Genomic DNA, 57671 nt, shown 5'->3' with positions numbered 1-57671 from the left:
AAGCTGGCTTGGCCTGGGTCGTCCCGCGGCGAGAGCGAGATCTCGCCGCGCGGGCCGATGACCCGGCGCTCGATCCGACCCGAGGGCAGGGAGTGACATGAGGGTGGTCCTCGCCGGCGGAGGCACGGCCGGCCATATCGAGCCGGCGCTCGCGCTGGCCGACGCGCTTCGCCGACTGGACCCGGCGATCGGAATCATCTGCCTCGGCACCGAGAAGGGCCTGGAGACCCGCCTGGTGCCCGCCCGGGGGTACGAGCTCGCGCTGATCCCCGCCGTCCCGCTGCCCCGCGCGCTCACGCCGCAACTGCTCACCGTCCCCGGCCGGCTCGCCGGGGCGATCAACGCGGCGGCCGGCGTCCTGGACCGCGTCCAGGCGGACATCCTGGTGGGCTTCGGCGGTTACGTGGCCACGCCGGGCTACCTCGCGGCGCGCCGGCGCGGTGTCCCGATCGTCATCCACGAGGCCAACCCGCGGCCGGGGCTCGCCAACCGCCTCGGCGCCCGGATGACCGACCACGTCTTCACCGGCCACCCCGAGACCGCGCTGCCGGGCGCCCAGTGCGTCGGCATCCCGCTGCGGCGCGAGGTCGTGACGGTGGACCGCTTCTCCCTCGGGGACAAGGCCAGGTCCTACTTCGGCCTGGAGTCCGACCGCACCACCCTGTTGGTCTTCGGGGGCTCCCAGGGGGCCCGCTCGATCAACCAGGCGGCGCTGGAGGCCGCCCCCGTGCTGCGGGCGGCGGGCATCCAGGTGCTCCACGTGATCGGTCCCAAGAACACGGTCGAGATGGAGCCGCCGCCCGGCGACCCGCAGTACGTGATCCTCCCGTACGTGGACCGGATGGACCTCGCCTACGCCGCGGCCGACCTCGTGCTGTGCCGCAGCGGCGCGATGACCTGCGCCGAGCTGACCGCGGTCGGGCTGCCCGCTGCGTACGTCCCGCTGCCGCACGGCAACGGCGAGCAGCGGCTCAACGCGCAGCCCATCGTCCAGGCGGGCGGCGGCATCATGGTCGACGACGCCGACCTGTCGGCGGAGTGGATCGTCCGGATGCTGCTGCCGATCCTCCAGGACCCGGAGCGCGTCGCGATGATGTCCGAGGCCGCGTCCCGGATGGGCCGCAAGGACGCCGACGACATCCTGGCCCGCAGGGTCCTGGAGATCGCCCACCGATGAGAAGGAAGACGGTGCGAGGAGTGGGGAACCACCAGTGAGTCTTGTCAAGCTCGTACGGACCGTCCCGGCGGAGGAGCTGGGACGGGTGCACTTCATCGGCATCGGCGGCGCCGGCATGTCGGGCATCGCGCGCATCCTGCTCAAGCGCGGCGTGCCGGTGTCCGGAAGCGACGCCCGCACCTCCGAGATGCTGCGCGAGCTGCGCGAGCTCGGCGCCGTCGTGCACGTGGGCCACGCCGCCTCGCACATCAAGAACGTGGACACCGTCGTCGTCTCCACCGCGATCCGCGACTCCAACCCGGAGCTGGGCGAGGCGCTGCGGCAGAACCTCCGCGTCATCCCGAGGGCCGCGGCGCTGGCCGCGGTGATGAGCGGCCGGAACGGCATCGCGGTCGCGGGCACCCACGGCAAGACGACGACGACCTCCATGCTGACCGTGGCCCTGCAGAAGTGCGGCGCCGACCCCTCGTACTGCGTGGGCGGGCAGCTCGTCACCACCGGCCTCGGCGCCGACGAGGGCAACGGCGAGGTCTTCGTGGCCGAGGCCGACGAGAGCGACGGGTCGTTCCTCATGCTCGCGCCGCGCATCGCCGTGGTGACCAACGTCGAGCCCGACCACCTGGACAACTACGGCGAGCCGCAGGCCGTCTACGACACCTTCGCGCGCTTCGCCGAGCGGGTGGAGTCGGTGCTCGTGCTCTGCGCCGACGACCCCGGCGCCGCCGCCCTCGCGCCGGCCGCCAGGGAGCGCGGCCTCAAGGTCGTCACGTACGGCGAGGCCCCCGACGCCGACCTGCGCGTCTCCGGGATCGTCCCGAAGGGGCTCGGCCTGGAGTTCACGGTGGAGGGCCACGGGAGCGTCCGGCTCACCGTCCCCGGCCGGCACAACGCGCTTAACGCGACGGCCGTCCTCGCGGTGGCCCTGGAGCTCGGCCTGCCGTTCGACGAGATCAGGGACGGCCTGGCGGTGTTCACCGGGGCCAAGCGACGGTTCGAGGCCAAGGGCGAGGCGCACGGCGTCTCCGTGTTCGACAGCTACGCCCACCACCCGACGGAGCTGGCCGCCGACCTGCGCGCGGCGCGCGATGTCGTGGCGGAGAGCGGCCGGGTGATCGCGGTCTTCCAGCCCCACCTCTACTCCCGCACCCGCTTCTTCGCCGACGACTTCGGCGCGGCCCTGGGCCTGGCGGACGAGGCGATCGTCCTGGACGTGTACGGCGCCCGCGAGGATCCCGAGCCGGGCGTCTCCGGCGCGCTGGTGGCCGGGAAGGTGCCGCTGCCCGCCGATCGCGTCGCGTACGCGCCGGACCGGGCCGCGGTGCCCGCGCTGGTGGCCGGACGGGCCCGGCCGGGGGACATCGTCCTCACCATGGGCGCGGGCGACGTGACCGAACTCGGCCCTCTGATCGTCGAGGAGCTGTCCGCGGGATGAGCGGTGCCGGGAATCGCGGGCCCGACGGCCGGCGAGTCCCGGCGAGTCGCCGGGTGCGACGGCCTCCGGGCTGCCAAGGTGGGGAGCCGAACACCCGAGCGCGCCGTCTCGGCGCGGCCTCCCGCCGATCGGAGTGAGACGTGAGGACGACCATCTGGCGAGTGGGTCTGGCGACCCTGCTGACGGGTGGCGTGGTCGGCGCGGCGACGTGGCTGGTCCTCTTCTCCTCGGTGCTCGGGGTGCGCGACGTGCGGATCACCGGCAACGTGAGCGTGCCCGCCGACGAGGTGCGGCGCGCCGCCGGGGTCGCGCCGGGCACCCCGCTGGCGCGGGTGAACCTCGATGAGGTGCGCGGGCGGGTCGCCGCGCTGACCCAGGTGGAGTCGGTGCGGGTGGATCGGGCCTGGCCGGGGACCCTCCAGGTCTCCGTCGTCGAGCGCACCCCCCTGGCCCTGGCGAGGGTGGACGGGAGGGCCGTGATGATGGACCGCTACGGCGTGGTCCTGGGTGACGCGGGCCCGGCCGTCCGGCTCCCCCTGCTGCGCGTCCAGCGGCCCGTCGCCGATGACCCCGCCACCAGGTCGGCGCTGGCCGTCCTCGCGGCGCTCCCCGACGGGCTGAGGGGGCGGGTGGACGAGGTCGGCGCGCCCTCGCCGGCGTCGGTCACGCTGCGCCTGACGGACGGCCGTACGGCCGCGTGGGGCGACGCGGAGCGCTCCCCGGAGAAGGCACGGATCCTGGAGTCCCTGCTCCGGAGGCCGGCTCGCTCCTACGACATCAGCTCCCCCGACGTGGTGACGGTGAAGTGAGATTTCTCACCACCCACGCGATCACGCTGGACAGTCGTGATCAAAATCGCATGCGAATCGGACACGCCGCGACACGCCGGACGGCGCTTGCGGCGAGGTTAGTTGACCCTGGGGGATGGGCAACCCTACTGTCCGTATCAATCTTCAGGTTGACATAACTCTAAATCTCAACTTGAGGGTGAGAGTTTTGAGACAGCGCGGGTACCCCCCGCATCCAACGCAAACGAGCGGAAAGGCCCCTCGTCGTGGCAGCACCGCAGAACTACCTCGCGGTCATCAAGGTCGTCGGCATCGGCGGCGGCGGAGTCAACGCCGTCAACCGGATGATCGAGGAGGGACTCAAGGGCGTCGAGTTCATCGCCATCAACACCGACGCCCAGGCGCTGCTGATGAGTGACGCCGATGTGAAGCTTGACGTCGGCCGCGAACTCACGCGCGGCCTGGGCGCCGGAGCCAACCCCGAGGTCGGCCGCAAGGCCGCGGAAGACCACCGCGAGGAGATCGAGGAGGTCATCAAGGGCGCGGACATGGTCTTCGTCACCGCGGGCGAGGGTGGCGGCACCGGCACCGGCGGCGCCCCGGTCGTGGCGAACATCGCGCGCTCGCTCGGCGCCCTGACCATCGGCGTGGTCACCCGGCCCTTCAGCTTCGAGGGCAAGCGCCGGGCGATGCAGGCCGAGGCCGGCATAGAGACCCTCCGCGAGGAGGTGGACACGCTGATCGTCATCCCGAACGACCGACTGCTGTCCATCTCCGACCGGCAGGTCAGCGTGCTGGACGCGTTCAAGGCCGCCGACCAGGTGCTCCTGTCCGGTGTGCAGGGCATCACCGACCTGATCACCACGCCCGGTCTGATCAACCTGGACTTCGCCGACGTCAAGTCCGTCATGTCGGGCGCGGGCTCCGCCCTGATGGGCATCGGGCACGCCCGCGGCGACGACCGTTCGGTCGCCGCCGCCGAGATGGCGGTGTCCAGCCCGCTGCTGGAGGCCAGCATCGACGGCGCGCACGGCGTGCTGCTGTCGATCGCGGGCGGCTCCGACCTGGGCCTGTTCGAGATCAACGAGGCGGCCCAGCTCGTGTCCAACGCGGCGGCCGTGGACGCCAACATCATCTTCGGCACGGTGATCGACGACGCCCTCGGCGACGAGGTGCGGGTGACGGTCATCGCGGCGGGCTTCGACGAGCCGACCCCGGCCAAGCCCGCCGCGCCGCCCCAGGCCGCGAACCGGTCGCAGCCCGCCCGGCCCGAGCCCGCCCGTCCGGCGGCCTCGGCGCCCGCCCGTCCCGCCCCCGCGGCGGCCCCGGCCAAGCCCGAGCCGCGCGCGGAGCAGCCCGCTCCGGTCCGGCCGGTCTCCGCGCCGTCCATGCCGGTCACCCCGGTCGCGGCTCCGGCTCCGGCCCCGGAGCCCGAGGCGGTGCAGCCGCCCAAGCCCGCGGTGACGCCGGTGTCCGTGCCGGAGGACCCCGAGCGCCCGGTGGCGTTCCCCAGGGAGAGCGCGTCCGAGAGCCCGCGCGCCGAGCAGAGCGTGTCGGGCACCGCTCCGTTCTCCATCCCGCGCCCCACGCCCGAGCCGCCGACTCCGATCACCTCGCGCGTCAGCCAGCCGGCCAGCCGCCGGCCGGTGGTGTTCGAGGAGCAGGAGGAGGAGCTCGACGTGCCCGACTTCCTGAAGTGATCTCCCCCACACGCGAGTACAAGTGAACGACGCACGACGCGAGGAGCTCGCGGCGGGCCTGGCCGCGACGGAGGCGCGCATCCGCGACGCCTGCCGTGCCGCCGGCCGGGACCCTTCCGAGATCACGCTCATCGCGGTGACCAAGACCTACCCCGCCTCCGACGTACGCCTGCTCGCCGGGCTCGGTGTGCGGGACGTCGGCGAGAACCGCGACCAGGAGGCCGCCCCCAAGGCGTCCGAATGCGCAGATCTGGGCCTCACCTGGCATTTCATCGGCCAGTTGCAGACCAACAAGGTCCGCTCGGTGGTCGCCTACGCCGACCTGGTCCACTCGGTGGACCGGGTGCGGCTGGTGGACGCGCTGAGTCGCGAGGCGGTCCGGGCGGGCCGGGAGATCGGTTGTCTCATGCAGGTGTCGCTCGACCCCGCCGCGCCCGCCTCGGGGGGCGTGGCGGAGCGCGGAGGGGTGGCCCCCGCCGACGTCCCCGAGCTCGCCGAGGCCGTCGCCCGGGCCGAGAACCTGCGGCTGCGGGGCGTCATGGCGGTCGCGCCGCTCAGGCGGGACCCCGGTCCCGCCTTCGCCCGTCTCGCGGAAATCGCCCGCACGCTCCGGAACGATCACCCGGGGGCGGACGTTGTATCGGCGGGGATGAGTGGTGACCTTGACGAGGCGATCGCGAACGGCGCGACACACGTGCGTGTCGGTACGGCGTTGCTCGGCCGCAGAAAGCCCTTCGTCAGGTAATGTCCCCCAAGTGGACCTTGGTGTCCGCATCCAGGTAGAGGTCGATCAGCGGTCAGCTCCACGGGGGTACGGCTACCGCCCTGGCCTTCCAAAAGGGACCTAGAAGGCATGAGGGGGAGGGAGCCGGGCCGAACCGGCCGGGACTGCCAGGCAGGACCGACCGGCGTGGTACGGCGACCGACCCGGTGACACGGAGGACGACGAGAGATGGCCGGCGCGATGCGCAAGATGGCGGTCTACCTCGGTCTCGTGGAGGACGACCGCTACGACGACAGGTACGTGACCGAGTACGCGAACGACGAGGACTACGCCGACGACGACTACGAGTCGGCGCGCCGCGGATTCTCCGCCGGGGGGCAGGGCGGGCAAGCGGCGTCTCAGGAGCACGACGAGGACGGTGACGCGTCGATCCCGGCGCCTCGACCCTCGACCACCGTGCTCGAGCGGCGTACGACCGATCTGGCACGGATCACGACCCTCCATCCCCGCACGTACAACGAGGCGCGCACGATCGGGGAGCACTACCGGGAGGGCACTCCGGTCATCATGAACCTTACGGAGATGGTCGACAGCGACGCCAAGCGTCTTGTCGATTTCGCGGCAGGTCTCGTCTTTGGCCTACACGGCAGCATCGAACGTGTTACGAACAAGGTGTTCCTGTTGTCCCCAGCCAACGTCGAGGTGACCGCCGAGGACAAGGCCCGAATCGCGGAACGCGGCTTCTTCAACCAGAGCTAGAGTTCCATGTATGAACAGTGACCGGCTCAGCGGTGCCCAAGGGGACCGGAGACTGCGGAACAGGATGGGGGTGAGGCTCGACCGTGGGGATCGTAGGTGAGATCTTGGTCGCTGTACTCTCTCTCTACCTCGTTCTGCTGATCGGCAGAATGATCTTTGATACGGTGCAGCTCTTTGCCCGCTCCTGGAGACCTTCCGGGGTCGTCCTGGTAGTGGCGGAGGTCACTTACACACTGACCGACCCGCCTCTCAAATTTCTCCGCCGTTTCATTCCGCCCCTCAGGTTGGGTACGGTGGCCTTTGACCTGAGCTTCACAGTGCTGTTCATTGTGGTCTTGGTCTTGATCCAAGTCGCGTCCGCGCTTCGTTGATCGGGAACCGTCCCTCCGGACAGACTCCAAGCGCGCCAAGGAGACTCACATGCCGCTGACGCCCGCCGATGTGCGGAACAAGCAATTCAGTACCACCAGGCTGAGGCCTGGGTACGACGAGGAGGAGGTCGACGCTTTCCTGGACGAGGTAGAGGCGGAACTCGACCGCCTCATCCAGGAGAACGAGGAGCTTCGCGCGAAGCTGGCCGAGTGCATGCGCGGCAAAGTGCCGGGCGGCATGAACATGGCCGGGGGCATGCAGATGGCCCCCGCTCCGGTCGCCGAGCCGAAGCCCGAGATGATGGTGCCGCAGCCCGAGCCCATCAAGCCTCCGGAGCCCGTCCGCCCCGAGCCCGTCCCCGTCGGCATGGGCATGCCGCCCGCCGAGGACAACATGGACACCGCGGCCCGGGTGCTCGCCCTCGCCCAGCAGACCGCCGACCAGGCGATCGCCGACGCCCGCCGTGAGGCGGACGAGACCGTGACCCGCGCCCGGCGCGAGGCCGACGACATCCTCGGCAAGGCCCGCCGCCAGGCCGAGCAGATCATCGGCGACGCCCGCGCCCGCGCCGAGACGCTCGAGCGTGACGCGCAGGAGCGCCACCGTCAGGCCATGGGCACCCTGGTCCAGAACCGCGACGAGCTCGAGCGCAAGGTGGAGGAGCTGCGCAGCTTCGAGCGGGAGTACCGCAGCCGCCTCAAGCTCTACCTGGAGCAGCAGCTCGCGGACCTGAACGTCTCGGCCGAGAACAGCGGCGGCTTCCCGATCGTGGGTGCGCCCCCGGCCATGGCGCACGTGACCCCGGGCGCCCAGCCGATGCCGGTCAGCCCGAACCCCTTCGGCCAGGAGCCCTCGCCTCACTCGGGCGCTTTCCCGACCCCCGACGGCCCCCACAACGACCGCCGGTAAGGCGAGGGGTCGCGTCACCCGCGCGACCCGCTTCTCGGAGTTCCCCCCGTGATCCTTATCAGTGCCGCGCTGGTGCTCGTCGCGATCGGCCTGCTCATCGCAGGCGTGGTCCTGGCGAAGCCGTTTCTCGTGATGTGGTCGATCGTGGTCAGCGTGCTGTCCGCGGTCTGTTTGCTGATCGGGGCGATGCTGAGGCGCCATGAACTGTTCCCGGCCGGCGGGCGTGCCGCCGCGGAACCGGTTCCGGCTCCTCAGGGCCCGGCCGCGGCCGTACCCCAGATGGCGCATGCCGGCGTCCCCGGGCATCCGGGTATGCCGGGGCAGGTCGGCCTTCCCGGACACGTCGGGCATCCCGCTTTCGGCGGGCCCCCGGCTCATCCGGTGACCCATCCCATGATGGGGGTCCCGGCCGTTCCCCCTCCGGGGGCGCCGGTGCCGCACGCCTTCCCCCAGCAGCGGCCGCCCGCGCGGCCCGCGACGGCGGGACGAGAGCTCGGTCCGGACGTGATCGTGCTGGTCATCCCGGGGAGGAAGCGGTTCCACCTGGCGGACTGCCGCCAGCTCCAGGGTCGCGAGGCCGAGGAGCTCACGCACGAGGAGGCACGCGAGGAGGGCTTCACGCCCTGCACCGCCTGCGTCCCGGAGGCGGTGGCGCGGGTCGCCGCCGACACCGAGGAGAACGCGGGGGCAGGCGACGCCTCCGGACCGGCGGCGGCGGACGACACGATGCCCGGCCTCACGCGGCCCCGTGACGTCGCCGGACAGAGCGCGACCGAAGGTGGAACGGCGGGCGACCCCGTGGCCACGGCGGCCGCGGACGACGCCGAGGACACCACCTCGGCGGCTGCCGAGAGCACGACCATTGACGACGAGCCGGTGGACCCGGCCGAGACGACGGATCCCGGGCGCGCCGGGTCCGCCGAACCGGCCGGCTCCGCCACTGTGACGATGCCACGCTCCTTCTTCGACCCGGCCGTGCGGCCGGGCGAGGCGGCCGGTACGGCTTCGCCCGATGTCGTGATGGTCATGACCGGCACCCGCAGGTATCACCGCGCCGGCTGTCCGCTGATCAAGGCCGCCCCCCAGGGGGGACTGGAGACGATGACCACGGAGGAGGCGGAGGACGCGGGGCTCACCCCCTGCTCCATCTGCGCCGCGTAGGCGTCCTGATCCGAAAACCCGGCGGCGGGGACCCGAACAGGGGTCCCCGCCGCCGGGTTTTTCACGTTGGTCAGGGTGAGTGAGATGCCGAGGCCGGACTGTGGGTCCCCGCCGGAGCGGGGACCCACAGGGGCGCCGTCAGGCGCGGCGGAGCTGGAAGACCAGCCCGAGGTCGTCGTCCTCGTGCCGGGGCAGGCCGTCCTGGGAGCCCTCGGTGAACGCGGTGGCGAGGACCTCGTCGGCGATGGTCCGGCCTCCCTCGCGGAGGGCCGCGGCCAGGTCGTCGCCGCGCGCGGACCACCACAGCTCGATCCGGTCGGTGATCGCGAGCCCGGTGGACTTCCTGGCGTCCTGGACGAGGCGGATGACCTCGCGGACCAGGCCTGCCCGGCGCAGCTCGTCGGTGATCTCCAGGTCGAGCGCGACGGTCTCGCCGGTGCCGGTGTCCACCGCCCCGGTCTCCACGGCCCAGCCCGAGCGCGGCTGCTCGGTGACGATCACGTCGTCCGGCCCGAGCTCGACCGTGCCCAGCTCGCCGGCCTCGACCGTGGCGGCCGTACCGGACCTGAGGGCCTGGGCGAGCGCGGCGGGGTCGGCGGCGCCGACCGCGGCGGCGACCAGCTTGGTCTGCGAGCCGAACCGCTTGCCGAGGGAGCGGAAGTTCGGCTTGACGGTGAACGTCACCAGATCAGCCGAGAATCCGGACATGTCCTGAAGCGTCTGCACGTTCAGCTCGTCGGCGATCAGCTCGCGCAGCTCACCGGGCAGGGCGGCCCAGCCGGGCGCGCCGATGAGCGCGCGGCCCAGCGGCTGGCGGGTCTTGACCGAGGAGGAGGCGCGGGCCGAACGGCCGAGCTCCACCAGGCGGCGGACCAGCGCCATCTGCTCCGAGAGGGCCGGGTCGAGCACCGCCTCGTCCACCTCCGGCCACGTGGACAGGTGGACCGATTGCGGCGCGTCCACCCCGCGCAGCACGTCCCACACGTAGTCGGTGAGGAACGGCACGAGCGGGGCCATCAGCCGCGTCACGGTCTCCAGGCACTCGTACAGCGTGGCGAACGCGGCGGCCTCGCCGGACCAGAACCGGCGGCGGGAGCGCCGGACGTACCAGTTGGACAGGTCGTCCAGGAACTCCGTCAGCCGGCGGCCGGCTCGAGCGGTGTCGAACTCGTCGAGGGACGCCGTCACCTCGGCGACGGTCCGGTGCAGCTCGGCCAGCGCCCACCGGTCGATCAGCGGGCGCTCGGCGCGCGGCGGGGCCTCGCCCACCCTGGACGGCGACCACGACTCGGCGTTGGCGTACAGGGTGAAGAACGACGTCGTGTTCCAGTAGGTCAGCAGGACCTTCCGGATGATCTCCTCGAGCGCGGCGTGGCCGATCCGGCGGGGCGCCCACGGCGAGCCGGAGGTCGCCATGTACCAGCGCAGGGAGTCGGCGCCGTGCTGCTCCATGAGCGGCATGGGCTGCAGCACGTTGCCGAGGTGCTTGCTCATCTTGCGGCCGTCCTCGGCGAGGATCAGGCCGAGGCAGAGCACGTTCTCGTAGGAGGAGCGGCCGAAGACCAGCGTGCCCACGGCCATCATCGAGTAGAACCAGCCACGGGTCTGATCGATGGCCTCGCAGATGAACTGACCCGGGTAGGAGCGCTCGAAGGTCTCCTTGTCGACGTGCGGCGCGCCCCACTGGGCGAACGGCATGGCGCCCGAGTCGTACCAGACGTCGATGACGTCGGGGACCCGCCTCGCCTCGGCACCGCACTGTCCGCAGGGGAAGGCGACGTCGTCCACGTAGGGGCGGTGCGGGTCGAGCGCGGACACGTCCCGCCCGGCCAGTTCGCCGAGCTCCTTCAGGGAACCGACGCAGGTGACGTGGGAGTCGTCCTCGGAGCAGACCCACAGCGGCAGCGGGGTGCCCCAGTAACGGGACCGCGACAGCGCCCAGTCCACGTTGTTGCGCAGCCACTCGCCGTACCGGCCGTTCTTGATCGTGCCGGGGAACCAGTTGGTCCGCTCGTTCTCGGCGAGCAGCTCGTCCTTGATCGCGGTGGTCCTGATGTACCAGGAGGGGAGCGCGTAGTACAGCAGCGGCGTGTGGCAGCGCCAGCAGTGCGGGTAGCTGTGCTCGAAGTGGCCGCCACGGAACAGCAGGCCGCGCTCGCGCAGGCTGTCGGTCAGCGGCTCGTCGGCGTCCTTGAAGAACATCCCGCGGACCAGCGGGACGTCCGCGAGGAAACGCCCGTCCGGGCCGATCGGGTTGACGACCGGCATGCCGTACCGCTTGCAGACGGCCATGTCGTCGGCGCCGAAGGCGGGCGCCTGGTGGACCAGGCCGGTGCCGTCCTCGACGGTGACATAGTCGCCGAGCACGACGTAGTGGGCGGCGGGGCTCTGCCCGTCGGCGCCCTCCTCGGGGAAGGCGACCAGGTCGAACGGGCGGCGGTAGGCGGTGCGCTCCAGGTCCCTGCCGCTGAAGGTCGCGACCACCTCGGCGTCCTCGCCGAGGACCCGCGTGAGCAGCGGCTCGGCGACCACGAGGATCTCACCGCCGGTGCGCGCCGCGACGTAGGTCACGTCGGGGTGCACGGCCACGGCCGTGTTGGACACGAGCGTCCACGGCGTCGTGGTCCAGATCAGCAGCGACGCGCCCATTTCGGCCAGCGGGCCGGAGGTGGCGGGCATCCGGACGTACACCGAGGGGCTGGAGACGGTCTCGTACCCGCCCGGCTGGCCGAGCTCGTGGTCCGACAGCCCGGTGCCGCAGCGCGGGCAGTACGGCGTGATCCGGAAGTCGCGGAACAGCAGGCCCTTGTCCCAGATGGTCTTGAGCGACCACCAGACGGCCTGGACGTACTGGGGGTCCATCGTGCGGTAGGCCTGGGACATGTCCACCCAGTAGCCCATCCGCTCGGTCATCTCCTCGAACGCGTCCACGTGCCGCAGGACGGACTCGCGGCACTTCGCGTTGAACTCGGCGATGCCGTACGCCTCGATCTGGGGCTTGCCGGAGAGGCCGAGCTCCTTCTCGACGGCGACCTCGACGGGCAGGCCGTGGCAGTCCCAGCCGGCCTTGCGCGGGACGTGGTAGCCGCGCATCGACTTGTAGCGGGGGAAGACGTCCTTGAAGACGCGCGCCTCGATGTGGTGGACGCCCGGCATGCCGTTCGCCGTGGGCGGGCCCTCGAAGAACACCCAGGACGGGCCGCCGGAGTTCTGCTCCAGGGAGCGTTCGAAGACCTTCCCGTCCCGCCAGCGTTCGAGGACCTCGCGTTCGAGGGCCGGCAGGTCGACCTGCGCGGGAAGAGAGCGGAAGTAATGGGAAGACATCGTCGGGCGGGACCTCCACGCGTGGTTGACATGGCGTGAAGGGACGAAGCCGGACCCGGCTCCGCGGTACCACCCTTCTTGACCCGCCCCTCGGGGCAGGCCCTCTCATTCGTGTCGCTGCCGGGTCTACTCGGCTTCGCGCCTTTCTTCCGGCGGCTCCGGGGTGATCTTCGCTCCGTGACTCGCCCCGGGCTCGCACCGTCCCCGGGTCGCTCCTGCGAGTGGGTACGGAGCTACTCGTCCCCATCAACGCCTTGCGAACTAAAACGATAACGCAGAGACCCCGGTGCCAGCTTCCCGAATTTCCCCCGGGGATCACCGTACGGCCGCGTCGCCCCGGGGACCGCACGGGCGGAACATACCGAGACACCGCGATGTTGTCAGGGTGTGCCCTCAGGACGGCAGGGGTTGCAGGACGACGGAGACGGCCCTCGCGGCCGTCGCCTTCGCTTCCCGGGGCCGTGAGCGGGGGGCATCCGGCGGCCACGCACGCGGGGGGAAACGTACGCGGGGAAAGGCCGGGGCAGGGCTGAGGAGATCGAGGGGAACGATGACGGGTTCGCGGAAAGCGGCGCTCGCCTGCGGGCCGGGCGCGCGGGCCGCGCGCGGTCGGGGTCCACTCGCCGGACGGGTACGTCGTTCACCGGAGGAACGGGTGCAACGTTCGCTTATGGGGCAGGTAAAACGCCCGGCGCGTCGATTGCCGAGCGGTTTTGCGCGTCCTAAGCTGCCCGGACTGCTCATGTGTTTGATCACTGCGCCTTACAACAGGAGGCCCTCATGACGACGCGTGCGGCGAGACCCGCCACCAGTGAAGAGACCTGGTCCGAAGAAGAGCTCGCCGAGGTCCGGGAGCGGCTCAGGCACGAGACCGAGGAACTCGTCGCGGACATCTCCCGCGCCGAGGAGCAGCTCGCGTCCGGGGACGCCAGCGAGGGCGCCGGGGACGATCCGGCGGACGCGGGCGCGAAGACGTATGAGCGGGAGCGCGAGATCGCCCTTACCCTGAATGCGCGCGACCTGCTCGCGCAGAACGAGCGGGCGATCGCCCGCATCGCCGCAGGGACTTACGGAGTGTGCGAATCGTGCCACAAGCCGATCGGCAAGGAACGCCTTCGAGCGTTCCCGAGGGCGACGCTGTGCGTAGCGTGCAAGCAGCGGGAGGAGCGCCGCTGAGCGACCAGACCGACGCGAGGACCGCCGACGGCACCGTCCGCGCGCGGAGGATCGCTCTCCTCGGCGTGGTCGCGGTCCTCGCGTACGCCCTCGACCTGGTGACCAAGACCCTGGTCGTGGCCTTCCTCGAGGGCAAGGAGCCGGTGGAGGTCATCCCCGACGTGCTGGTGCTGAACGTCATCCGCAACTCGGGCGCCGCGTTCAGCATCGGCACCGGGATGACGATCGTCTTCACCGTGATCGCGCTCGGAGTGGTCGGCGCCATCCTCCGTACGGCCCGGCAACTCCGCAGCCTGCCCTGGGCGATCACGCTGGGCCTGCTGCTCGGCGGCGCGCTCGGCAACCTGACCGACCGGATCTTCCGGGCGCCCGCCCCGCTGCAGGGGCACGTGGTCGACTTCCTCCAGGTCTTCCCCGTCACCCGCTTCCCCGTGTTCAACCTGGCCGACTCGGCGATCGTGTGCGGCGGCATCCTCGCCGTCTTCCTCGCCTGGCGCGGCTACCAGGTGGACGGCACGCGGCAGATGGGCGACGAGCAGACCGGGGAGGAGAAGTCCAATGGGTGAGCAGCGCAGTCTTCCGGTTCCCGAGGGTCTCGAGGGCGAGCGCCTGGACGCCGCCCTGGCCCGGCTGTTCGGCTTCTCCCGCACCCGCGCCGCCGAACTGATCGCCTCCGGCGACGTGCTCGTGGACGGCTCGATCGCCGCCAAGTCGGACCGGGTACAGGCCGGGGCTTGGCTCGACGTGACGATCCCCCCGCCGCCGTCGGCGCCGATGCCCGTCGCGGAGCCGGTGCCCGGCATGGGCATCCTGTACGAGGACGACGACATCGTGGTCGTGGACAAGCCCATCGGGGTGGCCGCGCACCCGACGGTCGGCTGGACCGGCCCCACCGTGATCGGCGGGCTGCTGGGAGCCGGCCACACCGTCGCGACCAGCGGCGCCGCGGAGCGGCAGGGCATCGTCCACCGCCTCGACGCGAACACCACGGGCGCCATGGTGGTCGCCAAGAGCGAGTTCGCCTACTCCCATCTCAAGCGGGCGTTCAAGGAGCGCACCGTCGAGAAGCGCTACCACGCCCTGGTGCAGGGCCACATGGACCCGCTGCGCGGCACCGTGGACGCGCCCATCGACCGCCACCCCTCCGGCGACGGCCGGTTCGCCGTCGTCGCGGGCGGCAAGGAGTCGGTCACCCACTACGACACCGTCGAGGCGTTCCGCGCGGCGTCGCTGCTCGACATCAAGCTGGAGACCGGCCGTACGCACCAGATCAGGGTCCACATGTCGGCGCTGCGGCACCCCTGTGTGGGCGATCTCATGTACGGCGCCGACCCCACGCTGGCCGCGCGGCTCGGCGTGACCCGGCAGTGGCTGCACGCGGTCTCGCTGGCCTTCGAGCACCCGTCCACGGGGGAGTGGGTCTCCTTCACCAGCCCGTACCCGGAGGACCTGGCCCGCGCCCTGGACATCGTCGGCTTCGAGAGCTGACCCGCCCGCGCCGTCCGGCCCGGTTCCCCTCGGGGCCGGGCCTTTCTCATGTTCCCGGCCGGCCGTACGCCGGGGCGCGGGTCAGGGGGTCGCGCGGAAGGTCTTGGTGAACCAGGCGAAGTAGGGCTGGCCGTCCTGGGCCCAGCGGCTGTCGGAGGTCTGCCAGTAGATCGCCACGTCGCGCCCGTCGGCGGTGACGAAGGAACGGTCGAGCACGTGCATCGCCCCCTGCTGCGACTGCCAGGTGAACTCCCAGTCGGCGGCGGGGAGCCGCTGGAAGACCACGGAACGCAGGTTGAGCCGCTCGTAGCCGGGAAAGGAGGCCGTGGTCTTCGGGTTGTCCGATAACTGCTGCATGTGGAGCATCGGATCCTCGTCGGTGTCGACCCACTTCGTGAAGTCGACCTTGAGGTAGCTGCCCTTGGACCCGGGCGGACGGAAGGTCACCGAGGTCGCCGTACGGTCCTCGGTCCAGCTCTGGGGGACGGCGATCGAGAAGCCCAGCGAGTCGTGGCGCGTCGCCCAGCCGCGCGGCAGCCTGGCCGCCGGTGACGTCGTCGGCGACGCCGTCAGGGTGGGCGAGCCGGTCGGCGTGGTCGGGGACGGCGACGGCACGATGGGGGAGTCCGCCACGAGGGCGCGGTAGCCGTACCAGCCGCCGGCGCCGACACCGGCCAGCAGCACGGGCAGGAGGGCGAGCAACGCCACCCGCCGGGTCGAGCGCCGCGGGGCGGGGGGTGAAGTCGGTGCCGGGGCCGGCTGGGCCGGCGGATGGCCGGTCGTCGCCTCACCCCACGGCGGAAGCGTCCTCGGCCCGGAGTCGGCTCCCTGGACGGCGGCGGGACCGCCCGCGGTGTGAGTGTCCGCGGTGCCCCCGGGGCCGACCGAGCCGTGCAGGGCGCCGGGGCCGGCGGCGTGGTCGCCCGTCACCGGGGGCCCGCCGGCCGGAGGGGCGCCCGGCACGCCGGTCGCGGCGCCGAAGGGCGCGGGCGTGTTGCCCGGAGCGTACGGGCGGGGTTCGCCCACCGGGGAGGGCGCGTGCGCCCCGGTCACGGCGACGGGTCCGGAGGTGGAGGACCCTCCGGCCGGAGGGTACGGTTCGGGCCGGTGCGTGCGGCCCGGTAAGGGCGTGCCGGACGCCGCCGCCCGCAGCAGCTCGGTGGTCTCGACGGCGCCCATGCGCCGCGCCGGGTCCTTGTTGAGAAGGCCCTCGATGACGGGTGCGAGCGGGCCGGCCCGCAGGGCCGGATCCGGCTCGTTGTGCAGGACGGCCGCCATGGTGGCGATGGACGAGGTCCGGTCGAACGGCGCCCGGCCCTCGACCGCGGCGTAGATCGTCGCGCCGAGCGACCACAGGTCGGACTCGGGGGTGGCGGGATCGCCGTTGAGCCGCTCCGGAGGAAGGTACGCGGGGGTGCCGGTGACGACGCCGGTCATGGTGAGCCCGGACTCCTCCGACATGGTCGCGATGCCGAAGTCGGTGAGGACCACCCGGCCGTCCTCGGTGAGGAGCACGTTCTCCGGCTTGACGTCGCGGTGCAGCACTCCGGCGGCGTGCGCGGTGCGCAGCGCGTCGAGCACCTGGAGGGCGATGTGGGCGACGCGCTCGGGGGCGAGCGGGCCGTGCTCGCGGATCACCTGGCCGAGGGAGCGGGAGCGGACGAGCTGCATGATGATCCAGGGGCGGCCGTCCTCCTCGATCACGTCGTGGACGACGATCACGTTGGGGTGGGAGATGCGGCCGGCGGCGCGGGCCTCGCGGATGGTCCGGCGGTTGAAGGCCGCCCGGTCCTCCTCGCTCATCGGCTGGTAGAGGACCTCCTTGACGGCGACCGCGCGAGCGAGCAGCTCGTCGTGAGCATGCCAGACGACGCCCATGCCTCCCCGGCCGATGGGTTCGAGCAGCTGGTACCTGCCCGCGACACGACGCCCCGCCTCCACCAGGCTCCCTCCTCGAAACCCCTGAATCGTCCCATAGCTCGGGAGCGTGTCAGCAGTCGAAGAGAGCGCCGAACGACGCTTGATCGGGACCGGACGGCGTCACGGATCGGGGCGGGGGACGCGGCCGGGCGGCTTGTACACCCATTCGGTCGTCCCGAATTGCAACTTTGTTATCTCTTGCCCGCTTTATTCCAGACTTATACGATCCGGTCAATCTTTCACTTTCGTCGCAACTATCGCCTTCTCCACGCCATCACCCGCAGAAGCAGCACCTCTTACCCCCCGGAGGAAAAGATCATGCGGTTACGCACAACGATGTGCGGACGATCCACGTTCACGAAGGTCGCCGGAGTGGCGGCCCTCGCGCTGGCCACCCTCGTCGCGCCGGTGAGCTCGCCCGCGTACGCGGACCCGGGCGGCGGCCAGTGCGTCTCCGACCCGGGCGCCCACGTGGCCTCGGTGCCCAGCCCCGAGAAGTTCTTCGGCTTCCCGCTCGGCAAGGGCCAGCCCCGTACGGTCACCGCCGACGAGATCAGGACGTACGTCGAGGCCGTGGGACGGGCCTCCGACCGGGTGGTCACCGGCACAGTCGCGCACAGCGTGACCGGCCAGGAACTGCCCTACGCCATCGTGTCCAGCCGCCACCACATGGTGCCGGGACAGCTCAAGAAGATCGCCGCGCAGATCCGCTCGATGCGCGACCCCAGGTCGCTGCATGCGGACAAGGCGGCCAGGATCGCCGAGGACGGCCCGGCCATCGTGTGGATCGCGGGCAACGTCCACGGCGGTGAGAAGAGCGGGGCCGACGCCGCGCTGCGCACGCTGTACGAGCTGGCCGGCGGTCTCTCGTGCGACGTGGCCAAGCGCAACGAGAACCTCGTCACCGTCATCGTGCCGACCCAGAACCCGGACGGCCGCGAGGCGAACCGGCGCCAGAACGAGTACGGCTTCGACCTCAACCGGGACTGGTTCGCCCGCACCCAGCCGGAGACCGGCGGCAAGATCGAGATGCTGCGGGAGTATCCGCCGCAGGTCTTCGTGGACGCCCACGAGATGGGCGGGCGGCAGTACTTCTTCCCGCCGAACGCCGACCCGATCCACCACGAGATCCCCGCGCAGCCGGTGGACTGGATCAACCGCATCGGCGCCGCCAACGCGGCCGGCTTCGGCTACAACGGCGCCTGTGGCGGCGCGGTCACGACCGAGTGCTACTTCAACTACGCCACGTACGACATGTTCTACATGGGGTACGGCGACACCGTGCCGGCCACCGGCTTCGGCGCGGCGGGCATGACGTTCGAGAAGGGCAGCGCCTCGGCCGTCGAGGACCGCGTGCAGCAGCAGTTCAACACGCAGTGGGCCACGACCGGCTGGGCGGCCGACAACCGGCGCGAGATCCTGGACGGCTACTACAAGATCTGGCAGACCGCGATCGAGCAGGGCAAGGCGGGCACGCTGGAGCCCAACGAGGTCGTGCAGCCGACCAACACCGTCCAGTTCCCGGTGGCGGACGTCAAGGTACGGTCGTACTTCCTGCTGCCGGACCGCCAGATCGGCGACGTGCGGCGGTTGGTCGAGCGGCTGCGCGCGATGGACGTCGAGGTCTACCGCCTCAAGCAGCCGGTCACCGTGCCGAACGCCGACGTCTTCGGCGGCCGTACGGTCAAGAACCTGTCGGTGCCGGCCGGGGCGTACTGGATCCCGATGGACCAGCCGCAGAAGCACTGGATCCAGGCGCTGATCGCGCAGGACCCCTACGTGCCGTTCCCCTACTTCTATGACGTGTCGTCCTGGAGCAACCCGCTGCTGATGGGCGTCGCGACCGTCTCCACCGGCGACGCGCTGTCGCCGAAGGTCGACGCGGTGAAGGGCATGGACGGTGGCGTCGTCTCGGCCGCCCCGACCAACGGCTCCTACTCCTACCCGATGGACTCGGCCGCCGCCTCCGAGCTCACGTTCCGCCTCCTCGGCCAGGGCGTGGCGCTCTCGCGCGACCTCGCGACCGGCGTGGTCAGCCTGCCCGCCGGCGCGGTGAACCGGGGCGACCTCGACAAGCTGGCCCGCTCGTACGGCGTGGCGGTCGAGGGCCGGGCGGGAGCCGCGTCCGGGACGCCGCTGCGCGTCCCCGACGTCGGCTTGTTCGCCGGCACGGGCATCTCCACCACCTCCGGCTCGTACGGCGAGGCGCGCTACGTCCTCGGTGAGCGCTGGGGCCTCGGCGTCAAGCCGGTCACGACCGCGGACGTCAACGGCAACACCGCGGCGTTCACCGAGCGCAGCGTCCTGCTGGTGCCGGACGGCAGCAGCGCGAACGGCGGCCTGACCGCCCAGGGCCTGGCGAACCTCAAGGCGTGGGTGGCCGCGGGCGGCACGTACGTCGGGCTGCGCAACGAGGGCACCCGGGTCGCCAGGACGGCGGGGCTGACCTCCACCACCGAGAAGACCAAGCCGACGGGATACCAGGTCATCGGCTCGCACTTCCGGGTGAACGTGGACACCGCGAGCCAGGTCGCCCTCGGCCGCCCGGCGGAGGACTTCCAGTTCAACAACGGCGACCCGATCCTGAACCCGAGCGTCACCGGCGCGAACATCCTCACCTACCCGTCCGACGGCGCGTTCTGGTCCAACGGCTACACGACCAAGGCCGACGCGCTGAAGGGCACGGTCGCGCTGGTGGACGAGCCGACCGGCGCCGGGCACGCCGTGCTGTTCGCCTACAACCCGCTGTTCCGCGCGTACAACGAGAACGGCATCCATCTCGTCGCCAACGCGCTGCTCCTTCCCTCCGCGAAGACCGGTGCCGCGCGGACGCTCGCGGCGACGCCGGCCGGCAAGGTGGAGGCGCTGCGCGCGGACGCGGCCACGGCCCCGGCGGACGACCTCGCCGGGGAGTGGCGGCCCATCGTGATCCAGGTCGCCGACGGCGACGCGAGCCGGGCCGAGGCCGTGGTCCGGACGTACACCGACACCGCGCGGACGGCCTCCGCGGACGGGTCGACGTACATCACGATCCCGAACCCGGAGGGGCTCGCGGCCGACGAGCACCCCTTCCTGCGCGACATGGTCCACGATCTGAACGGGGCGGGCATCCCGCTGCGCTCGGTCGTCGGCTGACCCTCGTCCCCGGGCCGGGATCCCGGCCCGGGGAACCGACCACCCTCTCCGGGCTCAGGACCGTCCTGAACCCGCATTCCCGAGCACGGCGGTTCCGGCCGGGTCCCCCCAACCGGCCGGAACCGTCTGGAAGGACCTTCATGCGAATCTCCCGTCTCCGCGGCGCGGCCCTCGCCGTCGCGGCCGGCGCTCTGATCGGCGCCCCGGCGGCCCAGCCCGCGCTCGCCGCCCCCGGGGCCCCGGGCGCGCCCCGGTACTCGGCCGGCGCGGCGGGCGTCGGCGACCCGTACTTCGCCGACCAGGGCAACGGCGGCTTCGATGTGCGGCACTACGACATCGCCTTCACGTACGACCCGGCGACGCGGCACATGGACGCCGTCACGACGATCACCGCGGTCGCGACCCAGGACCTGGACCAGTTCGACCTCGACTTCCGGGGCCCGGAGATCAGCGAGCTCAAGGTCGACAAGCACCCGGCCGCGTTCACCCGGGACGGCCAGGAGTTGATCGTCACGCCGCGTCCGAAGCTCAAGTCCGGCCAGGTCTTCACGGTCACCGTGAAGTACGCCGGGACGCCGCCGGTCATCACCGACCCGGACGGCTCCCTCGAGGGCTGGGTGCCCACGGACGACGGCGCGTTCGTGGCCGGCGAGCCGCAGGGCGCCCCCGCCTGGTTCCCCGGCAGCGACCACCCGACGGACAAGGCGACCTTCACCTTCCACGCGACCGTCCCCGAGGGGATCACCGCGGTCGGCAACGGCCGCCTGGTCTCGCAGACGACCCAGAACGGCAAGACCACCTTCGTCTGGGACTCGGCCGAGCCGATGGCGACGTACCTCGCCACGGTGACGATCGGCAACTTCACCGTCACCGAGTCGGTCACCCCGAGCGGCATCCCGATCTACACCGCGGTGGACCCGCGCCTGGTGACCCAGTCGGCGAACGCCGTCTCCAAGATCCCGGACATCATGGAGTACTTCTCCTCGGTCTTCGGGCCGTACCCGTTCTCGTCCACCGGCGCGATCATCGACCGGGCGCCGAACGTCGGGTACGCCCTGGAGACCCAGACGAAGCCGATCTTCTCCAGCGCCCCGAGCGTCGGCACGATGGCGCACGAGCTGGCGCACCAGTGGTACGGCGACAGCGTGACGCCGACCAAGTGGTCCGACATCTGGCTCAACGAGGGCTTCGCGACGTACGCCACCTGGCTCTGGACCGAGCACACCGGCGGCACCACGGCGCAGCAGACGTTCAACAGCTCCAGCAACTACGGCCGGGCGGCGACGTCGTCGTTCTGGCAGACGGTGCTGGCCGACCCCGGCCCGGTGGACATGTTCGGCAACGTGCCGTACAACCGGGGGGCGATGACGCTGCACGCGCTGCGCGGCAAGATCGGCGACACGGCGTTCTTCAAGCTGATCAAGGACTGGGCCGCCGAGCACCGGCACGGCAACACGGACACGGCCGCGTTCATCCGTAGCGCGGAGAAGGCGTCGGGCATGAACCTGACCGCCTTCTTCGACGTCTGGGTCTTCCAGAAGGGCAAGCCCGCCTCCTGGTGAGAAGCCTGGCCCGGCCGGTGGCGCCCTCTCCTCCCTCAGGGGCCGCCGGCCGGGCCAGCCGGCCCGTCACTTGGCGGGCGTGAACGTGCGCGTGAACGTCTCGAAGTAGTGGTAGTCCTTCTTCCAGCGCTTGACCTTCGTTTTCCAGAAAATGGCATAGCCGTGGTGGTTGTCGGTGACGAAACCGCGGTTGATCACGCGCGCATCGCCGCTCCAGGGCCGCCAGGTGAACTCCCAGTCGGCGGCGTCCAGGAAGTAGTCCACCTTCCTGATGCCGATGAGCTTGTAGCCGCCGAATCTGTATCGAGCGCTCTTCTCCTGGTTCTTCCAGTCCTTCAGCGCGTCGTTTCCGGGGGTGCTGGTGTAGCCGATCTGCAGGTACTGGCTCCGGTCGGAGCCCCGGAAGTAGACGTTGCCGCTGTCCCGGTTGTACTCCTTCCAGCCCTTGGGCAGCGCGATCGAGAAGCCCGCCTTGTCCGTGTACCGCTTCCAGCCCTTCGGGATCTCGGTGGATTGCACGGGCGAGGGGGTCTGCGACGGCGAGGGGGAGGTCGGCGGGCGTGAGGGGTCCGTGGAGCTCTTCCCGGGGGCGGCGGTGTTCAGCCCCGCGCCGCCCACCGGAGGGGCCTGCTGCTCCGCCTGGCGCAGGCCGATGTAGCCGGCCACGCTCGCGACGACCAGCAGGGCAGGGACGATCACCAGCGCCGCGCGCAGCAGCGGCACCGGCCGCCGGGCCGGGGCGGCCGGCCCGCCGCTCCATGAGCTGAGCTGGGTCGCCTCCTGGCCGCCCGCCGCCGCGGGCTCCCCGCGGTTCGCCGAGAACAGCGAGCCGGCCGCGGAGGAGTCCGTGGCGCCGGGGGCGGAGTACGCGGTCGGGACCTCGGAGACCGGCCGCGCCGTACGGGCCGGCGTGGCGGCCTCGAACGAGCCGCGATCGGCCGGCGCGGACGATCCCGTCCCGGCGGCGGCGGGACCGCTCACGGCTCCGGGCGTGCCGCTCCCGCTAGTTCCCGCCGGGGTCGCCGCCCGGGACGCGCCGGTCCCCGGCGTGCCGGTTCCGGACGTTCTCGCTCCCGGCGTTGCGGTCCCGGGCGTGGGCCCGGCGAACTTCCTGGTCTCCTGCGCGGGCTTCGCCGCGCCGGAGTCGGCGTCGTCCGACGCTCCCGTGGTTTCCGGCGCGCTCCCGGGGCCCTTCACACCGGGTCCCACACTGCGCGACGCATCGCCGCCCGGCGTCTCCGGCTCGGCCTCGGCGAGCAGGGGCAGCGGGAGCTCCGGCTCGGTGTCGCCATCCGACAACGCGTCGTCCGCCCCGGAACCCGCCCGCTCGTACGGCTGCCGGGCTTGAGCCGCCCCCGCGCCGCCGTCCCAGCCGCTCTGGCCCGTCTCCGGGATGACGCGGCCCCCGGGCCGGCCCGGATCCTTCCCGGCCGCCGCGGCGGACCCGCCCTTCGGCAGTGCCGTACCGGCGGCGCCGCGCCGCAGCAGCTCGGCCGTCTCGTCGTAGCCGGGCCGGTCGGCGGGCTCCTTCTCCAGCAGCCGCTCCAGCACGACCCGCAGCTCCCCGGCGTGTACGGCGGGGGCGGGGGACTCGTTGAGCACCGCGTGCATGGTCGCCATCGGCATGCCGCGATCGTGCGGGGGCTTGCCCTCCACGGCGGCGTACAGGGTGGCGCCGAGCGACCACAGGTCGGACTCGCGCTGGGCCGGGTCGCCGCGCAGCCGCTCCGGGGCGATGAACGCGGGCGTGCCGATGAGCCCGGTCCTGGTCATGGTGGAGTCGGCCTCCAGGCGCGCGATGCCGAAGTCGGTCAGCACCACCCGCCCGTCGTCCGTGATCAGCACGTTCTCCGGCTTCACGTCACGGTGGAGGACGCCCTGCGCGTGGGCGGCCTTGAGGGCGTCCAGGACCTGCAGCCCGATCTCGGTGGTCCGCTCGGGCGAGAGCCGCCCGTCCTCCCTGATGACCTGTCCGAGGGAGCGGGAGGGGACGAGCTGCATGATGATCCAGGGCCGGTCGTCCTCTTCGATGACGTCATGGACGACGACGACATTCGGATGGGTGAGCCGCCCGGCCGCGCGCGCCTCGCGCATCGTCCGGCGGTTGAGCTCGTCGAGCTGGTCGCCCATCGCGCTGTCGTAACGGACCTCCTTGACCGCAACGATCCGGTCGAGCAGCTCGTCGTGGGCCCGCCAGACGATTCCCATGCCACCTCGGCCAATGGGCTCGATCAGGTGGTACCGGCCGCCGACCAGCCGGCCTTCCGCATGCGCCATCAAATCCCCTCCTGGACGCATAGATCGTCCCATGGATGACAAAGGGATCAACCCGGCCGGATAAGGGTGTGTCCGATATCTGAGACGGATCGGTCCGGTTCGCGGAGCATGGCTGGTAAGGTCGATGCATGGCTCGCTATTTCACGTTTACGCAGCCGGCTCCGGGAGGGCCGGTCGCAGGCGCGTGATCTAGCGACCATCCGGAGCCGGCTGAGGCAGAGACGAGCGTCTCTGCCTTTTTCGTTGTCAACGAGCCGGTCCAGGGGCCGGCCTATCCGAGGAGCCGACATGTCCCAGACCGCCGCCGCGACGCCAGAGTCCGCCGCGTCCCAGCCCGCGCGGGCCGCCGAGACCCGCGCCGCCGTACGGATCGGCGCCCTGTCGGTGGGGGAGGGGCTGCCGGTCGCGGTGATCGGCGGCGACGACGCCCGCTGGATCAGCCTGCGCGGAGGCCACGGCCGCCGGTCCGCGGGCGAGGCGATCGCCGAGGCGCGCGCGAGCCGGCGCGGACCGCTGCTCGTCGAGCCGTTCTCGGCCGCCGACCTCGACGCGGTCGCCGCCGGCGCGGACGGCGTGCTGGTGGGGGCGGCCTGGATGCAGGACTTCCAACTGGTCCGCGCGGTGGCCGGGCTCGGCCTCCCCGTGGTCGTGCAGCGCGGCCCCGCCGCCACCCTGGACGAGTGGCTGGCGATCATCGACTACTGCGTGGCCGAGGGCAACGACCAGGTGGTCCTGTGCGAGAGCGGGAGCCGTACGCACGCCTCGGCCGCGGTGCTCGACCTCGCGCTCATGCGCGCGGCGGGGGAGCGGTCGGGCCGCCCGGTCCTCGCCGCCCTCGGGCACGACGCCGCGCTCGCGGGGGCGGCCGTCGCGGCCGGAGCCGACGGCCTGCTGCTCGCGCCGGACGCGCCGCGAGCCGCCGTCGCCGCCGCGACGGAGGCCGCGACCGTGCTGGCCGCGCTCGTACGGCAGGAGGCCCCGCGGACCCTCGCCGGGGCGCGGGCCGCCATCGACCGGGCGGACGCGACCCTCGCCACCATCCTGGAGCGGCGCGTCGCGCTGGCCGGCACGGTGCAGCGGCTCAAGCCGGTCGGCGGGTTCGCCGGGCGGGACATGGAGCGGGAGCGCCGCCTGGTCGCGGCCATGGCGCACCGCGCCCCCCGGCTGGGCGAGGCACGGCTCGCCCCGGTCATGAACGCGGTGATCGAGGCCGGTCTCCACCTCGCGGAAGAGGAGCGTGCACGGGCCTGACTGACCCCCGCGCTGATGCCGGAGAGATCTACGTGTCCGCTGTAACCGGTGGGGTGAATCGCGCGTAGGCTCTGACGCGCAGGAAGCGAGACGCCGGGAAGTTGGGGGTCACATGGGTGATTCGTTTGTGCATCTGCACGTCCACACCGAGTACTCGATGCTCGACGGTGCGGCGCGCCTGAAGCAGATGTTCAAACTCGTGGGCGAGCTGGGCATGCCCGCGATCGCGATCACCGACCACGGCAACATGCACGGCGCCTACGACTTCTACAAGCAGGCCACCGGCGCCGGGGTCAAGCCCATCATCGGCATCGAGGCGTACGTCGCGCCCGAGTCGCGCATGCGCAAGAAGCCGGTGCTGTGGGGCGAGCCGCACCAGAAGAGCGACGACGTCTCGGCCGGCGGCTACTACACCCACATGACCATCTGGGCCCGGAACAAGACCGGCCTGGGCAACCTGATGAAGCTCTCGTCCCGGGCCTACACGGAGGGGTTCGTCCGCAAGTGGGCGCGGATGGACGCCGAGCTGCTCGCCGAGCACGCCGACGGCCTGATGGCGACGACCGGCTGCCCCTCCGGGGAGGTCCAGACCCGGCTGCGCCTCGGCCAGTACGACGAGGCGCTCAAGGCCGCCGCGAGATACCAGGAGATCTTCGGCAAGGAGCACTACTTCCTGGAGGTCATGGACCACGGCCTCGACATCGAGCGCCGGGTCCGCGACGGCCTGATCCGGATCAGCCGCGAGCTCGGCATCCCGCCGCTGGTCACCAACGACTCCCACTACACGTACGAGTCCGACGCGGCCGGGCACGACGCCCTCCTGTGCATCCAGACCGGCAAGCAGCTCTCCGACCCCGACCGCTTCCGCTTCGACGGCTCCGGCTACTACATCAAGACCGCCGACGAGATGCGCGGCGTCGACTCCTCCGACTTCTGGCAGGAGGGCTGCCGCAACACGCTGCTGGTGGCCGAGAAGGTCGATCCGTCCGGGATGTTCGGCTTCAAGAACCTGATGCCGAGCTACCCGATCCCCGAGAGCGAGAGCGAGGAGGGCTACTTCCGCGCCCAGGTCTGGGCCGGCATGGACCGCCGCTGGCCCGAGGGATACGACGAGGAGCACCGCAGGCAGGCGGAGTACGAGATCGGGATCATCCTCCAGATGGGGTTCCCGTCCTACTTCCTCGTGGTCGCGGACTTCATCATGTGGGCCAAGGAGAACGGCATCCGGGTCGGTCCGGGCCGTGGCTCCGCGGCCGGCTCGCTCGTCGCGTACGCGCTGGGCATCACCGACCTCGACCCGCTGCCGCACGGCCTGATCTTCGAGCGGTTCCTCAACCCCGAGCGCGTCTCGATGCCCGACGTCGACATCGACTTCGACGAGCGTCGGCGCGGTGACGTCATCCGGTACGTCACCGAGAAGTGGGGCGCGGACAAGGTCGCCATGATCGCCACCTTCGGCACGATCAAGGCGAAGGCCGCCGTCAAGGACGCGGGCCGCGTCCTGGGCTACCCGTACGCGCTGGGCGACCGGATCTCCAAGGCGTTCCCGCCCGCCGTGATGGGCAAGGACATCCCGCTTTCCGGGATCTTCGACTCGGATCACCCTCGCTACAACGAGGCCGGCGAGCTGCGCAAGCTGTACGAGGAGGACGTGGACGTCAAGGCCACGATCGACCTCGGCAAGGGCCTGGAGGGCCTGATCCGGCAGACCGGCGTGCACGCCGCGGGCGTGATCATGTCGTCCGAGGTGCTCACCGACTACATCCCGATCATGCGCAGGGACTCCGACGGCGCGATCATCACGCAGTTCGACTACCCGACCTGCGAGACGCTCGGCCTGCTCAAGATGGACTTCCTGGGCCTGCGCAACCTCACGATCATCGACGACTGCCTGAAGATGATCGAGGCGAACAGCGGGTCCGCCATCGACCTGCTCAAGCTCCCCCTTGACGACCGCAAGACGTACGAGCTGCTCGGGCGGGGTGACACCCTGGGCGTGTTCCAGCTCGATGGCGGCGGCATGCGGTCGCTGCTGCGGCTGATGAAGCCGGACAACTTCGAGGACATCTCCGCCGTGGGCGCGCTCTACCGCCCCGGCCCGATGGGCGCGAACTCGCACACCAACTACGCGCTGCGCAAGAACGGCCAGCAGGAGATCACCCCGATCCACCCCGAGTTCGAGGAGTCGCTGAAGGACATCCTCGGCACGACGTACGGCCTGATCGTCTATCAGGAGCAGGTCATGGCCATCGCGCAGCGCGTGGCCGGGTTCTCGCTCGGCGCCGCCGACCTGCTGCGCCGCGCGATGGGCAAGAAGAAGAAGGCCGAGCTGGACAAGCAGTTCGAGAACTTCGAAAAGGGCATGAAGGACAACGGCTACTCCGGCGTTGCCATCAAGACCCTCTGGGACATCCTGGTCCCCTTCTCGGACTACGCGTTCAACAAGGCCCACAGCGCCGCGTACGGGCTGGTCTCGTACTGGACCGCCTACCTCAAGGCCAACTACCCGGCCGAGTACATGGCGGGCCTGCTCACGTCGGTCAAGGACGACAAGGACAAGTCGGCGCTCTACCTCAACGAGTGCCGCCGCATGGGCATCAAGGTGCTCCCGCCGGACGTCAACGACTCCGACTTCGACTTCACCCCGCGCGGGTCCGACATCCGCTTCGGGCTCTCGGCGATCCGCAACGTCGGCGGCAACGTCGTGGACGGCATCATCGCCGCGCGCAAGGAGAAGGGCCGCTTCACCGACTTCAAGGACTTCCTGCGCAAGGTCCCCGCGATCGTGTGCAACAAGCGGGTCATCGAGTCGCTGATCAAGGCCGGCGCGTTCGACTCGTTCGGCCACGTGCGCAAGGGCCTGGTGATGGTCCACGAGCAGGCGGTCGACGCGATCATCGACATCAAGAAGAACGAGGCGATCGGGCAGGACTCCCTGTTCGGCGCGGTGGACGGCGGCGAGGACCAGACCTTCGACGTGCAGATCCCGCCGGGGGAGTGGGACAAGACCACCCTGCTGCAGTTCGAACGCGAGATGCTCGGCCTGTACGTCTCGGACCACCCGCTGCTCGGCGTCGAGCACATCCTCGCCTCGGGGGCCGACTGTTCGATCGCGTCGCTGCAGGACGAGAGCCGCCCCGACGGCCAGATCGTCACGGTCGGCGGCATCCTGTCCGGGCTGCAGCGCAAGGTGACCAAGAAGGGCGACACCTGGGTCCTCACCCAACTGGAGGACCTGGAAGGCGCCATCGAGGTGATGATCTTCCCGTCCACGTACCAGCTGTGCGCGACGATCCTGGCCGAGGACGCGATCGTCTTCGTCAAGGGGCGGGTGGACAAGCGCGAGGACGTCGCGAAGATCATCGCGATGGAGGTCGCCGCGCCCGACCTCACCGTGGAGGCGGGCGGGCCGCTGGTGGTGAGCATGCCGGTCGCCCGCTGCACGCCGCCGGTCGTGGGACGGCTCAAGGAGGTGCTCACCACGCACCCGGGCACCACGGAGGTCCACCTTCAGGTGCACAACGGGCCGCGCACCACGGTCATGCGCCTCGACGACCGGCTCCGGGTCACCCCGTCTCCGGCCCTCATGGGCGACCTCAAGCAGTTGCTCGGCCCCGCCTGCCTCGCCTGAGGCAGCGCCGCCCACGGCGGTCCCGGCGCGTCCACACCTCAGTGGACACGCCGGGGCCGTGACCTATCGGCGCGGGATGAGGCGGGGCGGCTCGGCCAGGCCCGGCCCTTCGATCGCGGGATCGGGCGGCGCCGGGACCGGTTGGTCGGCCGGCGGCGCCTGCTCGCCGGTCAGCGCCTGCTGGGCCCCACGAAGGAGCTGGAAGAGGTCCGGCAGGTTCCGGTCGTGCGGGCCCCGGTGCGCCCTGAGCTCAGCCCTGCGCCGGGCCTCCAGCGCCTTCTTGCGCGCGGCCTCCTGCATCTCCTTGAGGCCGGGCGTGAAGCCGCCGCCGAACCTCGCCATGTCCGGCCGGACGAACTCGCTCGGCGGGGTCTTCTGGAGCGCCCCGATCATCGACTTCACCCAGATGGGGCCGGGCAGCGAGGCGCCCTGGACGGATCCGTAGTACTGTCCGCCGATCGTCACCCCGGTCAGCGGGAACCGGTACGAGCCGCGCATGTCGCCGACGCTGACGGCGGCGGCCAGGTCCGGCGTGTACCCGGCGAACCACGCCGAGGTGTAGCCGTTGTTCGTCCCGGTCTTGCCCGCGGCCGGCCGTCCGATCGACTGCCCGTGCATCGTGCCCCGGGTGAAGACGCCCTGCAGCACGTGGTTGACGGCGTCCGCGACCTCCGGCTCCAGCCCCCGCGAGCAACTCGGCGGGACCGGGACGCGGGTACCGTCGCGTTCCACGATCTCCGTGATGGCGACCGGCCGGCAGTAGCGCCCGCGGGCCCCGAAGGCGGCGAAGGCGGCGGCCACGGTCGTCGGGTCCATCTCGTTCACGCCGAGGGTGAAGGTGGGCACCTCGCGCAGCGGACCGCCGTCGGCCCGCTCGATCCCGAGCCTGCGCGCGGTCTTGACGACGTTGCACAGCCCGACCCGGCGCTCCAGCTTCATGAAGAAGATGTTCACCGACTTCCACGTGCCCAGCTCCAGGCTGTACGGCCCGCCGGAGCCCTCGCCGCCCGCGTTGAAGATCCGCGCGTGCGGGTCGTTCACCGGCTTGCCGGAGCAGTCGGTGTACCCCTCACGCGGGACGAACCGGCCCGGCGTCTCGAACCCCTGCCCGAACCGCCAGCCCTGCGACAGCGCGGTCGCCAAGGTGAACGCCTTGAACGTGGAGCCCGCCTGGAAGCCCTGCCCGCCGCCGTGGGCCTGGTCGGCCGGCAGGTTGTAGGTGGTGTTGGGCCCGTTCTTGCGATCGCCGGGGTTGTTGCCGTAGTGCTTGCTCGCGGCGAGGGCGCGGATCCGGCCGGTGCCGGGCTCGACCATCGCCTCCGCCGCCACCTCGTGGTCGGTGGGCGCGACCCGCGCCGCGATGGCCCGCTCGGCGGAGCGCTGCGCCCGCGGGTCGAGGGTGGTGCGCAGCACGAGGCCCCCGCGCCGCAGCGTCCGCTCCCGGTCGGTCGTGGTGTAGCCGAACGCGGGGTTCGTCAGGATCTCGTGCTGCACGTACAGGCAGAAGTACGGGTAGCGGCTCTGGCCGCAGCCGCCGCCGGCCGACTGCATGTCGAGGTGCAGCGGCTTGGACCTGGCCGCCCGCGCCGCGGCCGGGCGGATCACGCCGAGCTCCTCCATCCGTTCCAGCACAAGGTCGCGCCGCTCGCGCAGCGCCTGCCGCTGCCGGTCCCCCAGCGAGGGGTCGGTGGTGTACGGCGCGCGCACCGCTCCGGCCAGCGTCGCCGCCTGGGACAGCGTCAGCTGGGACGCGTCAACCCCGAAGAACCGCTGCGCCGCCGCTTGGATGCCGAACGCGCCGGCCCCGAAGTACGCGATGTTGAGATAGCGCTCGAGGATCTGGTCCTTGGTGTACTTGCGCTCCAGGGCCAGGGCGTACCGCAGTTCGGTGAGCTTGCGGTCGACGTTCTGCACCTGGGCGAGCCGCCGCTCCTGGTCGGTCTCGGCGTGGTTGACCAGGAGGTTCTTCACCAACTGCTGGGTGAGGGAGGAGCCTCCCTGCCGGATGCCGCCCGCCTGGGCGTTGGTCACCAGCGCCCGGAAGGTGCCCCGGACGTCGAGGGCGCCGTGCTCGTAGAAGCGGGCGTCCTCGATCGCGACGATCGCCTGCCGCATCACCGGGGCGATCCGGCCGATCGGCACCGACTGCCGGTTCTGCGTGTAGAACTGGGCGATCTGCTTGCCGTGCCGGTCCAGCACCCGGGTCATCTCCGGCAGCGGGTCCTCCGGCGGAGTGGGCAGCTCCTCGGTGAAGCCGCTCGCCGCCTCCTTGGCGCCCAGCCCGACGCCGCCCACTAGCGGGAGGGCCATGGTGGCGACCAGGACGCCGCCGAGCGCGCCGGCCGTTCCGAGGGCGCCGGCGTACGCGAGTCGATTCGTCACAAGGTCATGACTACGACCGCGCGCCGCTCGCGGAACGAGGGCGCGCGGGGCTTTTACCGAATTCCGGGCAAAGTCTCGGGCTGGGATCGGCTCGGGGAGGAGGTCACTTCCCCCTGCGGATCTTCAGGCCGAGGGAGTTGAACTGCTCGAACGGCCGGTGGTACCCCCGCTCGATGTGGTTCACGCCGCGCAGCGTCGAGGTGTCCTCGGCGACCGCCGCCGCCAGCACCGCCGAGAACCCGGCGCGGATGTCGGGCAGCGTGACGTCGGCCCCGCGCAGCTTGGAGACGCCGCGCACGACGGCCGAGTGCTTGGCGTTGCTGTCGTGGTAGCGGCAGGCCGGGCCGCCCAGGCACTGCGCGAACACCTCTATCTCGCAGCCCATCTTCTGCAGCGCCGGGACGTACACGAGCCGGTTCTCGAAGACGGTCTCGTGCAGCACGGACATGCCGTCTGCACGGGTGAACAGCACCATGAGCGGGGTCTGCCAGTCGGTCATGAAGCCCGGGTGCGTGTCGGTCTGCACCGCCGCCGCCCGCAGGCCGGCGGGGGCGGAGGCGGTCAGCCACTCGTCGGTGATGTCGAACCGCGCGCCCATGCGCGCCAGCGTGGTGATGGCGGTGACCAGCCGGTCCTGCGGGCAGCCGTGCACCCGGACCTCGCCGCCGGTGACCAGCCCGGCCACCAGGTAGGAGAACGCCTCGATGCGGTCGCCGGCGAGCCAGGTGGAGGCGCCGCGCAGCCGTTCGACGCCCTCGATCACGATGCGCCGGTCGGGGCTCATCTCGATCATCGCGCCCATGCGCTGGAGGAACAGGGCCAGCTCGACCACCTCGGGCTCCATCGCCGCGCCCTTGATGACGGTCTTGCCCTCGGCGAGCACCGCGCTCATCAGGATCGTCTCGGTGGCGCCGACGCTGGGGTACGGCAGCGTGATCCGGTTGCCGCGCAGCCGGGTCGCCTTGGCGGTGATGCCGGTCTCGCCGACCTCGATCTCGGCCCCCATGAGGCGCAGCGCCTCCACGTGGAAGTTGACCGGCCGCCGCCCGATCGGGTCGCCGCCGACCAGCGGCACGAACGCCTCGCCCGCGAGGTGCAGCAGCGGACCGAGCATCAGGATCGGGATCCGGTTGAGCCCGGTGTACTCCTCCGGAACCCGGGGCCGGATCTCGGCGCCCCGCTCGATGGTGATCTCGCCCGGCGTGATCTCCACGTGGATGCCCAGCGCCTCCAGCATGGCCGCGGTCAGGCCGACCTCGCCGACCTCGGGCGCGTTGAGCAACGTGCTTGGACCGGTCCCGAGCATGGCCGCGACCATGTGCTTGGAGACCGCGTTCTTGGACCCCCGCACCTCGACGTCGCCGCGCAGCGGTCCGGACGGTTCGATGTGCCACACCTCTTCACTCACGTGGCAAGACTAACCGCGTTTCACCTGTGTCCCGCGTCGTTGACGCGCTCCCCGGCCACAGGGCCGGGGATTCGGCTCGTGCCTCGTCAAGCGGCGCCTCCAAGGCTTCCTGCCTCGCCGGGCGGTGCCACCGGGTGGGTGGCTTTACCTGCCCTCCACAGGCGTTTCAGCCCGTCCACCCGCCCGGCAGAGACCGTTCCACCCCCCGGCTGAGGGCGGGAGCACTATGGACGACGCCGGTAGCATCGGGACGGTGCGGCATCTGAGAGAGGAACTGACCACGTTCGCGGTGACGCTGCTGGCGCTGACGGCGCTCGGCGTGGCGGCCGGGTTCGCGTGGTCGGCGACCGCGCCCACGTCGACGTTCGTCCTGACCGAATCGGGCCCGTTCCTCGCCGACGCCGAGTCGCAGACGCTCATCGCCGCCGACGGCTGGTTCGCCATCGTCACCGGCGCCCTCGGCCTGGCCTCGGGGGCGGTCGGGTACTTCCTGGCGCGCGGGCGCGCCCCCGTCGGAGCCGTGCTCGGGCTCGCCGGGGGCGGGCTGCTCGGCGCGTACGTCGCCTCCCAGGTCGGCTCGACGGCGGCGGGCACCACGATCCAGGCCGCTGGTCCGGGCGGGCTGCGGACCAGCGTCTCGCTCGGCCTCACCGCGCACGGGGTGCTGCTGATCTGGGCGCTCCTGGCCGCCGGGGTGTTCTGGGTGCTCGAATTCGTGCTGAGCTACCGCGAGGGCGCCGCCGAGAAGCCGGCCGGGGCCGACGCGGGCCAGGCCGACGTCGGCTAGCGTCCGGTCAGAGCGGCGGGCGCCGCTCACCGCGGCGGGTGGCCCGCTCGAACGTCAGGCCGAGGCGCAGCACGTCCAGGTCGGCCCACGGGCGGCCGACGATCTGCAGGCCGACCGGCAGCCCATCGGACGTGAACCCGCACGGCACCGACATCGCCGGGGCCGACAGCACGCTGATCCAGTAGCAGGACCGCATCCACGCCAGGTAGTCCGGCATCGGCTGCCCGGCGATCTCCGTGACGTACGGGTCGTCCGCGGGGAACGGCGGCACCTGGCTGACCGGGGCGATCAGGAAGTCGTGCTCGTCGAAGAAGGCGTTCATCCGGTGGTAGAGCGCGGTGCGGAGCCGCTCCGCGCGGGCGAGGTCGGCGCCGGTGACCTCGCGGCCCCGCTCGACGTTCCACGCCACGTTGGGGCCGACGCCGGACAGGTCGCCGTAATTGAGCGCGTAGAACCACGCCCGCTGGACGCGGAAGCAGTCCTCGGCGTCGGACAGGTCGAGGTCGACCAGTTTCACCCGGGCCCCCATCTCCGACAGCGTCCCGGCGGCCTCGGCGGTGAGCCGGGCGGTCTCGGGGTCCACAGGCAGGCCGCCGAGGTCGGGGCTGTAGGCGATCCTGACCCGGGTGACGTCCATCTCCAGGCTCGCGCCGAACACCTCGCCGCCCTCGCGCACCGCGTACGGCGAGCAGGGGTCGAAGCCGGAGATCGCCCGCATGAACAGCGCCAGGTCGGCGACCGTCCTGGCCATCGGCCCGGGAACGCCCAGCGTGAACCAGGCCGCCTGCCGCGACAGGGACGGCACCCGCCCGGGCGTGGGGCGCAGCCCGGCGACGTTGCAGAACGAGGCGGGGTTGCGCAGCGACCCGCCCATGTCCGAGCCGTCGGCGAGCGGCACCATGCCGGACGCCAGCGCGGCGGTGGCGCCCCCGCTGCTGCCGCCCGCGCTCCTTTCCAGGTCGTACGGGTTGCGGGTGAGGCCGAACACCTCGTTGACCGTGTGCGAGCCGGTGCCGAACTCCGGCGTGTTCGTCTTGCCGATCATGACGCCGCCGGCGGCGCGGACCCTCCGGACCAGCAGGTCGTCCTCGGTGGGAACGTGGTCGGCGAACAGGCGGGAGCCGTACGTGGTCCTCACCCCGGCGGTGTCGACCAGGTCCTTGTGCGCGACCGGCAGCCCGTGCAGCGGGCCGAGGACCTCGCCCCGGGCCAGCGCCTCGTCGGCCCGCCGCGCCTGGTCGAGCGCCCGCTCCGGGGTCAGGGTGACGATCGCGTTGACCCGGCCGTTGACCTCCTCGATCCGGCGCAGGTGTGCCTCGGCCAGCTCGACCGCGCTGACCTGCTTCGACAGCAGGAGCCGCGACATCTCGGTGGCGGTCAGGTAGTGCGGGTCGGTCATCGTGCTGCCCCCATCGACGGTCGTGCGGCCGGACCTCCGAGTCTCGTGGAACCGCCCCTCGCTCCGCGATGGCAAGGTTCGCCGAGGCGGATCAGCCGATTTTGCCGATGGGGGCGGTGACGGCCCCGGTCAGCGCGATCAGGTTCGCCGGGGCGGTCTCGATCTGCAGGCCGCGCCGCCCGGCCGAGAAGAAGATCGTCTCGAAGCCGAGCGCCGACTCGTCCACCACCGTGGGCAGCCGCTTGCGCTGTCCCAGCGGGCTGATGCCGCCGACGACGTATCCGGTGACCCGTTCGACCTTGGCCGCGTCCGCCATCGCGGCCCGCTTGCCCTTGAGCGCCGCGGCGAACGCCTTGAGGTCCAGCTTGCCCGCGACCGGGACGACCGCCACCGCCAGCCCGACCTCGGTCTCGGCCACCAGCGTCTTGAAGATCCGTTCGTACGGCAGGCCGAGCGCGTCCGCCGCCTCCTCGCCGTACGCCTGCGCGCCGGCGTCGTGCTCGTACGGGTGGAGGGTGAACTCCACCGCCGCCTTCGCCAGCGCCACGGTCGCCGGCGTTCCCTGCCCGCCCTTGCTCTTGGCCTTGCTCACCTCTGGAAGGGTAGGGCATCCGGTTCCGGCGGCTCGAATTAATTAACAGACGTCCTGTCTGGAAATTGCCGAGGCAGCGCCGGGCCGGTGGAGGTGGTCCAGCACGCGGGGCCAGGTGCCGTCGTCGACCCACCGCCGGTACCGCTCGTAGCAGGTCTGCCAGGGGCCGTACCGCTCGGGCAGGTCGCGCCAGGGCGCCCGGGTGCGGGTGCGCCACAGGATCCCGTCGACGACCTGGCGCTGGTCGCGCCGCCTGCGCCCCCGGCCGCCGGGCTCCGGCTCCGGCAGCAGCGGCCGCAGCCGCGCCCACTCGTCGTCGGTCAGGTCGCCGTCCGCACGGTGGTCCTCGGGCTCGCCGCCGGGCGCCCCGGCGGAGAGCTCCAGGTGGTCCGTTCCCAGCCGGAGCGGCCCGCGGCCCCGCCCTCCAAGGACGTCCTGCGCGTTCAGGAGGGTGCACGACGTCATCGACAGGCAGCCGCATCCGATGCAGCCGAGAAGCTCGCGGCGAAGCTGCTCGATCTCGAACCTCTTGGCCGCCAGCCGGTCGTCCCAGCGGCGGGAGATCCGCGCCCAGTCGCGCGGGCTCGGCGCCCGGTCGTGCGGCAGGCCGGAGAACGCCTCGCGCACGTCGGCCAGTGAGATGCCGAGCCGCCTCGACACCAGGATCAGGGAGACGCGCCGGATCATGTGCCGCGGATAGCGGCGCTGGTTCCCCGCGGTCCGCTGTGATGAGATCAGCCCGAGCTGCTCGTAGTAGTGGAGCGCGGAGACGGCCACACCGGTGCGGCGCGAGACGTCGCCGACGGAGAGCAATTCATCGGATCTCCGGTTCACCGGACCTCCAGTTGACCTCAGGTGCGCTTGAGATTCTAAGGTCCCTGGCATGACTTTGCTTGATGACGGCACCAGGGTCGGGACCTGGCGCGAGCTGCTCGGCCCTGGACATATCGGGACGTCCGTCGTCCTCGCCGGCGGGGTCGCCCTCTACGCGATCAACGTTTACGTGACCACCAGCCTGCTCCCGACCGCGGTGCGCGACATCGGCGGGGAACGCTTCTACGCCTGGAACGCGACGGTCTTCCTGATCGCCTCGGTGATCTCCTCGATGCTCGTCAGCAGGATTCTTGCGTCGCGCGGGGCCGTCGGCGCGTACCTGACGGGGTTCGGCGCCTTCACGCTCGGCACCGTGATTTGCGCGGCGAGCCCGATGATGGAGCTCCTGCTCGCGGGGCGCGCGATCCAGGGCCTCGGTGGCGGGCTCCTCGCCGGTCTGGGGCTCGCCGTCATGCGCTCCGCCCTGCCCCCGCACCTTTGGACCAGGGGCGCGGCCCTCGTGTCGGCGATGTGGGGGATCGGGGCCTTCGTCGGGCCCGCGCTCGGCGGGCTCTTCGCCCAGATCGGCGCGTGGCGGCTGGCGTTCGGGGCGCTCGCGGCCCTGGCCGTGGCGATCGCCTTCATCGTGCCCAGGGCGCTGCCGCGTGGCGAACGCGGCGTCGCCACCGGGCCGATTCCCGGGACGTCGCTGGCCCTGCTCACCGGGGCGGCGGCGCTGATCAGCCTGGCCGGCGTCCTGCCGCGCGGAGCGTTCACCGCGCTCGCCGTCGCGGGCGCGCTCGCCCTGGTCGCGCTGTTCCTCCTCCACGAGCGCCGCGCGGAGGTCCGGGTGCTGCCCGCCCTGACGTTCTCGGGCGGCTCGCCGCTGAAGTGGATCTATCTGACGATCGTCGTCCTCGCGATCGGCTCCACCGCCGAGACCTTCATCCCCCTGTTCGGGCAGCGGCTCGGCGGCCTGGCGCCGCTGGCGGCCGGGTTCCTCGGCGCCGCGCTGTCGCTCGGCTGGTCCACGGCCCAGTTCCTCAGCGCCAACGCCGTCCGCCCGGCGACGATCCGGCGGATCCGCGTCGCCGGGCCCGCCGTGCTCGCCACCGGCCTGGCGCTCACCGGGCTCCTGCAGGCGGAGAACGCCGGCGGGCCGACCATGATCCTGTGGATCGTGACGTACATGATCGCCGGAGCCGGGATCGGCATGGCCTTCCCGCACCTGGCCACCGCGGTGATGGGCAGCACGGACGACCAGGAGGAGGCGGGCCGGGCGACCACGGCGATCAACACCGTGCAGCTCATCGCCAGCGCCTTCGGCTCCGCCCTCGCCGGGGTGCTGGTCAACCTCGGGGAGCCGTCCACCCTCCGCTCGGCGCACTACCTGCTGTTCGGCTTCGCCCTGATCGCCGTGTTCGGCTGCCTGACCGCCCGCGCGTCCCGCTCCCGGGCGTGACCGGAAATCCGGTTCTACGCCGACGGCTGGGTGGAGGTGCCGCAGGCGCTCGTGCCGGTCCGCTGCGTTCCGGACCACGACTACGCCTCCTACGTCGAGCCCAACGTCTGGGTACGGCACAGCCTGGGCTGAGGTTTCGCGCCGTGCGCGCGATGGGGGCCCGCCCCCGGTGTGCTCCGTGGCGGAGGCGGGCCGTCGGTCACGCCAGCGCGATGGTGATCGGGCCGCCGTGCGGATCGGCGCCGGACAGCAGCGACGACGGCACGCGGAAGACCCGGCCGGGGGAGACCGGCCAAGGGAGCGTACGGCGGGCGATCCGCCGTCCGTCCTGCGTCACCTCGACCCGGGCGACGAGCCGCTGCTCGGCCGACCACAGCAGGATCCGCTCGCGCGGAGGCGTCCCCGCTCCGGGACGGATCAGCCCGGGGGACACCCAGGTGAACGGCGCCTCCGCCCGCAGCGGGATGCCCGGACCCTGCGGCAGGACGCCCGCCAGGTAGTCGCGTACGTGCCGGGCCACGTGGTGGCCGTCCAGCGCCGCGACGTCGGCGGTGTCCACCGGGTGGACCAGGTTGCCCACCGCGAAGACGCCCGGACGGCTGGTGCGCAGCGCGTTGTCCACCAGCGGCCCCTTGCTGCCGGGGTCGAGGGCGAGGCCGGCGGCGCGGGCCAGCTCATGATCGGGGATCCAGTCGCCCGTGAAGATCACCGTGTCGCACGGCACCGTGCGCCGCGCCCCGGTGGCGAGGTCCTCGACCTCGACCGCCTCCACCGCGTGGTGCCCGATGATCCGGGCCACCCGGGTCCGCGTCGCCACCGGCACCCGCAGCACCGCCCGGCCCGGCACGCTGAACGCGGCGTAGGACTCCGCGTGCGGGTGCTCCGTCGTCATCAGCACGGTGCGGCACCCGGCCTCGCGCAGCGTCAGCACCGCCGACCAGCTCACCAGCTCCGCGCCGACGATCACGGCCCGCGTGCCGACCTCGCGGTGGTGCAGGTGGACGAGGTTCTGGAGCTGGCCGGTGTTCATCACCCCGGGCGGCCGGTCGCCCGGCACCAGCCGTGCCGTACGGGGCCGCTCCCTGGCGCCGGTGGCCAGCACGACCGCGCTGGCGTCCACCCGGATCCGGCCCTCGGGGGTGGTGACGTCGAGGGAGCGCTCCCCGGCCCAGCCGGTGACCATCGCCGACGTCCGCACGCGGGCGCCCGCCTCGACCGCCCGCTCGGCGAGCAGCCGCGCGTACGCCGGGCCGTTCATGACCCGGCGCAGGTCGCGCAGGCCGTACCCGGTGTGGTCGCTGTGCCGGGGGATGCCCCCGGCCTGCCGCTCCCGGTCGAGCACCAGCACGTCCAGCCCCGAGGCCGCGAGCTCCCGTGCCGCGGTCAGTCCGGACGGCCCGGCCCCGACGACGGCGACGTCCGGGCTCTCGGTCGTGACGTCCGACGCGACGCCGTTCGTGCCGCTCACTGCGCTTCCCCCGTCTTCTCGGTGTCCCCGTTCTCCCCGTGCTCCCGCGCCACCCCGGCGCACAGGCGCTTCTCGACCTCGGCTCCGCAGAAGAAGCCCTGGCAGCGGCCCATCAGCGCCCGCGTACGGCGGCGCAGCCCGTCGATGTCGGCGGGCGGGATGGGCGAGGCGAGCGCGTCCCTGATCTCCCCCTCGGTGACCCGCTCGCAGAAGCACACGGCCGTGCCGTACGCCGGGTCCTCGGCGATGAGGTCCGCGCGCTCGTAGGGGCGCGGGAACGCCTCGCCGATGTTGGGCATCCGCGGCGGGTCCGGCAGCGTCGCCTTGGCGTCGAGCCGCAGCCCGGCCTCGCCCAGCAGGCCGAGCGCGTGCTCCGCCACCGCCATGGCCGACGTGAGGCCGGTCGAGCGGATGCCGCCGAGCACGAGGTAGCGCTGCCCGGCGTCCAGGAACACCTGGTAGTCGCCGTGCTCCGTGGCCGCGCGCAGGCCCGCGTACGAGGCGGTGACCTCCTCCTCCAGGAGGGCGGGCATCAGCTTCCTGCCCTTCTCCAGCAGGAACGCGAAGCCGTCCTCGGAGGTGGAGGTGTCGGTCCGGTCGTCCCGGTCCTCGGCGGTCGGGCCGAGCATGATGTTGCCGTAGATCGTCGGGCTGACCAGCACGCCCTTGCCGCGCGAGCTGGGCACCGGCAGCACGATCCGGTTCACCATCGGCCGGGCGAGCTTGTCGAACACGAACAGCTCGCCCCGGCGCGGGGTGACCGTGAACCGCTTGTGCCCGAAGAGGCCGTCGATCACGTCCGAGCCGAGCCCGGCGGCGTTGACGACCCAGCCCGCGCGCAGCGTGCCCCGGCTGGTCCGCAATACCGTGTCAGCCGTGCCGGAGGGCGGTTCGACGCCCTCGACCCTGGTGTTGAGCAGCAGGTACGCCCCGCGGGACAGCGCCTCCGTGGCGAACGCCAGCGTGGTGGTCCACGGACAGATGATCGACTCGTCGGGCACGGTCAGCCCGCCGAGCGCGCCCGGCGCCAGCGCCGGGACCTGCCGGTAGACCTCCTCGGCGTCGACGATCTCGCACCGCTCGTAGCCGTTCTCGGCCGCCTTGGCGGCCAGCCCCGGCAGCGCGGCCAGCTCCTCCTCGGTCCAGGCGACCAGCACCGCCCCCGTGCGCTCGACCGGGATGCCGGTCTTGGTCGCGTAGTCGGCGAGCAGCTCGCAGCCGCGCCGTACCAGCCGGGACTCCAGCGTGCCGGGCTTGGCGTCGAACCCGGTGTGCAGGATGGCCGTGTTGGCCTTGCTCGTGCCGTCGCCGACGTCGGCACGCGCCTCGACCAGGGCGACCGACAGCTCGTACGCCGACAGCGCCCGGGCCACGGCGGCGCCGACGACCCCGCCGCCGATCACCGCCACGTCGACCCTCTCGACCGGCAGCGGGCCGTACCTCATCTGCCGCGTGTTCATGCCTCACTCCCCGTCAGATCCGCCCTGTCCATGGCCGCGTCCACGCCCCGGCGCCATCGGGCCAGGAACTCGGCGGCCCGCTCGCCCGTCCAGCGCGGCTCGTACGTCATGGACGGCGTCCACGCGGGCACCGCCTCCTCCAGGCCCAGCGCGGGATCGACCGCGAGCCGGGCCATGGCGGCGGCGCCGAGCGCGGTCGCGTGCGGCGACGGGTAGACGTCCACCGGCATCTGGGCGAGGTCGGCCTGCGCCTGCATCAGCGTGGCCGACCGGGTGAGGCCGCCGTCCACCCGCAGCCGGGTCAGCGACGCGCCGAGGTCGCGGGCGACCACCTCGGCGAGGTCGGCCACCTGCGCGGCCACGCCCTCCAGCACGGCGCGCACCAGGTGCCCGGGCCGGGTGGACAGCGTCATGCCGAGGAACGAGGCTGTCGCGTCCGGCCGCCACCAGGGCGCGGCGAGCCCGGCGAGCGCGGGGACGAACAGCGCGCCCTGGCTGTCGGGCGCGGCGATCGCGTCCAGGTCGGTGGCGCCCCCGATGAAGCCGAGGTCGCCGAGCCAGCGCACCGCCGACGCCGCCGTGTAGACCTGCCCGTCCACGCAGTACGGCGTGCCGCCCCTGGCCCGCCACGCCACGGAGGTGGTCAGGCCGGAGGTGGACCGCACGGCGCGCTCGCCGGTGTTGGCGAGCAGGAACGCGCCGGTGCCGTACGTGCACTTGGCCTCGCCGGGCCGCAGGCAGCCCTCGGCGAGGAGGGCGGCCTGCTGGTCCACGATCAGGCCGCCGACGGGGATCTCCCCGCCGAAGGCCCGGGTGGTGCCGACGACCTCGTCGCACGCGACGATCCGCGGCAGCCGCTCGCCGTCGAGCTTGAACAGGCGCAGCAGCTCGGGGCTCCAGTCCACGACGTCCAGGTCGAGCACGAGCGACCGGCTCGCGGTGGAGGCGTCGGTCACGAACTCGCCGGTCAGATGGTGGATCAGCCAGGTGTCGCTGGTGGTCACCACCCCTTCGGAGGTGAGGTTGCGCCGGATCCATGCCATCTTGGGCGCGGAGAAGTACGGGTCGAGCACGAGCCCGGTGAGCTCCGCGACCCTGTCCGCCTGGTCGGCCAGCTCGGCGCAGACGTCCTCGGCGCGGCGGTCCTGCCACACCAGCGCGGTCGTCAGCGGCCGCCCGGTCAGCGGGTCCCAGGCGAGCACGGTCTCGCCCTGGTTGGCCAGGGTCACCGCGTCGATCGGCCGGCCCCCCTGCGCGACCGCCTGGCGGCCCGCCGCGAGCACCGAGTCGAGCAGCTCCTGCGGGTTCTGCTCGACCCGGCCCCCGGGCAGGTACGCCGGCCGTACGGGCACCTCGGCGAGCGCCAGGACGGCGCCGTCCGGCCCGACGACGACGGCCTTGGTGCCGGACGTCCCCTGGTCGATGGCGAGAACGGTGGTCACAGCGCGTCCACCCCCATGCCGGGCTCGGCGGTCAGCCGGTCCCTGCGGGTGGCCCAGACGATCAGGAACACGACGGCGCCGAGCACCAGGGAGCCGAGCGCGTAGAGCTGCGCCATGCGGAAGTCGGACGGGATCAGGAAGATGCTCAGCTCGATGAGCAGCCAGACGACGGCGCCCGCGACGACGGGCTTCTCCCACTTCCCGAGCCGGAAGTCGTCCGGCTGCGGGCGGTACTTGCGCCGGGTGCCGAGGTAGAGCGCGACGGTCCCGGCGTACAGGATGGCGGGCATCAGCGTGCCCGCGCCGAGCAGCTCGCCCAGGGCGTCGGCGTTGCCGGAGAAGGTGAGGACGATCAGGATCGAGGCGCCGGCGGCGACGACGGTGGCCCAGGTGGGGCCGCCGGTGGCGCGCGGCACCCGGCTCAGCGCGGCGGAGCACGGCACCCGGCCGTCGCGGGCCATGGCGTGCACGAGCCGGCTGCAGCTCACCATGATGACCAGGCCGCAGGCGAAGATGGCCACGCTCACGACGACGAGGAAGGCCCGCGCCACGCCGGCGCCGACCACGTTCTCGACGACCTGGGCGACGGGGGCGGAGGAGGCGGTGACGCCCGCGACGTCCGTGCCGAGCGCGGCGGTGACAACGATCAGGAACACCATGCCGATGGCGACGCTGAGCAGGATCGCGCGGACCATGGCCCGGGGGACGACCTTCTTGGGGTTGATGGTCTCCTCGGCGAGGTTGGCCGCCGACTCCCAGCCGACCAGGGTGAACGCGCCGAGCAGGGCCGAGAGCATGAACGGCCCCAGCCAGCCGAAGTAGCCGTCCTGCGAGGCGACGCCGGTCGAGGTCAGGTTGGACCACTCGGCGTGGCCGCCGAAGATCGCGAACCCGGCGATGAGCAGAGTGAGCCCGATCATCGCGACGATCTCCGCGCTCACCGCCAGGTTGTTGATCTTGGTGGTGATGGGCGTGGACCAGATGATGAGCACCATCTGCACGAGAAGCACGACCGCGGTGACCAGCGCGCCGCTGAGCGGGGTGTAGGTCCAGCCGAACAGCGGGAACAGCGCCGTCTGGGCGAGTCCGTAGTCGACCGCGACGGCGACGATCGCGAGGAACGCGAACGACACCCAGCCGAACCACCAGCCGAGCACCGGCGAGGCCAGCCGGCTCGCCCACTGGTAGCTGTATCCGGACAGCGGGATCCGGCTGGCGAGCATGCCGTAGACCAGGGCCACCATCACGGTGCCCGCGCCCACGATCGGCCAGGTCCAGATGCCGGCCGGTCCGCCCTTGCCGAGCACGGTGCCGTACGTCGAGAACAGGCCGGTGGTGATCGAGATGAACGAGAAGGCGACCGCGAAGGACTCGAACGACTTCAGGGTGCGCTTGAACTGCTGGGAGTATCCCGCGTGCGAGATCGCCTCGTCGGCGGCGCTGTCGCTCCCGGTCGTGACCCCGGGCGCGGGCGTGGAACGATGGGACATGGATCGTCTCCTGCTGCGAAGAAAGTGAGCGGTCCGGGCCCGGCGGCGTGGCCGCGCCGCCGGGCCGAGTTTACGGCCTTATTACCTCCACATCCGCTCTGACCAGGGCGGATGCGAGTTCGGGGGGCGGTTCCCGGTCCGTGATGAGACCGGAGAATCCGTCCAGGCCGCACACCCGGTAGGCGGCGACCCTGCCGTGCTTCGTGCTGTCGGCCAGCACATAGGTGCGCGCCGTGTTCGCGAGGATGACCCGCTTCGTCGCGACCTCGTCGAGGTAGTAGTCGGTCAGCCCGGCGCCCGCGGTCAGGCCGCCGGAGCCGAGGAGCGCCACGTCGGCCCGCAGGTCCTGGAAGAACGCCACGGTCTGCGCGTTCGAGACCGCGAGGTCGCCCTGCCTGACCCGGCCGCCGGCGACGAGCACCTCGACGCCCGGCCGCCCGGCCAGCTCGGCGGCGACCAGCAGCGAGCACGTCGCCACCACTCCGCGGAAGCCGGGCGGGATCGCCCGCGCCGCCTGCACGGCCGTGGTGCCCACGTCGATGATCACCGTCTGGCCCGGCCGGAGCACCTGGGCCGCCTGCGCGCCGATGACCGCCTTGGCCTCGGCCTGCGCGGTGGAGCGTTCCAGGTAGGAGGACTCCTCGCCGGTGCCGGAGGTGACCGCCGTGGCGCCGCCGTGTACGCGGGCCAGCAGGCCGCGCCGTTCGAGGGTCGCCAGGTCGCGGCGGACGGTCTCGTGTGAGACGCCGAGCTGCTCGGCCAGGTCCTCGGTGCGCAGCGTGCCGGCCTGCGACAGTGCCTCGACGATGCGCTGGTGGCGCTGGGCCGGAAGCATGAGCATCATCCCTGATGACCGAAATTGACTGCTATTGCCCGAAAGTGTGGATTAGTGACCGAAAGATGTCAATAGTCGGTCACCAGCACGCAACGCGCTGTCCGCATGCTGGACCGAAAGCGATCGTCCCGCCGCCGTCCGTAGACTGTGAGGGTGATTTCCCGTATCGATCTGCGCGGTTCCCTGCCCGGTGACCTGCGCGATGTGCTGCCCCGCGCCGAGCTCGACGTCGAGGCCGCCCTGGAGAAGGTGCGGCCCATATGTGAGGACGTGCGCCATCGCGGCGCGGCAGCCGTACGGGAGCTGACCGCGAGATTCGACGGCGTCGAGCTGGAGTCCACCCGGGTCCCGGTGGAGGAGCTCGGCCGCGCCCTGGCCGCCCTCGACCCGGCGGTGCGCGCCGCCCTGGAGGAGTCGATCAGGCGGGCCCGCGCGGTCCACCGCGACCAGCGCCGCACCGACACCACCACCCGGGTCGTGCCGGGCGGCACGGTCACCGAACGGTGGGTCCCGGTCGACCGCGTCGGCCTGTACGTGCCGGGAGGCCGGGCCGTCTACCCGTCCAGCGTCGTCATGAACGTGGTGCCCGCCCAGGAGGCCGGGGTCGACTCCCTCGCCGTCACCTCGCCCGCCCAGAAGGAGTTCGGCGGGCTCCCGCACCCCACGATCCTCGCCGCCTGCGCCCTGCTCGGCGTCGACGAGGTCTACGCCGTCGGCGGCGCCCAGGCCGTGGCGATGTTCGCCTACGGCACCGAGGAGTGCGCGCCGGCCACCATGGTCACCGGCCCCGGCAACATCTGGGTCGCCGCGGCCAAGCGGCTGCTCAAGGGCCGCATCGGCATCGACTCCGAGGCGGGCCCCACCGAGATCGCCATCCTCGCCGACGAGACCGCCGACCCCGTCCACGTCGCCGCCGACCTGATCAGCCAGGCCGAGCACGACGTGATCGCCGCGTCGGTCCTCGTCACCACCAGCCCCGAGCTCGCCGACGCGGTCGAGAAGGAGCTGCCCGGCCAGGTCGCCGCCACCCGCCACTCCGAGCGCATCACCGAGGCGCTCTCCGGCCGCCAGTCCGGCATCGTCCTCGTCTCCTCCCTCGACGACGGGCTGCGCGTCGTCGACGAGTACGCCGCCGAGCACCTGGAGATCCAGACGGCGGACGCGGCGGCGGTGGCCGCCCGGGTGCGCAACGCCGGAGCGATCTTCGTCGGGCCCTACTCCCCGGTGTCCCTCGGCGACTACATGGCGGGCTCCAACCACGTGCTGCCGACCGGTGGCTGCGCCTGCCACTCCTCGGGGCTGTCCGTGCAGACGTTCCTGCGCGGCATCCACGTCGTCGAGTACAGCCGGGAGGCGCTGGCCGGCGCCGCGCCCCACGTGTGCGTGCTCGCCGACGCCGAGGACCTGCCCGCGCACGGCGCCGCCGTACGCGCCCGGTTCGACTGGGGGATCCCCTCGTGACGGCCCGGGACGACCAGCGAGAGAACGTGACGACAGCGGTGACGACGCTCGACGACCTGCCCATCCGGGACGACCTGCGGGGCAAGACCGCCTACGGCGCCCCTCAGCTCGACGTGGCGGTCCGGCTCAACACGAACGAGAACCCCTACCCGCCCTCGCCGGCCCTGGTCGACGACCTGGCCCGGGCCGTACGGCAGGGCGCGGCGACGCTCAACCGCTACCCCGACCGGGACGCGCTCGACCTGCGCAAGGACCTCGCCGACCATCTCGGCCACGGCCTGACCGCCCGGCAGGTGTGGGCGGCCAACGGCTCCAACGAGGTCATCCAGCAGATCCTGCAGGCGTTCGGCGGCCCCGGCCGCGTCGCGATGGGCTTCGAACCGTCCTACTCCATGCACCCGATCATCGCGGGCGTCACCGCCACCCGGTGGATCGACGGGGCGCGCGAGGAGGACTTCGCGATCGACGAGGAGCGGGCCGTCCGCGTGATCGAGGAGCACCGCCCCGACGTGGTGTTCCTAACCTCGCCGAACAACCCCACCGGCACGGCGCTGCCGCTGCGGGTGATCGAGCGCATCCTCGCCGCCGCGCCCGGCATGGTCGTCGTGGACGAGGCGTACGCCGAGTTCGCCCGCACCGGTACGCCCTCGGCGCTGTCGCTGCTCCCGGGCAACCCCCGGCTGATCGTCACGCGCACCATGTCCAAGGCGTTCGCCATGGCGGGCACCCGCCTCGGCTACCTCGCCGCCGACCCCGCCGTGATCGACGCGTTGCTGCTGGTCCGCCTGCCGTACCACCTGTCCACATTGACGCAGGCCGCGGCCCGGGTCGCGCTCGCGCACCGGACGGAGCTGCTCGGCACGGTGGACGCGCTGCGGGCCGAGCGGGACGCGACGGTGGACTGGCTACGGCAACGTGGCCTCTCCGTCGCAGACTCCGACGCCAATTTCGTGCTATTCGGTAAGTTTCCGGATCGGCACGCCGTTTGGGAGGGCGTGCTCGAACGCGGCGTGCTGATCAGGGAGACCGGTCCGGACGGCTGGCTGCGGGTGTCGATCGGGACCGGTGATGAGATGGCGGCCTTCCGGGCCGCTCTGGAGGGGGTCCTCGGATGAGTGAGGCGCGCGTTGCGGGCGCGAACCGCGTCGGGCGGGTCGAGCGCGCCACCAAGGAGACGTCCGTGCTGGTCGAGGTCAACCTCGACGGCACCGGCGTCGTCGACGTGGCGACCGGGGTCGGGTTCTTCGACCACATGCTGACGCAGCTCGGCAAGCACGGGCTGTTCGACCTGACCGTCAAGACGCAGGGCGACCTGCACATCGACTCCCACCACACGATCGAGGACACCTCGCTCGCCCTGGGCGCCGCGTTCCGCGAGGCGTTGGGCGACAAGTCGGGCATCCGGCGGTTCGGCACCGCGGCCTGCCCCCTCGACGAGTCGCTCGCCCAGGTCACGGTGGACCTGTCCGGCCGGCCGTACCTCGTGCACACCGAGCCCGAGGGCATGGCCCCGATGATCGGCCCCGACTACGACACGACCATGACCCGGCACATCCTGGAGTCGTTCGTCGCCCAGGCCGCGGTCTGCCTGCACGTGCACGTGCCGTACGGGCGCAACGCGCACCACATCGTGGAGGCGCAGTTCAAGGCCCTCGCCCGCGCGCTGCGCGAGGCGTCGGAGCGGGACCCGCGCGCGACCGGCGTGCCGAGCACCAAGGGCGTGCTATGACTTTCGCGTCCGTCGGCATGATCTTCGTGGGGCTCTTCCTGATCGGCGGGGTCATCTCCGCCGTACGGCAGGGCCTGAAGGGACTCGCCATAATCACCGGCGCGGGAGCCGCGCTGGCGCTGACCGCGGGGGTTTTGTGGTGGCAGTAGCGAAGCGGGTCGTCATCCTCGACTACGGCTCGGGCAACCTGCGTTCGGCCGAGCGGGCGTTCGCCCGCGCCGGCGCCGACGTCACGGTGACCTCCGACCACGACGCGGCCCTCGAGGCGGACGGCCTGGTCGTCCCGGGAGTCGGCGCGTTCGCGGCCTGCATGGCGGGGCTGAAGAGCGTCCAGGGCGACCGCATCGTCGCCCGCCGGCTGGCTGCGGCCCGGCCCGTCCTCGGCATCTGCGTCGGCATGCAGATCCTTTTCGAGAAGGGCGTCGAGCACGGCGTCCACACCCAGGGCTGCGGCGAGTGGCCCGGCGTCGTCCAGCGCCTGGACGCCCCGGTGCTGCCGCACATGGGCTGGAACACGGTGTCCGCCCCGGAGGGAAGCGTCCTGTTCCGCGGGCTCGACGCCGACACCCGGTTCTACTTCGTCCACTCCTACGGGGTGCGCGAGTGGCAGCTCACCCCGGGACCGGGCTTCCCCGCCCCGCTGGTCACCTGGGCCGAGCACGGCGTGCCGTTCGTCGCGGCCGTCGAGAACGGGCCGCTCATGGCCACCCAGTTCCACCCCGAGAAGTCCGGCGACGCCGGAGCCGTCCTTCTCTCCAACTGGCTGAGCACGTTGTGAACCGGCCGGCCTCCCCGCGCGAGCCCCGGAGCGCCGTGAGGGGGAGGCCGCCGCGCGACGGCGGGCCGCCGTGCCCGCCGTCCCCGTGCCCGTCGATTCCGCTGATCCAGGTGCCCGTCACCGTCGTTCTTTGACCGGAGGTCCTGACTGATGTCGCTCGTTTTGCTTCCCGCCGTTGATGTCGCCGACGGCCAGGCGGTTCGCCTGGTGCAGGGCGAGGCGGGCACGGAGACCTCGTACGGCGACCCGCTCGCCGCGGCGCTCGCCTGGCAGGAGGCCGGCGCGGAGTGGATCCATCTGGTGGACCTGGACGCCGCCTTCGGCCGCGGCGGCAACCGTGAGCTGCTGGCCTCGGTGGTGGGCGCCCTGGACGTGGACGTCGAGCTGTCCGGCGGGATCCGCGACGACGCCTCCCTTGCGGCCGCCCTGGCCACCGGCTGCCGCCGGGTCAACATCGGCACCGCCGCCCTGGAGGACCCCGCCTGGTGCGCCAAGATCATCGCTGAGCACGGCGACCGCATCGCGGTCGGGCTCGACGTGCGCGGCACCACCCTGGCGGCGCGTGGCTGGACCCAGGAGGGCGGCGACCTGTGGGAGGTGCTCGACCGGCTGGAGTCGGAGGGCTGCCCGCGCTACGTCGTCACCGACGTGACCAAGGACGGCACGCTGCGCGGTCCCAACCTCGACCTGCTTCGTGAGGTCTGCCGCCGCACCGAGCGGCCGGTGATCGCCAGTGGCGGCGTGTCGTCGCTGGACGACCTGCGCGCCCTGGCCGGCCTCGTGCCCGACGGCGTCGAGGGTGCCATCGTGGGCAAGGCGCTGTACGCCCAGGCGTTCACCCTGGAAGAGGCGTTGGCGGAGGTGAGCGCCCGATGAGCACCAGGATCTTCTCCGGCGGCCCGTGGGAGGACCGGTACGGCTACGCCCGCGCGGTGGTCGCCGGCTCACGCGTGTGGGTGTCCGGATGCACCGCCACCGTGGACGGCGAGGTCCGGCACGTCGGCGACGCCTACCGGCAGACGCTCACCGCGATCGGCATCGCGCTCGACGCCGTCGGCAAGGCGGGCGGCAGCGTGCAGGACGTCGTCCGTACTCGGATATACCTGGTGAAGGCGGACGATTTCGACGTCGTCGGCCGGGCGCACGGCGAGGTCTTCGGCGCGGTCCGGCCCGCCTGCACCAGCGTCCAGGTGGCCGGGCTCGTGGACCCCCGGATGCTGGTCGAGGTCGAGGTCGAGGCGTACCTGGGCGACGGGACGCGCGAGGACCCGGGAGGTGAGGCACCGTGACGGTGGCGGTACGCGTCATCCCCTGCCTGGACGTGGACGCCGGGCGGGTGGTCAAGGGCGTCAACTTCGAGAACCTGCGCGACGCGGGCGACCCGGTCGAGCTGGCCCGCCGCTACGACGCCGAGGGCGCCGACGAGCTGACCTTCCTCGACATCACCGCCTCCTCGGGCGGCCGCGAGACCATGCTCGACGTGGTGCGCCGCACCGCCGAGCAGGTCTTCATCCCGCTGACCGTCGGCGGCGGCGTGCGCACGGTCGAGGATGTGGACCGGCTGCTGCGCGCGGGCGCCGACAAGGTGGGGATCAACACCGCCGCCATCGCCCGGCCCGAGCTGCTGACCGAGGCGTCCCGGCGCTTCGGCGCCCAGTGCGTCGTGCTGTCGGTGGACGCCCGCCGCGTCGTGGACGGGCCGCCCACCCCCTCCGGCTTCGAGGTGACCACGCACGGCGGTCGCCGCGGCACCGGCATCGACGCGGTCGAGTGGGCGCGCCGCGCGCAGGAGCTCGGCGTGGGGGAGATCCTGCTCAACTCCATGGACGGCGACGGCACCAAGGACGGCTACGACCTGGAGATGCTCCGCGCCGTACGCGCCGCGGTCACCGTCCCGGTGATCGCCTCGGGCGGCGCGGGGAAGCTGGAGCACTTCGCGCCCGCCATCGAGGCGGGCGCCGACGCCGTGCTCGCGGCGAGTGTCTTCCACTTCGGCGAGCTGAAGATCGCCCAAGTGAAGGACGCCCTCCGCGCGGCCGGCCATCCCGTGCGTTAGGTGAACCCGGTGCGCGACCTCGGCCCGGTCAGACGGCCGAGGTCGTGCGCAGGTATTCGGCGAAGCTCATCGGCGGATGGCCGGCGATCTTCCCCACGGTGTCGGTGACGACGTCCAGATCTCCGGCCGCGATCGCGGCGTACGACGTCACCCAGCCCGCCACCTCCCACTCGGGCGCGCCGTAGCGGGCCCGGGAGGCGTACGCCTCCTCGATCGTCTCGGCGTGGTAGCGGGTCGGCCTGCCGGTGACCCGGGTGATGGTCTCCGCCGCCTCGGCCATCGTCAGCGCCCGCGGCCCGGTCACGTCGTACGTCACGCCGTCGTGCCCGTGCTCGCGCAGGACGACGGCGGCCACGTCGGCGATGTCGTCGCGCGCCACCATGCCGACCCGGCCCTGCCCGGCCGGGCCCCGGATGACGCCGTCCTCTCCGGCGAAGTACGGCACCAGGTCCATGTAGAGGCTGTTGCGCAGGAACGTGAACCTGACGCCGCTCTCCCTGATGTGCCGCTCGGTGTGCCAATGGTCGCGGGCGAACGTGAAGGTCGCGTCAGGAGCGGCGCCGAGGAACGAGATGTACACGATCCTGGACACCCCCGCGTCGAGCGCGGCGTCGACGGCCGAGGTGTGCAGCGCCACCCGGCCGGCCGTCTCCGTGGCGGAGACCAGCAACAGCGTCTGCACCTCGTCGAGCGCGGCCCGCAGCGCGGCCGCGTCCTCGTACGCCGCGGCGACCGCGTGGGCGCCGGGCAGGTCCGGCGCGCGGGACGTGTCGCGGACGACGAGGCGCTGGTCCACGCCGGCGACGGCGAGGCGGTGCGCCACGCGCCGCCCGAGCTGACCGGTCGCCCCGGTCACAGCGATGAGATCAGAGGTCATTCGTCCAGTGTCACACCGCCGGCCGGACGGCCGGCGGGTGGGCTCGCGGAGCGCCGCCTCGATCCGCGCGGGTCGCGGCGGCGACCTTCTCGGGCCGGTTGGGCACGTGGGAAACCGTGCCGGGGGAGCCAGCGCCGACGAGCCGATGAGAGAACCGACGACCACGGAGCGGGCACGACGAAACACCCTCGCGCACGGGCGATCCCGTGAGCGTCGCCGCGGAATCACCGCAGGCGGAGGCGCCGCCGGAGGAATCCGGCCGCGCCGTCCCGGCCGCACTGTCGTGGCCGGGTATCACCGTGAGGTCCTACCTCACCCCAGAACTGTCGTGAAGAACGTCGCCAATCGACTCGCTCCCGTATTCACCGTGTCGAACACACCCTTCACGGCGCCTGCGGCGGCGGCTGGCTGGCTGTAGAGGTAGAAGACCACGAACGCGATGGCCGCGTACGTAAGAACCTTCTTGACCTGCATAGGGGGGCCTCCTGCAGTCAGTTTCCCGGCGGTACATACCCAGCGACGGGAATGATCATAACTAGCCAGGAGGCCAGGAGGCCCTTCCGGGGGCTAACTCTTCAGCCAGAAAACAGAGACGTGAAGAACGCCGACAGCCGCTCGGCTCCGGTCCCGATGCTGTCGAACACCCCCCGGACCGCGGCGGCGGCCCCCCTGGGCTGGGTGAACAGGTAGAAGGCCACGAAAGCGATCGCGGCGTAGGTCAGGAGCTTCTTCACGTTCATCAGAGCTACGGCGCGGCCCCGACGTGGCGGGGGAGGGGGCGCCGCCCTCCTTTCTTCTCCGATCGCTGGCCCTCATGCTGCCGCATCACGTCGTGATATGTGCGTGTTTCGTGAGGAGTCCCCGGATATCGGAGGGGCAGGGCGGAAGGCCCCGGTCTCGGGTCACATGCCGAGCCGCGCCTCACGGAGCAGGGTCACGGCGGCGGTGTCGCCCTCGTAGGACACCCGGGCGTGCGCCTGGCGGCCGAAGGCCAGCAACATCAGCTCCTGCGCGTCACCGACCGCCACGACGGCCGGCTCGGCCATGCGGCCCGCGGCCTTCTCCCCGTTCGTACGGCGCAGCACCACGCCCACCGGCGACCCGCGGAAGAACAGCCGGGCCATCGAGCGCAGCCGCTGCCACAGCACGTCGTCCAGGCCGGCGGGCAGCTCCCTGGGCTCCCAGTCCGGGCGCGCCCTGCGGACGTCCTCGTGGTGGACGAACATCTCCACCGTGTTGACCAGCTCGTCGATCCCCGGGACCAGGCCGTACGGCGTCCACCTCGGGGGGCCCTGCCGTACGAGGTCGACCAGCTCGGGGTAGGAGTGGCGGGCCTTGAACCGCTCCTGCACGGACGCGGTGTACGGCGCGAGCGCGCCGATCCCGATGCCGGGGAGCGCGTCCGGACGGCGCTCACGCACCACGAGGTGGGCGGCGAGGTCGGCGGTCGTCCAGCCCGCGCAGAGCGTCGGCGCGTCGGGGCCGAGGTCGTCCAGCAGGTCGCAGAGCGCGGCACGTTCGGAGCGGGAGTGGGTCACGGCCCCGAGCCTAGTCCCGCCGGACGACAGGGATCATCGCGCCGCCCGGAATATTCCGATTGATCAGGATGATAAGGAGTATCTAGGACCAAATGCCTGGGAAGGTGTCGGTCCGGGGACGGATACGGGGCGCCGCGAAGGCGGGTAACGTCTCGGATGCCCGTCCGGGAAGACCGCATACCGGCCGGAAACAGCAGTAGGGCGAGCCGGTCGTACCGCGCCGCCACGATCGAGAGGACCCACCGCGTGCCGTCCAAGGTGTCAACCGCCGTCATGCGTCAGGGTCTCAAGGTCATCGGTGTCGCCATCAAGACGGAGCCGCGCGTCTTCACCGCCGCCGTGCTCTCCAGCGGCCTGTACGGCGTGATGACCGTCGCCTCCTCCTGGGCGCTCGGCCGGGCCACCGACCAGGTCGTGCTGCCCGCCTTCCACGAGGGCCGGACGAGCGCCGGCGCCCTGGCGACCGCCGCGCTGCTGATCGTCGGGGTCGCGCTGTTCAAGGCGCTCGGCATCATGGGGCGGCGCATCCTGGCCGGCATCATGCAGTACCGCATGCAGGCCACGTCGCGGCGCGCGGTCACCCGGCAGTACCTGCGGCTCCCGCTCGCCTGGCACCACCGGCATCCCACCGGCCAGCTCCTCTCCAACGCCAGCTCCGACGCCGAGGCCGCCTGGTCGCCGCTCGCGCCGCTGCCCATGGCCGTCGGCGTCGTCGTGATGCTGGTGACGGCCGCCGTGGCGATCCTCCTGACGGACCCGGTCCTCGCCATCGTCGGTTTCCTGATATTTCCGGCCATCGCGGTGCTCAACCTGGTCTACCAGCGCAGACTGTCCCCGCTGGCGACCCGGGCGCAGCAGCTTCGCGCCGAGGTCAGCGAGATCGCGCACGAGAGCTTCGACGGCGCCCTCGTCGTCAAGACCCTCGGCCGGGAGGACGCCGAGACCACCAGGTTCCGCGCCAAGGCCGACGAACTGCGCGACGCGAACATCGCCGTCGGCAAGGTGCGCGGCCTGTTCGACCCCATGCTGGAGGCCCTGCCCACCCTCGGCGTGCTCGCCGTGCTCCTCGTCGGCTCGCTCCGGCTGGAGAGCGGCGGCATGGTCGCGGGCGAGCTGATCCAGGTCGCCTACCTGTTCACGCTGCTCGCCTTCCCGATCCGCGCGCTCGGCTGGGTGCTCGCCGAGCTGCCGCGCAGCGTCGTCGGCTGGACGCGCGTCCAGGACGTGCTCGACGCCACCGGCTCCATGGAGTACGGCACCGCCAGGCTGGACGGCGACGGTCCGGCCGAGATCGGGGTGAGCGGGGTCACCTACGGCTACGACCCGCAGGCCCCGGTGCTGCGCGAGGTCGGCTTCGACGTCGCGCCGGGAAGGACCGTCGCGATCGTCGGCCCGACGGGGGCGGGCAAGTCCACGCTCACCCAGCTCCTCGGCCGCCTGATCGACCCCGACCGGGGCGCGGTGCGGGTGGACGGCACCGACCTGCGCGACGCGGCGCGCGGCGAGGTGAGCGGGTCGGTCGCGCTCGTCCTCCAGCAGACGTTCCTCTTCGACGACAGCGTGCGCGGCAACATCACGCTCGGCCGGGACATCCCCGACGAGCGGGTCTGGGCGGCGCTGCGGCTCGCCCAGGCGGACGGCTTCATCGCCGCGCTCCCCGGGGGACTCGACACGCACGTCGGCGAGCGTGGGGCCACGCTGTCCGGCGGGCAGCGGCAGCGCGTCGCCCTCGCCCGTGCGCTGGTCCGCGAGCCCCGCCTGCTCATCCTCGACGACGCCACCTCCAGCGTGGACCCGCAGGTCGAGAAGCGCATCCTGCACGGCCTGCGCGAGGGCTCGGCCCGCTCCACGGTGGTCGTCGTGGCGTACCGGATGGCGACCATCGCGCTGGCCGACGAGGTCGTCTACCTGGAGCACGGGGCCGTGGTCGACCAGGGCACCCACGAGGAGTTGCTCGGCCGCTGCGAGGGCTACCGCGTCCTCGTCACCGCGTACGAGAGGGAAGAGGCCGAGCGGGCCGCGATCGACAGCGACGAGGAGGTCGTGGCGTGACCGCCGTGACACAGGAGCGAGAGGCCGTCGAGCGGGAGGGCGACGAGCCCGGCGGCATACGGGCGGCCGAGCGATCGGCCCTGGAGACCATACGGCACGGCATGCGCCTGTCGCCGGAGTTCCGCCGCGGCCTGGGCGGCACCATGGTCCTCGCCGTGCTCGCCACGCTCGGCAAGGTCATCGTGCCGATCGCGGTGCAGCAGGTCATCGACCGCGGCCTGCGCGGCGACGCGCCCGACGTGCCGTTCATCAGGAACGCCGTCGTGCTGTGCGCGATCGCCGTGGTGCTGACCGCCCTGGCCGGCTACCTCATGAACGTCCGGCTCTACCGGGCCACCGAGTCGGGCCTGGCCACGCTGCGGACCAAGGCGTTCCGGCACGTGCACGACCTGTCCGTGCTCACGCAGAACAGCGAGCGGCGCGGCTCCATGGTCTCCCGGGTGACCGGCGACGTGGACCAGATCAGCACGTTCATGCAGTGGGGCGGGCTGATGGTCGTCGTCGCGGGCGGGCAGCTCGTGATCGCGACGGTCGTCATGGCCGTCTACTCCTGGCAGCTCACGCTTCTGGTGTGGGCCTGCTTCCTCCCCCTGGTGTTCCTGCTGCCGCGCTTCCAGCGGCTGGTGGCCCGGCGCTACACCGCCGTCCGCGAGCGCACCGGCGACATGCTGGCCGCCGTCAGCGAGTCGGTCGTCGGCAGCGCCGTGATCAGGGCGTACGGCTCGGAGGACCGCACCGCGGCGCGCATCGACGCCGCGGTGAACGGCCAGCGCGAGGCGCAGACCCGGGCGCAGAAGACGGTCGGCCTCACCTTCCCGATCACGGAGCTGGTCGCCTCGATCGCCCTGGCCGGCGTGGTCCTGCTCGGCGTACGGCTCGGCCTGGACGGCGCGATCAGCGCCGGGCGGCTGGTCGCCTTCCTCTTCCTGATCACGCTGTTCATCAGCCCGCTGCAGACCGCCACCGAGGTCCTGAACGAGGCGCAGAACGCCATCGCCGGATGGCGGCGCGTCCTCGGCGTGCTCGACTCCCCGGCCGACGTGGCCGACCCGGAGAACGGCGTCACGCTGCCGCGCGGCCCGATCTCCGTCTCGTTCGAGGGCGTCGGCTTCTCCTACCCGGGCGGCGCGCCCGTCCTGCACGACGTGACGGTGGACATCCCGCCGCGCACCCGCGTCGCCGTGGTGGGCGAGACCGGCTCGGGCAAGACGACCTTCGCCAAGCTGCTCACCCGCCTCATGGACCCGGTGTCCGGCCAGGTCCTGGTGGACGGCGCCGACCTGCGGGACGTGCGGTTCTCCTCGCTGCGCGAGCGGATCGTCATGGTGCCCCAGGACGGTTTCCTCTTCGACGCCACCCTCGAGGAGAACATCCGCTTCGGCCGGTCGTCCGCGACCACCGAGGAGATCCGGCTGGCGCTGACCGAGCTCGGGCTCACCGACTGGCTGGAGGGGTTGCCCGCCGGCCTCGACACCCCGGTCGGCCAGCGCGGCGAGTCCCTGTCGGCGGGGGAGCGGCAGCTCGTCGCCCTCGCTCGCGCCTACCTCGCCGATCCCGACCTGCTGCTCCTCGACGAGGCCACCTCCGCCGTGGATCCGGCCACCGAGGTACGGCTGGCGCGGGCCCTGGACGGGATCACCCGGGGGCGTACGGCCGTGTCGATCGCGCACCGCCTCTCGACGGCCGAGGCAGCCGACGAGGTGATCGTCTTCGAGCACGGCCGGATCGTCCAGCGCGGCCCGCACGCCGAGCTGGTGGACCAGCCCGGCGTCTACGCCGACCTGTACGCCTCCTGGACCTCGGCCACCCGCTCCTGAGCGGAGGAGGCCGGGCTCAACGGGTCTGGGGGTCGCCGCCGGACAGGCGCTGGGCGAAATAGATCGGCACCACCGAGACGATCACCAGCGCCGCGGCGACCACGTTCACCACCGGGGCCTGGTTGGGCCGGAACAGGTTCTCGAAGATCCAGATCGGCAGCGTCCTGACTCCGGCGCCCGCGGTGAACGTCGTCACGATGATCTCGTCGAACGACAGCGCGAACGCCAGCAGGCCGCCCGCCAGCAGCGCCGAGCGCATCATCGGGAACGTGACCAGGCGGAACGTCGTGAACGTGTCCGCGCCCAGGTCGGCCGACGCCTCCTCCACGTTCAGGCCCATCCGCCGCAGCCGCGCCAGCACGTTGTTGAAGACGGTCACGACGCAGAACGTGGCGTGGCCGACGATCACGGTGAACAGCCCGAGCGGGACGCCGAGCACCGAGTGGAAGGTGTTGCTCAGCGCGATGCCCGTCACGATGCCGGGCAGCGCGATCGGCAGCACGATCAGCAGCGACACGGTGTCCCGGCCGAAGAACCGGTAGCGCTGCACCGCGAACGCCGCCATGGTGCCCAGCACGAGCGCGATCGCCGTGGCGCCCAGGCCCGCCTGGACCGACGTCCACAGCGCGTCGCGCACGCCGGTGGAGCGCCAGGCCGCGCTCCACCACTGGAGCGTGAACCCCGGCGGCGGCCACCCGAACGTCCGGTCGGAGTTGAAGGAGTTCAGCACCACCACGCCCAGCGGGACGTAGACGACGCCGAGCCCCAGGACCAGCGCCGTCCACAGCGCCGCCCGTGCCGTACGCGACAGGTTCACCGTGCCTCCTCCATCGCCGGCGCGCGGACCGCGTGACTCCCGGTGGGTTCGCTTCGGTCTCTCACCGAAACCTCCGGAGGAAGCCCGGTCCTTCAGGGCCGGGAGGAATCCGGACCCCACAAGGGGTGGCCCGGCGGAGCCGGGACAGCCCAGAGCGCGAAGCGCTCACGACGTTCTCCTTTCGCTTACCGATTAGGCAAAGGGCTAGTAAAATGCGAACAT

Annotated in this window: 46 protein-coding genes and 2 pseudogenes (1 of these 48 running past the window's edge); 29 read left to right on the top strand and 19 right to left on the bottom strand. The window is 72.0% G+C overall.

Annotated elements, in window-relative coordinates; genetic code table 11:
• From ftsW to AWQ68_RS05635, 10 genes are all read left to right on the top strand, one after another.
• A protein-coding gene (gene ftsW, locus AWQ68_RS05680) for a putative lipid II flippase FtsW (protein ID WP_066935816.1) crosses the window boundary here: on the top strand, nt 1-61 show its final stretch. Its footprint begins 1226 nt before the window's first position; 61 of the gene's 1287 nt are visible here — the last part of the coding sequence; its start codon lies beyond the left edge, outside the window; it ends in the stop codon at nt 59-61.
• Between the two features lie 36 nt (nt 62-97).
• Nucleotides 98-1177, top strand: coding sequence for an undecaprenyldiphospho-muramoylpentapeptide beta-N-acetylglucosaminyltransferase (murG, locus tag AWQ68_RS05675; RefSeq protein WP_066935814.1), 1080 nt, complete (start codon nt 98-100; stop codon nt 1175-1177).
• A 34-nt stretch (nt 1178-1211) separates the two neighbouring features.
• Nucleotides 1212-2609, top strand: coding sequence for a UDP-N-acetylmuramate--L-alanine ligase (murC, locus tag AWQ68_RS05670; RefSeq protein ID WP_066935811.1), 1398 nt, complete (start codon nt 1212-1214; stop codon nt 2607-2609).
• Nucleotides 2610-2749: 140 nt separating this feature from the next.
• Nucleotides 2750-3418 (top strand): cell division protein FtsQ/DivIB, encoded by a 669-nt coding sequence (locus tag AWQ68_RS05665; RefSeq protein WP_245655765.1) that lies wholly within the window; start codon nt 2750-2752, stop codon nt 3416-3418.
• Nucleotides 3419-3663: 245 nt separating this feature from the next.
• Entirely contained in the window at nt 3664-5097 is a 1434-nt protein-coding gene (gene ftsZ / locus AWQ68_RS05660) for a cell division protein FtsZ (RefSeq protein ID WP_066935808.1), read from the top strand.
• A 22-nt stretch (nt 5098-5119) separates the two neighbouring features.
• Nucleotides 5120-5842, top strand: a complete 723-nt coding sequence (locus AWQ68_RS05655; protein WP_066935807.1) for a YggS family pyridoxal phosphate-dependent enzyme — start codon at nt 5120-5122, stop codon at nt 5840-5842.
• 207 nt (nt 5843-6049) lie between these two features.
• Nucleotides 6050-6580: a cell division protein SepF gene (locus AWQ68_RS05650; protein WP_066935806.1), complete on the top strand. Its 531-nt coding sequence runs from the start codon at nt 6050-6052 to the stop codon at nt 6578-6580.
• Between the two features lie 83 nt (nt 6581-6663).
• A complete protein-coding gene (locus AWQ68_RS05645) occupies nt 6664-6951 on the top strand; it encodes a YggT family protein (protein WP_066935805.1) in 288 nt (95 codons plus the stop codon).
• Nucleotides 6952-7000: 49 nt separating this feature from the next.
• Nucleotides 7001-7861: a DivIVA domain-containing protein gene (locus AWQ68_RS05640; protein WP_066935803.1), complete on the top strand. Its 861-nt coding sequence runs from the start codon at nt 7001-7003 to the stop codon at nt 7859-7861.
• 48 nt (nt 7862-7909) lie between these two features.
• Entirely contained in the window at nt 7910-9022 is a 1113-nt protein-coding gene (locus AWQ68_RS05635) for a hypothetical protein (protein WP_066935798.1), read from the top strand.
• A gap of 138 nt (nt 9023-9160) precedes the next feature.
• Here the strand turns inward: AWQ68_RS05635 and ileS are convergent, their stop codons facing one another.
• Nucleotides 9161-12346, bottom strand: a complete 3186-nt coding sequence (gene ileS, locus AWQ68_RS05630) for an isoleucine--tRNA ligase (protein ID WP_066935795.1) — start codon at nt 12344-12346, stop codon at nt 9161-9163.
• 780 nt (nt 12347-13126) lie between these two features.
• Here ileS and AWQ68_RS05625 point away from each other — a divergent pair.
• From AWQ68_RS05625 to AWQ68_RS05615, 3 genes are read left to right on the top strand one after another with little or no spacing between them, the layout of a single operon-like run.
• Nucleotides 13127-13522, top strand: a complete 396-nt coding sequence (locus tag AWQ68_RS05625) for a TraR/DksA family transcriptional regulator (protein WP_066935792.1) — start codon at nt 13127-13129, stop codon at nt 13520-13522.
• Nucleotides 13495-14088, top strand: a complete 594-nt coding sequence (gene lspA / locus AWQ68_RS05620) for a signal peptidase II (protein WP_245655764.1) — start codon at nt 13495-13497, stop codon at nt 14086-14088. Before AWQ68_RS05625 ends, lspA begins: the two co-directional genes overlap by 28 nt.
• Nucleotides 14081-15010 (top strand): RluA family pseudouridine synthase, encoded by a 930-nt coding sequence (locus AWQ68_RS05615; protein WP_066935786.1) that lies wholly within the window; start codon nt 14081-14083, stop codon nt 15008-15010. Before lspA ends, AWQ68_RS05615 begins: the two co-directional genes overlap by 8 nt.
• Before the next feature lie 81 nt (nt 15011-15091).
• Here the strand turns inward: AWQ68_RS05615 and AWQ68_RS05610 are convergent, their stop codons facing one another.
• Nucleotides 15092-16951, bottom strand: coding sequence for a serine/threonine-protein kinase (locus AWQ68_RS05610; protein WP_066935784.1), 1860 nt, complete (start codon nt 16949-16951; stop codon nt 15092-15094).
• A gap of 297 nt (nt 16952-17248) precedes the next feature.
• Between AWQ68_RS05610 and AWQ68_RS05605 the strand changes: the two genes are divergently transcribed.
• Nucleotides 17249-20065 carry a M14 family zinc carboxypeptidase gene (locus AWQ68_RS05605; protein ID WP_218006778.1) on the top strand — a complete coding sequence of 939 codons (2817 nt, stop codon included), beginning with the start codon at nt 17249-17251 and terminating at the stop codon, nt 20063-20065.
• 140 nt (nt 20066-20205) lie between these two features.
• The gene (locus AWQ68_RS05600; RefSeq protein ID WP_066935774.1) at nt 20206-21627 is read left to right on the top strand and encodes a M1 family metallopeptidase; all 1422 of its coding nucleotides are present in this window, start codon (nt 20206-20208) and stop codon (nt 21625-21627) included.
• A 66-nt stretch (nt 21628-21693) separates the two neighbouring features.
• Here AWQ68_RS05600 and AWQ68_RS05595 read toward each other — a convergent pair whose 3' ends face one another.
• Nucleotides 21694-23904, bottom strand: a complete 2211-nt coding sequence (locus tag AWQ68_RS05595) for a serine/threonine-protein kinase (protein ID WP_066935771.1) — start codon at nt 23902-23904, stop codon at nt 21694-21696.
• Between the two features lie 288 nt (nt 23905-24192).
• Here AWQ68_RS05595 and AWQ68_RS45930 point away from each other — a divergent pair, with 288 nt between their 5' ends.
• Nucleotides 24193-25155, top strand: a complete 963-nt coding sequence (locus AWQ68_RS45930; RefSeq protein WP_084463679.1) for a chorismate mutase — start codon at nt 24193-24195, stop codon at nt 25153-25155.
• 112 nt (nt 25156-25267) lie between these two features.
• A complete protein-coding gene (dnaE, locus tag AWQ68_RS05585; RefSeq protein ID WP_066935768.1) occupies nt 25268-28786 on the top strand; it encodes a DNA polymerase III subunit alpha in 3519 nt (1172 codons plus the stop codon).
• Between the two features lie 63 nt (nt 28787-28849).
• Here dnaE and AWQ68_RS05580 read toward each other — a convergent pair whose 3' ends face one another.
• Nucleotides 28850-31168 (bottom strand): transglycosylase domain-containing protein, encoded by a 2319-nt coding sequence (locus AWQ68_RS05580; RefSeq protein ID WP_066935766.1) that lies wholly within the window; start codon nt 31166-31168, stop codon nt 28850-28852.
• Nucleotides 31169-31271: 103 nt separating this feature from the next.
• The gene (gene murA, locus AWQ68_RS05575) at nt 31272-32576 is read right to left on the bottom strand and encodes a UDP-N-acetylglucosamine 1-carboxyvinyltransferase (RefSeq protein ID WP_066935763.1); all 1305 of its coding nucleotides are present in this window, start codon (nt 32574-32576) and stop codon (nt 31272-31274) included.
• Nucleotides 32577-32829: 253 nt separating this feature from the next.
• On the opposite strand from murA, the gene AWQ68_RS05570 reads away from it, so the two are divergent.
• The gene (locus tag AWQ68_RS05570; RefSeq protein ID WP_157544952.1) at nt 32830-33363 is read left to right on the top strand and encodes a hypothetical protein; all 534 of its coding nucleotides are present in this window, start codon (nt 32830-32832) and stop codon (nt 33361-33363) included.
• 7 nt (nt 33364-33370) lie between these two features.
• On the opposite strand, the gene AWQ68_RS05565 is transcribed toward AWQ68_RS05570, so the two are convergent.
• The 4 genes and pseudogenes from AWQ68_RS05565 to soxR form a co-directional block, all read right to left on the bottom strand.
• Entirely contained in the window at nt 33371-34762 is a 1392-nt protein-coding gene (locus tag AWQ68_RS05565) for an amidase (RefSeq protein ID WP_066935757.1), read from the bottom strand.
• A 91-nt stretch (nt 34763-34853) separates the two neighbouring features.
• Entirely contained in the window at nt 34854-35354 is a 501-nt protein-coding gene (gene ybaK / locus AWQ68_RS05560) for a Cys-tRNA(Pro) deacylase (protein WP_066935753.1), read from the bottom strand.
• A gap of 99 nt (nt 35355-35453) precedes the next feature.
• Nucleotides 35454-35738 (bottom strand): annotated as a pseudogene (locus AWQ68_RS44650) (transposase); the annotation flags it as partial.
• Between the two features lie 24 nt (nt 35739-35762).
• A pseudogene (soxR, locus tag AWQ68_RS44645) lies at nt 35763-36239 on the bottom strand (redox-sensitive transcriptional activator SoxR); the annotation flags it as partial.
• Here soxR and AWQ68_RS05550 point away from each other — a divergent pair.
• Entirely contained in the window at nt 36238-37629 is a 1392-nt protein-coding gene (locus AWQ68_RS05550; protein WP_066935749.1) for an MFS transporter, read from the top strand. The pseudogene soxR and the gene AWQ68_RS05550 overlap by 2 nt on opposite strands.
• A gap of 199 nt (nt 37630-37828) precedes the next feature.
• On the opposite strand, the gene AWQ68_RS05545 is transcribed toward AWQ68_RS05550, so the two are convergent.
• The 5 genes from AWQ68_RS05545 to AWQ68_RS05525 form a co-directional block, all read right to left on the bottom strand.
• Complete coding sequence (locus AWQ68_RS05545; RefSeq protein WP_066935741.1) at nt 37829-39097, bottom strand: NAD(P)/FAD-dependent oxidoreductase; 1269 nt, start codon at nt 39095-39097, stop codon at nt 37829-37831.
• Complete coding sequence (locus tag AWQ68_RS05540; RefSeq protein ID WP_245655763.1) at nt 39094-40557, bottom strand: NAD(P)/FAD-dependent oxidoreductase; 1464 nt, start codon at nt 40555-40557, stop codon at nt 39094-39096. Before AWQ68_RS05540 ends, AWQ68_RS05545 begins: the two co-directional genes overlap by 4 nt.
• On the bottom strand, nt 40554-41999 hold the full coding sequence (locus AWQ68_RS05535; RefSeq protein WP_066935740.1) for an FGGY family carbohydrate kinase: 1446 nt from the start codon (nt 41997-41999) through the stop codon (nt 40554-40556). The genes AWQ68_RS05540 and AWQ68_RS05535 overlap by 4 nt, the downstream gene beginning before the upstream one ends.
• A complete protein-coding gene (locus AWQ68_RS05530) occupies nt 41996-43489 on the bottom strand; it encodes an amino acid permease (RefSeq protein WP_066935728.1) in 1494 nt (497 codons plus the stop codon). The genes AWQ68_RS05535 and AWQ68_RS05530 overlap by 4 nt, the downstream gene beginning before the upstream one ends.
• 70 nt (nt 43490-43559) lie before the next feature.
• Nucleotides 43560-44324 (bottom strand): DeoR/GlpR family DNA-binding transcription regulator, encoded by a 765-nt coding sequence (locus AWQ68_RS05525; RefSeq protein WP_066935727.1) that lies wholly within the window; start codon nt 44322-44324, stop codon nt 43560-43562.
• Nucleotides 44325-44477: 153 nt separating this feature from the next.
• Between AWQ68_RS05525 and hisD the strand changes: the two genes are divergently transcribed.
• The 8 genes from hisD to hisF all read left to right on the top strand — a co-directional run bounded on the left by hisD (nt 44478) and on the right by hisF (nt 50348).
• On the top strand, nt 44478-45785 hold the full coding sequence (gene hisD, locus AWQ68_RS05520) for a histidinol dehydrogenase (RefSeq protein ID WP_066935725.1): 1308 nt from the start codon (nt 44478-44480) through the stop codon (nt 45783-45785).
• Between the two features lie 38 nt (nt 45786-45823).
• Complete coding sequence (locus tag AWQ68_RS05515) at nt 45824-46900, top strand: histidinol-phosphate transaminase (protein WP_066936577.1); 1077 nt, start codon at nt 45824-45826, stop codon at nt 46898-46900.
• On the top strand, nt 46897-47514 hold the full coding sequence (hisB, locus tag AWQ68_RS05510; protein WP_066935722.1) for an imidazoleglycerol-phosphate dehydratase HisB: 618 nt from the start codon (nt 46897-46899) through the stop codon (nt 47512-47514). Before AWQ68_RS05515 ends, hisB begins: the two co-directional genes overlap by 4 nt.
• Nucleotides 47511-47663, top strand: a complete 153-nt coding sequence (locus AWQ68_RS43435) for a CG2302 family histidine operon protein (RefSeq protein ID WP_169808863.1) — start codon at nt 47511-47513, stop codon at nt 47661-47663. Before hisB ends, AWQ68_RS43435 begins: the two co-directional genes overlap by 4 nt.
• The gene (gene hisH, locus AWQ68_RS05505; RefSeq protein WP_066936580.1) at nt 47654-48292 is read left to right on the top strand and encodes an imidazole glycerol phosphate synthase subunit HisH; all 639 of its coding nucleotides are present in this window, start codon (nt 47654-47656) and stop codon (nt 48290-48292) included. The genes AWQ68_RS43435 and hisH overlap by 10 nt, the downstream gene beginning before the upstream one ends.
• Before the next feature lie 150 nt (nt 48293-48442).
• The gene (gene priA, locus AWQ68_RS05500) at nt 48443-49168 is read left to right on the top strand and encodes a bifunctional 1-(5-phosphoribosyl)-5-((5-phosphoribosylamino)methylideneamino)imidazole-4-carboxamide isomerase/phosphoribosylanthranilate isomerase PriA (RefSeq protein ID WP_066935720.1); all 726 of its coding nucleotides are present in this window, start codon (nt 48443-48445) and stop codon (nt 49166-49168) included.
• Complete coding sequence (locus tag AWQ68_RS05495) at nt 49165-49581, top strand: RidA family protein (RefSeq protein ID WP_066935717.1); 417 nt, start codon at nt 49165-49167, stop codon at nt 49579-49581. Before priA ends, AWQ68_RS05495 begins: the two co-directional genes overlap by 4 nt.
• Entirely contained in the window at nt 49578-50348 is a 771-nt protein-coding gene (gene hisF, locus AWQ68_RS05490; protein WP_066935711.1) for an imidazole glycerol phosphate synthase subunit HisF, read from the top strand. The genes AWQ68_RS05495 and hisF overlap by 4 nt, the downstream gene beginning before the upstream one ends.
• Nucleotides 50349-50376: 28 nt before the next feature.
• Here hisF and AWQ68_RS05485 read toward each other — a convergent pair whose 3' ends face one another.
• The 4 genes from AWQ68_RS05485 to AWQ68_RS05480 form a co-directional block, all read right to left on the bottom strand.
• Nucleotides 50377-51225: an SDR family oxidoreductase gene (locus tag AWQ68_RS05485; RefSeq protein WP_066935705.1), complete on the bottom strand. Its 849-nt coding sequence runs from the start codon at nt 51223-51225 to the stop codon at nt 50377-50379.
• A 312-nt stretch (nt 51226-51537) separates the two neighbouring features.
• Entirely contained in the window at nt 51538-51699 is a 162-nt protein-coding gene (locus AWQ68_RS43430) for a hypothetical protein (protein WP_169808862.1), read from the bottom strand.
• Nucleotides 51700-51800: 101 nt separating this feature from the next.
• Nucleotides 51801-51965: a hypothetical protein gene (locus AWQ68_RS43425; RefSeq protein WP_169808861.1), complete on the bottom strand. Its 165-nt coding sequence runs from the start codon at nt 51963-51965 to the stop codon at nt 51801-51803.
• Between the two features lie 162 nt (nt 51966-52127).
• Nucleotides 52128-52763, bottom strand: a complete 636-nt coding sequence (locus tag AWQ68_RS05480) for a TIGR03085 family metal-binding protein (RefSeq protein ID WP_066935702.1) — start codon at nt 52761-52763, stop codon at nt 52128-52130.
• A 273-nt stretch (nt 52764-53036) separates the two neighbouring features.
• Between AWQ68_RS05480 and AWQ68_RS05475 the strand changes: the two genes are divergently transcribed.
• Both AWQ68_RS05475 and AWQ68_RS05470 read left to right on the top strand, forming a co-directional pair.
• The gene (locus tag AWQ68_RS05475) at nt 53037-54815 is read left to right on the top strand and encodes an ABC transporter ATP-binding protein (RefSeq protein ID WP_066936575.1); all 1779 of its coding nucleotides are present in this window, start codon (nt 53037-53039) and stop codon (nt 54813-54815) included.
• 101 nt (nt 54816-54916) lie between these two features.
• Nucleotides 54917-56632 carry an ABC transporter ATP-binding protein gene (locus AWQ68_RS05470; protein ID WP_174554085.1) on the top strand — a complete coding sequence of 572 codons (1716 nt, stop codon included), beginning with the start codon at nt 54917-54919 and terminating at the stop codon, nt 56630-56632.
• Nucleotides 56633-56648: 16 nt separating this feature from the next.
• Here AWQ68_RS05470 and AWQ68_RS05465 read toward each other — a convergent pair whose 3' ends face one another.
• A complete protein-coding gene (locus tag AWQ68_RS05465; RefSeq protein ID WP_066935697.1) occupies nt 56649-57449 on the bottom strand; it encodes an ABC transporter permease in 801 nt (266 codons plus the stop codon).
• Nucleotides 57450-57671 lie beyond the last annotated feature (222 nt).

Source organism: Microtetraspora fusca, assembly GCF_001570365.1.
Classification (GTDB): Bacteria; Actinomycetota; Actinomycetes; order Streptosporangiales; family Streptosporangiaceae; genus Microtetraspora; species Microtetraspora fusca.
Note: the sequence above shows the minus strand (reverse complement) of the source record. Positions and strands in the feature narration are given on the sequence as shown.

Excerpts from the sequence above, each read along its gene's own strand:
- murG (WP_066935814.1), top strand. The coding sequence starts at position 98 with ATGAGGGTGGTCCTCGCCGGCGGAGGCACGGCCGGCCATATCGAGCCG.
- AWQ68_RS05650 (WP_066935806.1), top strand. The coding sequence starts at position 6,050 with ATGGCCGGCGCGATGCGCAAGATGGCGGTCTACCTCGGTCTCGTGGAG.
- AWQ68_RS05640 (WP_066935803.1), top strand. The coding sequence starts at position 7,001 with ATGCCGCTGACGCCCGCCGATGTGCGGAACAAGCAATTCAGTACCACC.
- ileS (WP_066935795.1), bottom strand. The coding sequence starts at position 12,346 with ATGTCTTCCCATTACTTCCGCTCTCTTCCCGCGCAGGTCGACCTGCCG.
- AWQ68_RS05625 (WP_066935792.1), top strand. The coding sequence starts at position 13,127 with ATGACGACGCGTGCGGCGAGACCCGCCACCAGTGAAGAGACCTGGTCC.
- AWQ68_RS05615 (WP_066935786.1), top strand. The coding sequence starts at position 14,081 with ATGGGTGAGCAGCGCAGTCTTCCGGTTCCCGAGGGTCTCGAGGGCGAG.
- AWQ68_RS05605 (WP_218006778.1), top strand. The coding sequence starts at position 17,249 with ATGCGGTTACGCACAACGATGTGCGGACGATCCACGTTCACGAAGGTC.
- AWQ68_RS05600 (WP_066935774.1), top strand. The coding sequence starts at position 20,206 with ATGCGAATCTCCCGTCTCCGCGGCGCGGCCCTCGCCGTCGCGGCCGGC.
- AWQ68_RS05595 (WP_066935771.1), bottom strand. The coding sequence starts at position 23,904 with ATGGCGCATGCGGAAGGCCGGCTGGTCGGCGGCCGGTACCACCTGATC.
- AWQ68_RS45930 (WP_084463679.1), top strand. The coding sequence starts at position 24,193 with ATGTCCCAGACCGCCGCCGCGACGCCAGAGTCCGCCGCGTCCCAGCCC.
- dnaE (WP_066935768.1), top strand. The coding sequence starts at position 25,268 with ATGGGTGATTCGTTTGTGCATCTGCACGTCCACACCGAGTACTCGATG.
- AWQ68_RS05565 (WP_066935757.1), bottom strand. The coding sequence starts at position 34,762 with ATGACCGACCCGCACTACCTGACCGCCACCGAGATGTCGCGGCTCCTG.
- AWQ68_RS05550 (WP_066935749.1), top strand. The coding sequence starts at position 36,238 with ATGACTTTGCTTGATGACGGCACCAGGGTCGGGACCTGGCGCGAGCTG.
- AWQ68_RS05540 (WP_245655763.1), bottom strand. The coding sequence starts at position 40,557 with ATGAACACGCGGCAGATGAGGTACGGCCCGCTGCCGGTCGAGAGGGTC.
- AWQ68_RS05530 (WP_066935728.1), bottom strand. The coding sequence starts at position 43,489 with ATGTCCCATCGTTCCACGCCCGCGCCCGGGGTCACGACCGGGAGCGAC.
- AWQ68_RS05525 (WP_066935727.1), bottom strand. The coding sequence starts at position 44,324 with ATGCTTCCGGCCCAGCGCCACCAGCGCATCGTCGAGGCACTGTCGCAG.
- hisB (WP_066935722.1), top strand. The coding sequence starts at position 46,897 with ATGAGTGAGGCGCGCGTTGCGGGCGCGAACCGCGTCGGGCGGGTCGAG.
- AWQ68_RS43435 (WP_169808863.1), top strand. The coding sequence starts at position 47,511 with ATGACTTTCGCGTCCGTCGGCATGATCTTCGTGGGGCTCTTCCTGATC.
- priA (WP_066935720.1), top strand. The coding sequence starts at position 48,443 with ATGTCGCTCGTTTTGCTTCCCGCCGTTGATGTCGCCGACGGCCAGGCG.
- AWQ68_RS05495 (WP_066935717.1), top strand. The coding sequence starts at position 49,165 with ATGAGCACCAGGATCTTCTCCGGCGGCCCGTGGGAGGACCGGTACGGC.
- AWQ68_RS05485 (WP_066935705.1), bottom strand. The coding sequence starts at position 51,225 with ATGACCTCTGATCTCATCGCTGTGACCGGGGCGACCGGTCAGCTCGGG.
- AWQ68_RS43430 (WP_169808862.1), bottom strand. The coding sequence starts at position 51,699 with ATGCAGGTCAAGAAGGTTCTTACGTACGCGGCCATCGCGTTCGTGGTC.
- AWQ68_RS43425 (WP_169808861.1), bottom strand. The coding sequence starts at position 51,965 with ATGAACGTGAAGAAGCTCCTGACCTACGCCGCGATCGCTTTCGTGGCC.
- AWQ68_RS05475 (WP_066936575.1), top strand. The coding sequence starts at position 53,037 with ATGCGTCAGGGTCTCAAGGTCATCGGTGTCGCCATCAAGACGGAGCCG.
- AWQ68_RS05470 (WP_174554085.1), top strand. The coding sequence starts at position 54,917 with ATGCGCCTGTCGCCGGAGTTCCGCCGCGGCCTGGGCGGCACCATGGTC.